General features: G+C 40.0%; 43 protein-coding genes (2 of these 43 running past the window's edge). 30 read left to right on the top strand and 13 right to left on the bottom strand.

Annotation, left to right across the window (positions count from 1 at the left end):
* The 8 genes from B7E04_RS17950 to B7E04_RS17920 all read left to right on the top strand — a co-directional run.
* Positions 1-274, top strand: partial view of an SDR family NAD(P)-dependent oxidoreductase gene (locus tag B7E04_RS17950; RefSeq protein ID WP_080779936.1) — the 3' end only. The gene continues 521 nt to the left of window position 1, outside the view; the window shows 274 of its 795 coding nt (coding positions 522-795); its start codon lies off the left edge, out of view; its stop codon occupies positions 272-274.
* A gap of 11 nt (positions 275-285) precedes the next feature.
* Complete coding sequence (locus tag B7E04_RS22560; protein WP_139785437.1) at positions 286-453, top strand: SDR family NAD(P)-dependent oxidoreductase; 168 nt, start codon at positions 286-288, stop codon at positions 451-453.
* Complete coding sequence (locus tag B7E04_RS17945) at positions 435-791, top strand: hypothetical protein (protein ID WP_139785436.1); 357 nt, start codon at positions 435-437, stop codon at positions 789-791. Before B7E04_RS22560 ends, B7E04_RS17945 begins: the two co-directional genes overlap by 19 nt.
* 201 nt (positions 792-992) lie before the next feature.
* Complete coding sequence (locus tag B7E04_RS17940; protein WP_080779935.1) at positions 993-1,214, top strand: hypothetical protein; 222 nt, start codon at positions 993-995, stop codon at positions 1,212-1,214.
* A gap of 187 nt (positions 1,215-1,401) precedes the next feature.
* A complete protein-coding gene (locus B7E04_RS17935; protein WP_080779934.1) occupies positions 1,402-2,181 on the top strand; it encodes a KGG domain-containing protein in 780 nt (259 codons plus the stop codon).
* 63 nt (positions 2,182-2,244) lie between these two features.
* Complete coding sequence (locus tag B7E04_RS17930) at positions 2,245-2,832, top strand: ferritin-like domain-containing protein (protein WP_080779933.1); 588 nt, start codon at positions 2,245-2,247, stop codon at positions 2,830-2,832.
* A gap of 164 nt (positions 2,833-2,996) precedes the next feature.
* The gene (locus tag B7E04_RS17925; protein ID WP_080779932.1) at positions 2,997-3,335 is read left to right on the top strand and encodes a CinA family protein; all 339 of its coding nucleotides are present in this window, start codon (positions 2,997-2,999) and stop codon (positions 3,333-3,335) included.
* Between the two features lie 226 nt (positions 3,336-3,561).
* Positions 3,562-4,068, top strand: coding sequence for a DinB family protein (locus B7E04_RS17920; RefSeq protein ID WP_080779931.1), 507 nt, complete (start codon positions 3,562-3,564; stop codon positions 4,066-4,068).
* A 2,063-nt stretch (positions 4,069-6,131) separates the two neighbouring features.
* Here B7E04_RS17920 and B7E04_RS17905 read toward each other — a convergent pair.
* Positions 6,132-7,889, bottom strand: a complete 1,758-nt coding sequence (locus B7E04_RS17905) for a tetratricopeptide repeat protein (protein WP_080779929.1) — start codon at positions 7,887-7,889, stop codon at positions 6,132-6,134.
* Positions 7,890-8,344: 455 nt separating this feature from the next.
* On the opposite strand from B7E04_RS17905, the gene B7E04_RS17900 reads away from it, so the two are divergent.
* The 4 genes from B7E04_RS17900 (at position 8,345) to B7E04_RS17885 (ending at position 14,226) form a co-directional block, all read left to right on the top strand.
* The gene (locus tag B7E04_RS17900; RefSeq protein WP_080779928.1) at positions 8,345-9,676 is read left to right on the top strand and encodes a hypothetical protein; all 1,332 of its coding nucleotides are present in this window, start codon (positions 8,345-8,347) and stop codon (positions 9,674-9,676) included.
* 215 nt (positions 9,677-9,891) lie between these two features.
* Positions 9,892-11,760: a hypothetical protein gene (locus B7E04_RS17895; RefSeq protein WP_080779927.1), complete on the top strand. Its 1,869-nt coding sequence runs from the start codon at positions 9,892-9,894 to the stop codon at positions 11,758-11,760.
* An 11-nt stretch (positions 11,761-11,771) separates the two neighbouring features.
* A complete protein-coding gene (locus B7E04_RS17890; protein ID WP_080779926.1) occupies positions 11,772-13,670 on the top strand; it encodes a hypothetical protein in 1,899 nt (632 codons plus the stop codon).
* A gap of 10 nt (positions 13,671-13,680) precedes the next feature.
* Positions 13,681-14,226, top strand: a complete 546-nt coding sequence (locus B7E04_RS17885; protein WP_080779925.1) for a hypothetical protein — start codon at positions 13,681-13,683, stop codon at positions 14,224-14,226.
* Positions 14,227-14,850: 624 nt separating this feature from the next.
* Here the strand turns inward: B7E04_RS17885 and B7E04_RS17880 are convergent.
* On the bottom strand, positions 14,851-15,594 hold the full coding sequence (locus B7E04_RS17880; protein ID WP_080779924.1) for a DNA/RNA non-specific endonuclease: 744 nt from the start codon (positions 15,592-15,594) through the stop codon (positions 14,851-14,853).
* A gap of 399 nt (positions 15,595-15,993) precedes the next feature.
* On the opposite strand from B7E04_RS17880, the gene B7E04_RS17875 reads away from it, so the two are divergent.
* Positions 15,994-17,016, top strand: a complete 1,023-nt coding sequence (locus tag B7E04_RS17875; RefSeq protein ID WP_080779923.1) for a terpene synthase family protein — start codon at positions 15,994-15,996, stop codon at positions 17,014-17,016.
* 31 nt (positions 17,017-17,047) lie between these two features.
* Positions 17,048-18,028, top strand: coding sequence for a terpene synthase family protein (locus B7E04_RS17870; RefSeq protein WP_080779922.1), 981 nt, complete (start codon positions 17,048-17,050; stop codon positions 18,026-18,028).
* Positions 18,029-18,213: 185 nt separating this feature from the next.
* Here B7E04_RS17870 and B7E04_RS17865 read toward each other — a convergent pair whose 3' ends face one another.
* From B7E04_RS17865 to B7E04_RS17855, 3 genes are all read right to left on the bottom strand, one after another.
* Positions 18,214-19,200, bottom strand: a complete 987-nt coding sequence (locus tag B7E04_RS17865; protein WP_165439467.1) for a serine hydrolase domain-containing protein — start codon at positions 19,198-19,200, stop codon at positions 18,214-18,216.
* Between the two features lie 224 nt (positions 19,201-19,424).
* Positions 19,425-20,810, bottom strand: a complete 1,386-nt coding sequence (locus B7E04_RS17860; RefSeq protein ID WP_080779920.1) for a S41 family peptidase — start codon at positions 20,808-20,810, stop codon at positions 19,425-19,427.
* A 110-nt stretch (positions 20,811-20,920) separates the two neighbouring features.
* Positions 20,921-21,766, bottom strand: a complete 846-nt coding sequence (locus B7E04_RS17855; protein ID WP_080779919.1) for an AraC family transcriptional regulator — start codon at positions 21,764-21,766, stop codon at positions 20,921-20,923.
* A 110-nt stretch (positions 21,767-21,876) separates the two neighbouring features.
* Here B7E04_RS17855 and B7E04_RS17850 point away from each other — a divergent pair, with 110 nt between their 5' ends.
* Positions 21,877-23,001 carry an acyltransferase family protein gene (locus tag B7E04_RS17850; RefSeq protein ID WP_080779918.1) on the top strand — a complete coding sequence of 375 codons (1,125 nt, stop codon included), beginning with the start codon at positions 21,877-21,879 and terminating at the stop codon, positions 22,999-23,001.
* A 58-nt stretch (positions 23,002-23,059) separates the two neighbouring features.
* Here B7E04_RS17850 and B7E04_RS17845 read toward each other — a convergent pair whose 3' ends face one another.
* Both B7E04_RS17845 and B7E04_RS17840 read right to left on the bottom strand, forming a co-directional pair.
* Entirely contained in the window at positions 23,060-23,758 is a 699-nt protein-coding gene (locus tag B7E04_RS17845) for a DUF1826 domain-containing protein (protein WP_080780737.1), read from the bottom strand.
* A 163-nt stretch (positions 23,759-23,921) separates the two neighbouring features.
* Positions 23,922-25,742, bottom strand: coding sequence for a helix-turn-helix transcriptional regulator (locus B7E04_RS17840; RefSeq protein ID WP_080779917.1), 1,821 nt, complete (start codon positions 25,740-25,742; stop codon positions 23,922-23,924).
* A gap of 252 nt (positions 25,743-25,994) precedes the next feature.
* Between B7E04_RS17840 and B7E04_RS17835 the strand changes: the two genes are divergently transcribed.
* The 4 genes from B7E04_RS17835 (at position 25,995) to B7E04_RS17820 (ending at position 30,549) form a co-directional block, all read left to right on the top strand.
* A complete protein-coding gene (locus B7E04_RS17835; RefSeq protein WP_080779916.1) occupies positions 25,995-26,330 on the top strand; it encodes a magnetosome magnetite crystal formation protein family in 336 nt (111 codons plus the stop codon).
* Positions 26,331-26,403: 73 nt separating this feature from the next.
* Positions 26,404-26,814 carry a lipocalin family protein gene (locus B7E04_RS17830; protein ID WP_080779915.1) on the top strand — a complete coding sequence of 137 codons (411 nt, stop codon included), beginning with the start codon at positions 26,404-26,406 and terminating at the stop codon, positions 26,812-26,814.
* Between the two features lie 26 nt (positions 26,815-26,840).
* The gene (locus B7E04_RS17825; RefSeq protein WP_080779914.1) at positions 26,841-27,266 is read left to right on the top strand and encodes a hypothetical protein; all 426 of its coding nucleotides are present in this window, start codon (positions 26,841-26,843) and stop codon (positions 27,264-27,266) included.
* A 409-nt stretch (positions 27,267-27,675) separates the two neighbouring features.
* Positions 27,676-30,549 carry a glycosyl hydrolase gene (locus B7E04_RS17820; RefSeq protein ID WP_080779913.1) on the top strand — a complete coding sequence of 958 codons (2,874 nt, stop codon included), beginning with the start codon at positions 27,676-27,678 and terminating at the stop codon, positions 30,547-30,549.
* A gap of 294 nt (positions 30,550-30,843) precedes the next feature.
* Here the strand turns inward: B7E04_RS17820 and B7E04_RS17815 are convergent, their stop codons facing one another.
* The 3 genes from B7E04_RS17815 to B7E04_RS17805 form a co-directional block, all read right to left on the bottom strand.
* On the bottom strand, positions 30,844-32,607 hold the full coding sequence (locus tag B7E04_RS17815) for a flavin monoamine oxidase family protein (RefSeq protein WP_080779912.1): 1,764 nt from the start codon (positions 32,605-32,607) through the stop codon (positions 30,844-30,846).
* 12 nt (positions 32,608-32,619) lie between these two features.
* Positions 32,620-33,807 carry an FAD-dependent oxidoreductase gene (locus B7E04_RS17810; RefSeq protein ID WP_080779911.1) on the bottom strand — a complete coding sequence of 396 codons (1,188 nt, stop codon included), beginning with the start codon at positions 33,805-33,807 and terminating at the stop codon, positions 32,620-32,622.
* A gap of 161 nt (positions 33,808-33,968) precedes the next feature.
* Entirely contained in the window at positions 33,969-34,379 is a 411-nt protein-coding gene (locus B7E04_RS17805) for a hypothetical protein (protein ID WP_080780736.1), read from the bottom strand.
* Between the two features lie 338 nt (positions 34,380-34,717).
* Between B7E04_RS17805 and glsA the strand changes: the two genes are divergently transcribed.
* The 9 genes from glsA to B7E04_RS17760 all read left to right on the top strand — a co-directional run bounded on the left by glsA (position 34,718) and on the right by B7E04_RS17760 (position 54,258).
* The gene (gene glsA, locus B7E04_RS17800) at positions 34,718-35,731 is read left to right on the top strand and encodes a glutaminase A (protein WP_080779910.1); all 1,014 of its coding nucleotides are present in this window, start codon (positions 34,718-34,720) and stop codon (positions 35,729-35,731) included.
* 743 nt (positions 35,732-36,474) lie between these two features.
* Positions 36,475-43,476 (top strand): type I polyketide synthase, encoded by a 7,002-nt coding sequence (locus B7E04_RS17795; protein ID WP_080780735.1) that lies wholly within the window; start codon positions 36,475-36,477, stop codon positions 43,474-43,476.
* Between the two features lie 18 nt (positions 43,477-43,494).
* Positions 43,495-47,727, top strand: coding sequence for a type I polyketide synthase (locus B7E04_RS17790; protein WP_080779909.1), 4,233 nt, complete (start codon positions 43,495-43,497; stop codon positions 47,725-47,727).
* On the top strand, positions 47,715-48,014 hold the full coding sequence (locus B7E04_RS17785; RefSeq protein WP_048506403.1) for an acyl carrier protein: 300 nt from the start codon (positions 47,715-47,717) through the stop codon (positions 48,012-48,014). The genes B7E04_RS17790 and B7E04_RS17785 overlap by 13 nt, the downstream gene beginning before the upstream one ends.
* Positions 48,005-48,799, top strand: coding sequence for an alpha/beta fold hydrolase (locus B7E04_RS17780; protein WP_080779908.1), 795 nt, complete (start codon positions 48,005-48,007; stop codon positions 48,797-48,799). Before B7E04_RS17785 ends, B7E04_RS17780 begins: the two co-directional genes overlap by 10 nt.
* Complete coding sequence (locus B7E04_RS17775; RefSeq protein ID WP_080779907.1) at positions 48,792-51,197, top strand: glycosyltransferase; 2,406 nt, start codon at positions 48,792-48,794, stop codon at positions 51,195-51,197. Before B7E04_RS17780 ends, B7E04_RS17775 begins: the two co-directional genes overlap by 8 nt.
* Positions 51,198-51,201: 4 nt before the next feature.
* Complete coding sequence (locus tag B7E04_RS17770) at positions 51,202-52,473, top strand: condensation domain-containing protein (protein ID WP_080779906.1); 1,272 nt, start codon at positions 51,202-51,204, stop codon at positions 52,471-52,473.
* Complete coding sequence (locus B7E04_RS17765; RefSeq protein ID WP_080779905.1) at positions 52,470-53,729, top strand: phthiocerol/phthiodiolone dimycocerosyl transferase family protein; 1,260 nt, start codon at positions 52,470-52,472, stop codon at positions 53,727-53,729. Before B7E04_RS17770 ends, B7E04_RS17765 begins: the two co-directional genes overlap by 4 nt.
* Complete coding sequence (locus B7E04_RS17760) at positions 53,719-54,258, top strand: hypothetical protein (protein WP_080779904.1); 540 nt, start codon at positions 53,719-53,721, stop codon at positions 54,256-54,258. Before B7E04_RS17765 ends, B7E04_RS17760 begins: the two co-directional genes overlap by 11 nt.
* Before the next feature lie 101 nt (positions 54,259-54,359).
* Here the strand turns inward: B7E04_RS17760 and B7E04_RS17755 are convergent, their stop codons facing one another.
* Both B7E04_RS17755 and B7E04_RS17750 read right to left on the bottom strand, forming a co-directional pair.
* A complete protein-coding gene (locus tag B7E04_RS17755; RefSeq protein ID WP_080779903.1) occupies positions 54,360-54,584 on the bottom strand; it encodes a DUF2188 domain-containing protein in 225 nt (74 codons plus the stop codon).
* 52 nt (positions 54,585-54,636) lie between these two features.
* Complete coding sequence (locus B7E04_RS17750) at positions 54,637-54,987, bottom strand: DUF2511 domain-containing protein (RefSeq protein ID WP_080779902.1); 351 nt, start codon at positions 54,985-54,987, stop codon at positions 54,637-54,639.
* Between the two features lie 196 nt (positions 54,988-55,183).
* Here B7E04_RS17750 and B7E04_RS17745 point away from each other — a divergent pair, with 196 nt between their 5' ends.
* Together B7E04_RS17745 and B7E04_RS17740 are read left to right on the top strand one after the other, a co-directional pair.
* Entirely contained in the window at positions 55,184-55,729 is a 546-nt protein-coding gene (locus B7E04_RS17745) for a hypothetical protein (RefSeq protein WP_080779901.1), read from the top strand.
* A 370-nt stretch (positions 55,730-56,099) separates the two neighbouring features.
* Positions 56,100-57,242 carry a 1-acyl-sn-glycerol-3-phosphate acyltransferase gene (locus tag B7E04_RS17740; protein WP_080779900.1) on the top strand — a complete coding sequence of 381 codons (1,143 nt, stop codon included), beginning with the start codon at positions 56,100-56,102 and terminating at the stop codon, positions 57,240-57,242.
* 115 nt (positions 57,243-57,357) lie between these two features.
* Here B7E04_RS17740 and B7E04_RS17735 read toward each other — a convergent pair whose 3' ends face one another.
* Positions 57,358-57,671: the 3' portion of a DoxX family protein gene (locus B7E04_RS17735; protein ID WP_080779899.1), read on the bottom strand. The gene runs 73 nt beyond the window's last position; 314 of the gene's 387 nt are visible here — the last part of the coding sequence; the start codon falls outside the window, past its right edge; it ends in the stop codon at positions 57,358-57,360.

The following is a 57,671-nucleotide window of genomic DNA, read 5'->3' as shown; positions in this document are numbered from 1 at the left end:
TACCGGAATTACGGTTACGGCACTTCTTCCAGGACCAACCGATACGGATTTTTTCAACAAAGCCCATATGAACAGAAGTAAGATTATGGAAGATAAAGAGAGTTTCAGCACTCCGGAAGAAGTGGCTAAAGATGGCTATGAAGCCCTGATGAATGGAGAGGATAAAATAATCTCGGGGTTGAAAAATAAATTAACGGTAGCCATGTCTAATCTGGCAAGCGATAGCATGGCAGCATATCGTATGGGAAAAATGCAGGAACCACAGGATGTATAAATTTTAATAGTATGGAGAGGTTACAATTGGAAAATAAATCAGTGCTCATTACAGGAGCAGACAGCGGAATAGGTAAAGCAATTGCCTTATTATTTGCCAAAGAAGGTGCTGATATTCCTTTGTCTATTATAAAGACGACGACGATGCAGAAAAAACAAAAATGGAAATTGAAGCTCTAGGTAGGCATGCTATATGTTTTGGCGGAGATATCAATGATGTAAAATTTTGTAAAGAAACCGTCTCAAAAACATTTGCTGAATTTGGGAAAATAGATATTTTGGTAAATGCATACACTGCGCACTTTTATACGGGAGATGCAAGTTCTACTTTTATCATATCACGAGGGAAGGATTTTATAAAAGCAGGTATTTACGGACGTAACGAAACTCCGAATATGGATGCTCAGATCGCAGACAAAGCAAGGAATTTAGCTATTGCTCTTGGAGGGATGGTGGGAATTTCAAAAATTCAATGGAAGATTTTGACAGATGGGTTAGTTGAGTTTCGATCCTGGTGATATATAGATTTTGAAATCGTATTAATTCTAAAGAAAGTAATAATTACTATCTAAAAAATATTAGAGTGATTCTACTCTTTCTTATCATATAAATAGGTGAAGAGTAAAATTTAATAAAAATTATGAATCAATTATGATCATTGTCATAGGATTTGCCTTCCTGAGCTTGTAGCTTTGATATACCAAATTAAAATATGTTATATGAAAGCAATAATCTCTTTAGCTCTTCTTCTAGGGCTTTTGACAATCAGTTGTAAAAAAGAAGTACAAACAGCGCCACCAATTACTGCTGATACATCTGCTATAGATTCAATGAATACAAATTCTACACGGCCAGACACAACAGGTATTACATCAAGAAATCCAAATGATAGTGTTGCCACTATTAAGATGAAGGATTCAGCTGGCGTGAGCTCTAAATAGGGACACGTATCATTTAACTTATTACAGAATAATAGAATAACTAAAAGTATTATTCAATCATATTTCACACTGTTTCTACGGTGTGCGGGTATTGTATTGTCTAAACATTAAAAATAAACCGACTGCAGTCTGATACTAGTCAAGGACTGCGGTACATCACTAAATATTAATTTCAAAAAGTAAATTTATGAACACTAGAAATTCAAACAACAGAAGTTCAGGCAGAAATTCATCAGATGATGACCAATCAATGCTTGAGGAAGCGTACCAATTAGGTTATGAGCATGGTTATAACGACGGAAGTGAGGACGAGGAGTACGATGATGATTTCTCAGATTTTGAAGACTATTTCGATGAGGAAGGAGGGTATGATGACGAAGATTATGATGACGATGACTATGACGACGACGATGACTATGATGATGACGACGATGACGATGATGATGACGATGATAATAGGGGCAGAGGTTCAAGAGGCGGAAGCAGAGGTTCAAGAGGCGGAAGTCAAAACAGGGATAGTCAGGGAAGATTTACTTCTGGTGGAAGAGGAAGTTCTGGAAGCAGCTCTCGTGGAGGATCCCGTTCTGGCTCCGGATCTAGGTCAGGAGGAAGCGGAAGATCTTCAGGATCAGGGTCAGGATCAAGATCAAACTCAGGAAGATCAGGATCAAATAGCGGAGGAAGCTCAAGAAACTCCAATTCAAGATCGGGCGGAAACAGTAGTTCAGGAAGAGGGCGTAGTTCAAGCTCCGGTTCAGGAAGCGGCCGTGGCTCTAATTCTAACTCCGGGTCAGGAGGTAGCAACAGAGGTTCTAATTCAGGAGGGGGAACATCAAAAAGAGGTTTTGCTTCAATGAGTAAATCTGAACGTACAAGAATAGCCAGAATGGGAGGTCAGGCTTCTCATGGTGGTGGAAGATCTTCAGGATCCGGTAGATCCGGATTCGGAGGCAGACGTAATTCATAATTCTTTTTAGGCTGTCTCTGTGAAAAAGGGGCAGCCTTTTAACCTTTTAAATCCCATTATCTTATGGCAACTAAAACAACAGAAAATACGACAACCGGTGCTGCTGACAAAAAAATGACAGTAGAGAATGCTACAGTAAAAGAAAGTGAGATGAAAAATGCTCCGCTGCATAAATTTTTTGTAGATGCACTAAAAGACATTTATTACGCTGAGCATAAATTAGTAGATGCGTTACAGACTATGCATGACGCAGCAACAACCGAAGAGCTTAAAGATGCTTTTGAGGATCATCAGTTACAGACTAAAAAGCATATAAGCCGCTTGGAGAAAGTTTTTAAACTCATTAATGAGAATCCGGAGCAAAAAAAATGTGAAGCAATGGATGGATTGATTAAGGAAGGCGAAGAAATCATTAAATCTACGGAAGAAGGCACGATGACAAGAGATGCAGCTCTGATAATTGCGGCGCAGAAGGTAGAACATTACGAGATCGCAAGCTATGGAGGCTTAACGCAACTTGCTATTACTATGGGACACGATAAGGCTGCTGAGCTGTTAGAAAAAACACTGCAGGAGGAAGAAGATACAGATTATAACCTTACGGAGATTGCAGAGACTAACATTAATTTTGATGCCCAGCAGGAAGATTAAACATATAAAATTTAAACAAGCCATACAGCTGATAGTGTATGGCTTGTTTTCAATAATATAAAGTGGCGCCTTCATTTAAAGAATAAACACTACCGTAAGTTCGTTAATACATTAATGAAATACATATCAATTTTAAGTTCGTAAAATCTATATTATAAAGTATCATGGAATTTAACAAGATCCTTTTGGAACAAATCAATGAAGAATTTATGAGTTGTGATCAAACCATTTCCATTGCAGAGAGTGTTACCGCTGGTGCGATGCAGCTTGCGTTTTCGGAAATGACTAATTCAAAATTATTTTATAAAGGCGGTATCACGGTACATACTCCTGATAAAATAGTGAAGCTTTTGAAGGTCGAGGCTTCTGAGATCAAAAATTCTAATTGTGTATCCAGCCTTATTGCTGACAAGTTGGGACTGTATGCATCCACAATGTTTGAAAGTGATTGGTGTATTGCTACATCCGGATTACTGTACACCGGAAAGACATTCGGTATTTGAAATTTATGTCTATTACTCGATTCTGTATAAAAGACAGATTGTCTTTTCAGATAAAATAGAGTTCAATAATTATAAAAATAAACTTAGTCCTCTTTCTGTAAAGTTATATTACACGGAAGGGAAATAAATACGATAGGTAAAACAAACTCAAACAAGTTTCGGAAATTTTTATTGTTAGAGGCGTGAGGTTCAATGATATTAAAACTAAATAAATAAAATTATTAAAATGGATAATACGTTAATAAAAAACCTTATACAACAGTTGCAGGACGTTGAAAATGCAGATTTATGGATAGACGAAAATTTCAACAAAAAACTGGCCTTGGTGACCAAGCAAACTGGATTCATTAGGCCTATCAACGATATGCATAGTGTTGGTGAAATTATCTCCCATTTGGTAGAATGGCGGAAAGAAGTTTTAAGTAGATTAAACGGTAATCCAAGAGGCTTGGAAATGACAGATGCACTCAATTGGCGGCACAATGACGAACTGGAAGTGGATGGCTGGACGAATCTCCTCGCTAATTTTCGCAAATCCCAAAATGACTTAATAAATTTCCTGGATCAAAAAGACGATTTTTACCTGTATTCTAAATATCCACATGCAGATTCTACTTTTCCGCATGATTATTTATACCTTGTCAATGGTCTGATTCATCATGATTTTTATCATTTAGGCCAGATTGGAATTACGATCAAGTACCTACAAAATAGAGTAAAAAGCACTTCTTAAATTTCATATGTCAATTCAGGAATCTCCGCATAAACAAATGCTTTTGTAGGGGTGCCGGTTTTTCTAAAACCCTTTTCAATTGAGTATGCCTGCATTTTCGAGGCTTTGATTTGGTAAGTGGCCAATTCCGTTATCCATTCTTCGCTTAAATCTTCCATCACCCACTTCCAAGCAGGCTCATCGGGTTTATACCTTTGACTTGTTCGCGCAGTGATGCCGAATAATGCAGGATTTCAATAGTACTTTTATAACCCAGATAATAGGATGGTGTATATTTGATATTTCCAAATTCCTGCAACCCCTAAAATACTTATGATGCCAACTTCATTGATAAGATGTAATCCTTTTGAACACGTTTTATTTATAGATTTTTAGAAGATTGTACAACAGTACTTTTTTTAGTAAGTTATTTTATTATAAGAAGATACATAATTATATTTCAATCTGGCGTCTTATGGACATCTAAATCTTATTTCCATTATTTGAATTTTCCCTGTTTTTGCTTTGAGAGGTTTTTATATCAAAATATGCTACGGGCTATACAGCCTTTTCCACTTGGTAACACTGTTCCTGCTGATTTTAAAATGTAAAGCAAGCTGGGAATTATTTAATTTATTTTTTTTCTGGTAATCCAGTATATATTTGATGGTATTTAAATCATATGATCGCAGCTTTTGATTCAATTCCTCATCATGACTCCCAAAAATAGTATTGTTTAATCTAATTACATCTAGTGTGGAGAGCCGTTCTTTTTTTAAAAGAGCCTGACAATCTGATAGCTTTTCAGGAAATTTCATGTGAATGAGGTCATGATAAATCAGAAGATAGTTAGGTTCGGTATTTTTCATAGAGAAGGGGATCGTGATTAGATTTTATGTCAGTTATTGTATTTATGAATCCATTTATATAAAGTAGTTTTAGGAATATTGTACTCTTCTATGATTTGGATTTTTGTTTTTCGTCCGGTATTAATCAGTTCTAAAATGAAATCAATGATTTCTCTAGTATATATGTGTTTTCTGAACTGCGGTAGTTGGGATGTCCGTTGCTGTCTATTATTTCCAGCTGGGGGGGAGAACAAAATTAGATGATGACTGTAAACCCGGAAAAAATCATACTTTAAAAGCTTGCTCCATCTCAGCAATGTATGGGCGCATAAATTTTCCTGCATATACATTTCGTTGATTTCATCTACTGTGCATTTCATATAGTTGCAGATTCGAGATAATTCAATGTTGTTTTCCTTAACCCGCAGGCGTATTAGTTGTCCAATATTAATATTTTTATAATCTATAATCATAACGTGTAATCAATTTAAGAGAAGGCATAATGACTGGAATATATTAGGAACCTAAAGTATTGCTTTCATTACTTATTTAAAATAAAATGTAAAAGTAGATGAATAGAAATAGTATACATGATTTTTTCGTTAACAATATGTTAGCAGAGAAAGATTCTAAAATAACAATATGTTAACTAATACCGATTATAAAGGTCCTTCTTACTAATTATTACTTGTGCTTTTATTGAGATCAAATAAGTATTATAAGACAAATTGAATATTGCTGTAGTGACATATATGATCAAAAATTCCCAGTAATGACATACAAAATCTTAAATAAGCTGTCGATATTTACTTATGACTCCAATCACGAGCATTTCATCGTCGATAGGGGAATTCTATTCTTCCTAATGGTAGCTTAGAACTTTTTTTATTTGAAGAAAAATGGGCCAAGAAAATGCCCCTGCATCCAAAACATAGTTGGACAATTGGACCGATTTTTTCTCTTTCGTTACGTACGGGAATGGGAATCGCGTTCGAAAGATCACCGGGTCTGAGCGAACCTTCTGGTCTGAGCAGACAATAATGAGACTGATGTACTGATCAGTAGAGATGTTACAAGATAAAGGCGATGCTAATAAATAATTGGGACTTGACCATATCTCGACCTTTTCTTAGATTTGGAGATAGGCTCGAACTAGAAAGAGATTTTTAATTTTTTGATCCTATAAAAGTTGATGTTACGCTCCTGTCTGCAAATCTCAAACATAAGTATAACATTTTATCTGTTTTCATGAATAATTGACCAGCTCATCTCGGTCATGTAGTTATTTAGATTTTCTGCTTTTTGCAGGCCGAGTTTTACTTTTATTCTAGTTTTATAAACTCTTACACTTCCTTCAGTAATATTTTCCAACAATGAAATCTCTTTAGCAGACAGATTTAGTTTAATATAAGCACAGAATTTGAGTTCCTGCTGAGTGAGTTGCGGGAATTTTTGGCTAAGATTTTTCATAAATTCTTTATGTTCTTCAGAACTGTCATCAATAATTGGGTAATTCTTTTTATTTATTTGCATTAAGTTATTTAATTTTTGGTAAAGTTCCTTAATTACTTTCTCTGAATCTCTATTACCCATTCTCAAATTTTTTAGCTCCTTCAGGTTATCCAAAAAAAACTTTTCCATCTCCATTTTTAAGTTAAGATTGAGAACAAGATTTTCTATTTTTTGTTTATGAAATAATAGATCTTGTTCATAGATCTTTTGATTTTGTTGAAATATTTTTCTTTCGTTTTCTACAATTATACTTTCTCTCTTGTTTTTGCTTTTTACGCTTTTTATAATGATAAGTATAACAACTGCAGAAATTATCAAACCGCTTATCAGTTGTTTTATTTTTCTTTGATAAGTTCCAATCTGTTCGGAGTATTTCTTATCAATACTTTGTATCATATAAGAATTAAGTGTGCTGCTCACTTTGTTAAAATTATTAAATCTTTCTTTTTCTAATTTTCTATGCAAAAGATCCAGTTTTTGTGAAACTAACTTAAGCTTTTCTAAATTGTTATTGTAGGCATAATAGTTTTTGATTATCTCGTTTGCTTGAATTTTTTGTGAGGTGTCAGCTAAATCGGCTTCTATATTAATTAAGACTGTAATTATATTTTTAATTTTATCATGTTGCCGCGTAATAGAATATAAATCAATTAAACGTTTGGCAGGCGGTATTACATCACGGACATATTCTGGATGCTGTGTATGGAATTCTAATTCTTCTATTAACAATTTTTCTGCGGCATTGTAGTTCTTTACTTTGTATAAGTAGTATCCAAGCTGACCTTTAAAACGAAATGTATAATACCTTTCTTGAGAGTTTAGCTTAGATTTCTTTTCTAGAAGTTTCACTGCTTTTCTTGCCTCCACTATGGCAATTTCAGTTTTATTAATTTTGTCGTAACACATTCCAAAATTATTATGCATAGAGGCCCTGTAAAGAATGTCTGATTTATCCAAATTTTCAAGAGCTTTCTGAAAATAACTTATCGCGCCATGATAATCTTGCTTGTCGTATAATAATCTACCTTTCATATGATAGGTGTGTGGTAAAAAAAAATTTCTACCTTCTTCTTCGTCAATTTTTATAGCTTCATTGATGAATTGCATAGATTGTTGTGGCGACGTGTATTCAACGAGTAATGCTAAATGAAAATTACAGATAATAGATATATACTCATATCTACCATTGTTGAGTTTTAGTAATTCGTACGCAAGAGGGATCTGTTTAAGCTTTTCAGCTTTATGATTGTGGTAGTTATTAAAGAACTGAATATACTTACTACCGATTAGATATAAGTCATCATTACTTTGTTTGTATTTATTTGATTCTCTCCTATAGATAACATCAACATACTGAATACTTTCATGTAATTTGCTAATCTCATCGTTGATGTCTTTGAGATAAGAATTACCTTCTTCTGTTGTGCGACCACAGGAGCTAAAGATGAGTAATACTAACAAAGATTGAATAATTTTTACCACATTAAATCTTTTGAGTTGATAAAATAAATATGTTTGTCGATTCTTCCTCTGGAAAGGAATTTTAGAACTTTAATGCAATTTAATTACAATTACAATAAATTTCCCTCTTAAATTATATAACTAACAATTTATTTTTTGAAACTATTGCAAATCAATATTTTACATTGTTTTATGTTAACAATTTTTTTTATGAAATTTTATTTAGTTAACCAATAGTTGCAGCTTTGTTGACATATAATTAATGATTTTAATTTGTACAACGACTTATTGTTTATTCTTTTGCTAAATAATTTGAAGAACAAAAAAAAGTTGTTTGTGCAACTTGTATAATTTACCATAAACCCAACTTAATCAAGCGTTTTCTTCAAATTTGAAAAGCCGGAATCGGTCAAAAAACACTCCCATAATTGTAGCTTTTATTAGGTACTTTTTACATAAAAAAAATTAACATAAAAATGAAAAAAACGAAAATTCGATTATTTGGTTTGATGCTAATTCCAACTGCATACTTAGGACAGGTTGGTATTAATCATGCAACTCCGATGGCTACTTTAGATATTGCTGCCAAAAATGCAGCTGGATCCTCAACTAATGCAGATGGTTTATTAATTCCTAGAGTAGACAGACTACGTGCACAGAATATGGCTGGCATACAGACTTCAACCATGGTTTTTATTAATAATGTTGCTAACGGAACGCAAACTGGAAAAACCGCCAATGTTGATGGAGTAGGTTATTATTATTTTAATGGAACAGTATGGGTGAAATTGCACAATCCAAATAATGTTCCCCAAGTGAATAATATATATACTAATGATGGTAGCCTTGCTTCAAATCGTACAATAACTCAAGGAGGAAATACTTTGGCATTTACTGGTACATCAGCAAATGCCTTTTCAGTGGATGGTCCAACTCTTTCAGTGGATGCTGCAAAAAACAGAATAGGTGTTGGAACAGTTAGTCCCGCCACTCCATTGGATATTTTTACTCCAACAAAATCTTTTGGTTTTCAGCATACTGATGGTAATATACATTTACAATCTTATGTGGGAAAAGGATCGAGTAACGGAAATACTGAGGCTGCTTGGTTTGGTACTGGGAGTGCTCATCCATTAGATTTAATGACTGGTGATTATGCAAGACTTCGAATAACCCAAACTGGTGATACCGGCGTTGGAACGATGACTCCACAGAGAAAATTGCATATTAATGGAGGGCTTCAGGTAACTAATGAGCTTAATGTAGGGGGGAGTGGTACTTTAGCTGGGACTGCAGGAATTGCGGGTCAGGTGCTTACTTCAAGGGGGCCTGGAACAGCTCCTCAATGGACTGACGTTGCTAGTGCACCGTTTATTCCCAAAGTTTTAGCAGCTGGGAGAACTACTGTACAGACTTCAGCAACGGGGAATGGAATTTTCTTTAAGTATAATTTTTCTTCTATAGGCACTAACGACGGTAACTGGAATACTACTACCAATACATATACCATTCCTAAAACCGGATACTATCAGTTTTCTTTACATGCATCAATCTCATCAGACAAATCAATTAATGACTCTGATTGGTATGTACTGGCGGGAGGCAGCTACTATAGTGTTGCAGACGCGAAAAACGCTGGAGCTAATCTTTTTAAGAGTAGAGGGGGAACCATCGTACTATTTTTAAATAAAGATACAGCTGTTACTTTTGGTTCACTTCACTGCTTTGGTTGTAATAATCCACCTGAAAACTATACTATCCGGTCTGGAGCTACTTTCGCAATTATATCTTTAGGTACTGGAAACTAAAATGTAAAAGAAATCACATAATTTTATATATATCGCATCAAACCGAGAGAAAATGTGTCGAAAATCGTCATCCTTCTAAATTTTAAATAAGCGCTAATGGTCCTATTCTAAAGAAATACCATCGGTCGAGTTTAGGTGCTAGTGATGAGCTGTTTGAGAGAACACTGCTACTAAGTGCTCGGTATTTTAATTTGTATTTTAAAAAAGAACAATTGATGAAAAAATTATTTATTACCTTCCTTGTTTTTATTTTAACATGTAATGGCTTTAAATCCCAGCAGGTAAACCTTGCTTTGGGGAAAATGGTTACTTCATCATCGGTAGATAATAGTTCTAGTCCTAATTCAAATTTAACTGATGGAAATTTCAGTACGGTGGCAAGAACAGGGTCTTCACAGGTTCCACCCAATGCAGAATGGTTTATGGTGGATTTGGGCGCAGACCATTTTATTCAGAATATTACATTAGGAGCTGTAGTTCCTGATAATACAAAATCCAGAAGATTTATGATTGTGACCTTTCCAAGTGCTTATCCTAATTTAGGAATGAATCCTCAAACCTATAATTCTAGCAGCAATAACAGTTCGCAATACAATCGATTGATATATACGTCTAATAGAGTAAGTGGAGGAAATCTGTTCGGTGGTTCAGCAAATGAAACGATACCCGGTACACCTGGCACTAATCTAGGTCAGCCCTTTACACAGGGCTTGATCAACATACATGTTGGAATTCACCGTGCAAGATATATTCTTGTACTGAATCTTCAAGATGCTAATTTAGAATTTACAGAATTACAGGTAACTTCAGGAGTAATCCCAGTACGGGTATTTTCCAACGGTGGATTTGAGGATAATAATGGAGATTCTCTTCCAGAAAATTTGGTCTCTGGCTGGAGTACGACTGAAGGAGTAAATCCTATTTCAAATACAATTAAAGACGGAGGCTACATTGAGCTTTGGGATAATGGATTCAATGGAGTCTCTTCTTTTGAAGGTAGCATATTTGCAGAACTGAATGCATATACGAATGGAAAACTTGAACAACAGCCAATTTGTATACAGCCCAACGAAACCTTTAACTGGTCTTTTGTGCATCGTGGTCGTTTAGGTACAGATGTAATGCGTTTGGTTATAGACGACATTGATGTTGCGGAATTTACAGATAATAATGCGCAATCCGGAACACATACAGGTATCCTAGTAAATCCCGGAGGGTCGGCTTCCAATGTAATAGTTAATAAAGATCCTACTACAACTACAGGATGGACAAGGTATCACGGGCAATGGAAAAATAATTCTGGAGTTTCTAAAATGATTACGTTTGGTTTTAGAGCCATAAGTACAGCAACAGGTAGTATAGGTGTTGGAAACTTTATTGATGATCTTAAAATATCAGGTTTAGGAGCTATAATGACATTTGATAAGCAAAATACTACAGGTAATGAGAATGTTCCTACTGCGAATTTACCGAAATTGCTGATCAATGGTTCGTTAGCAGTTCCAAGAACTGTACAGATTATTCTGGGAGGAACTGCAACTAGGGGCTCCGATTATACAACTACTCCAGCTACCGGAAATTTTTCAGTCACGATACCTGCCGGTAATTATGACGGAACAAACGCAACAGCAGTAAGTTTAGCATCTATTATACAAATTAATCAGGATTTATTTTCTGAAGGTAGTGAAACAATCACTTTGACTCTTGTCGACCCCGGTACGGGAGATCTTAAGCTTGCTGATGCAAGTACATGTCAGGGAGCTGTGGTGACTTCTACTTATAAAATTACTGATAACGTCTGTTATAAAAATCCTGTAAACACCGGAACTGTTTTACCAACCAATTTTGGAATCACTGCATTTAACAGAGCTGGAGCAACCGATAGTAATTGGCCTATGATAAGAAATGGAGGATATATAGCTATAGAATCTTCTACAAAAGGTTTCGTGATTACAAGAACCATAAAGTCGAGCATCACTAATCCTGTAGTAGGAATGATTATTTATGAAACTAATGACAGATGTATTTCAATATATACTTCAACCGGTTGGAGATGCTATAAAAACTTTTCTTGTCCTGATTAAATTAATGACATATGAAAAAATCATTTATTATTTCCATAATTTTCGTGTTAGTTTTTAATAATTACAAGCCCCAGCAAGCTAATCTTGCTTTGGGAAAGACTGTTACTTCATCGTCTGTGGATGACAGTTCTTTTCCAAATTCTAATCTGACAGATGGAAATTTCACTACAGTGGCACGGACAGGGTCTTCACAGGTTCCACCCAATGCGGAATGGTTTATGGTAGATTTGGGAGCGGATTATTTTATTCAGAATATAAAACTTGGTTCTGTAGTCCCGGATAATACAAAATCCAGAAGGTTTATGATTATTACATTCGCCAGTAATTATCCTAATATGGGTTATATACCAACAGATTATATAAATAGTTCTGCTTCAATCTCTCTGTATAATAGATTTATTTACACTGCAAACAGTGATTCAGACCAGTTTTTTGGGCGTCCTACACCTTCTTCAGCTGTTCCCAGTACTGCTGGTCAAAATTTAGGACCTGTCTTCAATAATGGCATTTATAGTTTAAATATAGGAATTCACCGTGCCAGGTATATCCTTATTCTTAACCTACAAGATAGTAATCTAGAATTTACCGAATTAGAGGTTACTTCAGGAGTAATTCCTGTAAGAACTTTTATTAACGGTAATTTTGAGCAGGGTACCACTTCTAGCACTTGGGAGCCAGTACCCGAGGGTATTGTTCCCGGATGGAGTACTACAGATGCAATCGCAGGAATATCTCCCAATGCCAACCGTCTAGCTGATGGTAAAGGAGGATCTATCGATTTTATTAGTTTAGGTTATATGAATGTACCAGCTTATCAGGGTACATACTATGCTGAATTAAATTCATTTATCAATTCAAAATTAGAGCAGACGCCAATTTGTATCTTACCGAACGAAACTTTTAACTGGTCTTTTGCACATCGCGGGCGAAATGGAACAGATGTAATGCGACTTGTGATAGACGAAATTGATGTTGCGGAGTTCAAAGATAATAATGCTCAATCCGGAACACATACAGGTGTTCTAATAAATCCCGGTGGGGCAGCTTCCAATGTAACAGTTAATAAAGATCCTACTGCAACTACAGGATGGACAAGATATCACGGGCGATGGAAAAATAATTCTGGAGTTTCTAAGATGATTACGTTTGGTTTTAGGGCAGTGAGTAGTGCATCAGGCAGTAATATAAGTGCAGGAAATTTTGTTGATGATGTCAAAATTTCAGGTTTGAGTGCGATTATGACATTTGATAGGCTAAATCCTACAGGAAATGAAAATGTTCCAACTGCAAATTTACCTAAATTGCTGATTAATGGTACTTTGGCTGTTCCAAGAACTGTACAGATTACTTTGGGAGGTACCGCAACCAGGGGCTCCGATTACACTACAACTCCTGCTACCGGACCATTTTCCATTACGGTGCCTGCGGGCAATTATGATGGTACACCTACTACCGCCATAAGTTTAGCATCTATTATACAAGTTGAACAGGATTTATTTGCTGAAGGCAGCGAAACTCTTACGTTTACTCTTGTAGATCCAGGTACGGGAGATCTTCAGCCTGCCGATGCTAGCACTTGTCAAGGTGCTGTAGTAACTTCAACTTACAAGATTACCGATAATGTATGTTATAAAAATGCTGTAAATACAGGAACAGTACTATCAACTAACGTAGGAATTACCGCATTTAACCGAGCAGGTATAAACAATGGAAATTGGCCGATGTTAAGGAACGGAGGATATTTAGCCTTGGAATCTTCTACAAAAGGTCTTGTACTTTCCAGAACCACAAAATCAAGCATAACGGATCCAGTAGTCGGAATGATTATTTATGAACTAAATGATAACTGTCTTTCTATCTACACCTCAACGGGCTGGAGATGCTATCAAAATTTTTCTTGTCCTGATTAAATTTTCTCTTATGAAAAAAATATTTATTGTAATTATATTAAACTCTTCATTTTTAGATGTAAAATCTCAAGTTGTTATTAACGGAGCATCATCTACCAATGCTAGTATTTCGACGCCATCTGTTCTTTTAGAATTTTCTAATAACGCAAACAAAGGATTAATACTTCCATGGACGAATGGAGATGTACCAAATCCTGTAAATGGAACTATTATCTTTAATAACGTAGAACGAAAAATAAAAGCTTTTGTAAATAATCAGTGGGTAGACTATAGTAACGAAGCAGGAACAAATAATGGTATAGACAATAGTTTACAGAATAACCCATTATATCCAGAAAAACCTGATGCTAAAGTGATAATAGGAAATCCAACAAATGTAAAAGGAATATTGGTATTGGAAAGCGCTAATAAAGCCATGGTTTTACCCAAGTTGGCAAGCCCGCATTTAAATATTATAAAGCCTGCGCCAGGAATGATTGCTTTTGATACAGTCAAAGAGCTCTTGTGTATTTTCAATGGAACGCAGTGGAGTTTTATTCAAAAGAATGAGTTATAAGACACAGTAATTTTTCTAAAATATAATTTAAGTATGAGATAGATTATTCTATTGTTAGTGATTTTTGTATGTACTAAATGTAGTGACAAAGTTAAAAGGGAGAAAAAGCATCTTGTCGCAACATTGATACAGGAGAATATTATTAAAAGCATCAGGGGCTTGATGGGCTGTATGATTTTATTAAATTTCGCGATGATGATTATCGTATGAGGCTTTGTCAGCAAATGGAAGAATTAAATAATTTTTGATTTAATGCTTTCATTAATTCTTTGTAAAACATCATTTATTTTAGGTTACATCATTTTTAATCAGAGATTGAATATTTTATCGTCTTCGAAATTTAAAATGCCGTACTTTCTTTATTGGGTTTGACATCTAATTTCTTAATTGAAAAAATAATCAAAGAGAGCTCTTCCAGAACATAATTTTACGATTTAGAACATTCGTTTTTTTTTCAAAGGGAATCTTAAATGCAAATTAGTATAAGTCTCTACTGCTTTTATTAACTTTGGTAATAAGAAGAGTAGAGACTTATGTAATTCATTTGGTTAATTTTAATGGATAACTTTTACAAATAAAGTTTGAATACATTGAGTGAGGTTAAAATTAACAGATTTTGATATGTTAATAATCCCAGATTGGAGTTATTGTCCTCTTTTGATCATGCATATCCGTTCCACTGATGCGATCCCAGAATCTACCACCAACTAATTGTTCTGCATTATATGTTTTTACCAGATAATCTTCTATCTTACCCTCCAGTTTTGTGTTTTCCATTAAAAATGTCCAAAGTGAAAGTCTACCTTTATTATCTTCTGCAAGTACACTCTTGACAAAAGCGTGGGGAATTGGAATATCAATTCCTAAATCATCAGGCTCTCCAATTGTTTCAATAGGCCTGTTAAAATAAAATACCGGTGATGATAGAACATAAGTTTCAAAAATTTCCGGTTTAGCATTAAGTACCCTGACCTTTTCTTCCAATGTTTTCCACATAAACCGATTTAATTCTTTTTTCTGAGGTGACATATTTGATAATAAAAATGTTTCACTGTTTTGGATAGGACGGTTTATCTGATTGGCACTTGATACAAGATGTCCTCTGTCATAACCACTACCGGCATATTCATCCAAACCCGCTCTGAATCTTTTTGGTATTCTGATGTCAGCTCTGAAATTATCAAGCCTTTCAACTGGTTCCAACACGGTTCCAACAAGATAATTATTTCTGTTTATAATTTCTAATGTCCATTTGGCCTGCCTAAAATACCAGGAGTAGCCAATGGTAAAATATCTGCCCGTTAAGATTTCATCACAAACCGGAGCACCATATCGGAGCTCAGGCTGCATACTAAAAGGATTGTCCATAATTAATTGAATTTAAGGTTATTAAAAGTAAATTTAACATTTTTTTTCTGCAAATGCTGTGTTAATATGAATTTAAACCATCATTAATAAATAGCTTAGAAATAAAAATATATTAAAATGAACTCACCTTCTAATCTTTAATCTTTCTCTATATTTTCACGGTAACATCTTTTATATTTTTCTTAATCCTGTTAAGTTTGTAGATGTAACCCATAAAAAAGCAGTTGCAATCATTTATAGCGTTAGAATTTCGGAATTTACCACATGTGTTTTGTGAATTATTTTAATTTTCAGGCTTTATTTGTTATTATTTATTGATATAATTGATTATGATTAAATAAATTGATGTTTATGCAACATTATTTTATATATTAGTCTTAACCAAATCAAACTAAAACCATGAAACCTGAAAATTTTAATATCCTGGAACTTTTGCGGAAAGAGTTCAGGTATCCTTTTCCCACATTAAAGAATCCCAATGCAGAACAGCTGCAGGAAATTACAGACCAGCAATGGATCGACGGAGAATATCTATGGCTCTATGAACAGAATCCGGACATCAGAAAGAAGTATAAGAAAACCAAAACAGCTCACATTGCGTCCCAGTGGTTTCCGACAGCTCCTTCCGAACGTCTGAAGCCTGTCTGCAGACTGATGCTGTGGACCCTTTATAATGATGACCTCTACGAAGAAAGTTCTTCGGATGAGATTGATTTTATCCATCAGCAATCCGTAGCTATACTTCTTGGCGAAAAAAAAGCCTCAGAGTCAGGCATACCGCTGGGGGCAATGCTCGAATCATTAAGGGAAGAACTGCTTCAGTTTATTCCACAGGAAACTATCGGCCGTTTTACAAAAATGATCAGCAGGTACTTTAATGGCCTGAAAAGGGAACTCTGGTATAAGGAAAATAAAATATACCCGACTGTAAAAGAATGCATTGCCTTAAGGGAAGATTCCATCTGCCTGTACCCATTCCTGCAGCTTACAGAAATAGAAACGGGGATCACCCTGCCTCCTGAGATTCATGAGCACCCGGTGATTCGTCGTCTTCAGGCACTGGCCTGCCACCTTGTTACCTTCTTTAATGAAGTACAGTCTGTGGTAAAAGATGAGGCTACAGGAAGTATTTATTACAACATTGTAAAGGTCATTCAGAATGAACAAGGGGTTTCACTTGATGCGGCCTGTCTGGAAGATCTTCGCCTTCACAATGAAGATTTAAAGGAATTTGTATCACTGCAATCCTCTCTTCCGGACTTTGGGCCGTGGCAGGATGCCGTTGTCAACTGGATCCATTATATGAGCATGGTACTCAGCGGCTGGAAAAACATTTCTACCAGACTGGATCGTTATAACAGCACTGAGTTTCCGGATTCCAATGCGCTGAAAGAGAAATTGAACCAAAGCAGTTTTAAATAATTCTACCACCTATAAATTACCTATTTTAATCATGAAACAAAAAGATGTTCCCATTTTACAGTACCCATGGCCTTATGAAATCGGCCCGTTTTCGCAATTGTTTTACGAAGAACAAAACAGCTGGCTAGACACCGACTACCAATTCATGTCCGAATCCACCAGAACAAAATATAAAAAACATGGCCTGGTAGAAGCGGCGTCTTATATGTTTCCTGCAGCCAATACACGGGAACAGGTGAGACCCCTGGCAAGATTTATGGTATGGCTTACTTTATGTGATGACTATCATGAATTATGCCCAGTTGATAAATTCACAGAGGTAAGAGACCGGATTATGGATATCATGATGGGCGATCAGCCTAAACCTGATGACATTGGTCTTATGAGGCAGGTGGCCTTAAGCCGTGAAGAATTTGTACCGTACGTGAATGAAAACTGGCTGCAACGATGGGCAAAGTCGTTTTATAATTATACAACTTACGGGATCATGGAGGAAACACCCTACAAATTGAAAAAGGAGTTTCCAACACTGAGTAACTATCTGCTTATCCGTGAATATTCTATTGCCATGTATCCTTATGGAGATCCTGTAGAACCATCGATCAATTATATGGTTCCTGATTATATATCAGAGCATCCTGTTATAAAGAGATTGAAAATGCTGATGTGCAGGATCATTGCTATCCAGAACGATTTTGGTTCTATAGAAAAAGAGCTGGCCGTAGATACCGAATTTTTAAATATCATTCTGATCATAAGACACCAGTACAAAGTTTCACTGGAAGAAGCGATTGCAGAAGCGATGCGTATTCATGATGAATATGTAAAGGAATTCGTGGAATTACAGAACAGCCTCCCTGATTTTGGCCCGGAGCAAAAAAATGTAGAACGTTTTGTTCATAATGTTGCCCTGATGATTTCAGGTTTGGGAGCATGGTATCACAAAGGAATTTCCACCCGGTATAAAACTCCCGGGGAATTTCCGAAACCTGAATATGGAATTTCACTTTAAATAAGGATTCGCCGGCAGCAACGGCATAGGATATTTGTGCTTCATAATCTCCGGCATCAAATGATCAAACCATAAAAATTTGCTGTTATATACTTAAATGTACCAGAGGGTTACAGATAAATTAAACAAATGTCTGATAAAACCATCTTTATAATTTAGCGGGTACATTTAGGTATATGACAGCCTTATAAGGTTCCGTTAGAAAAATAAGGTTCCAGTTTTTCGAACAGATCACCGGCACGGTTACAATTCGTAAGAAAAACAAAGCCGGACTTTTTGTCTTTGTACATGATAAAGTAGGCCGTGAAATCTCCGTTATTTCCGCTGTGCATATAACGCATTCCGTAAGCTGTGCTTTTCATACCTATCCCCAGTCCCCAATAGTCTGCATCGTCCCAGTCAGGGACTTTTGACTGCACTTTGAACATTTCGTGAGCGCTTTTTTTTGAAAGTCCTTCTTCATTCATTAATCCGATCATAAATCTGGCATAATCCACCGCATTGATTCTCAGGGTTCCTGCCGCACCGAATTCTTCAAATTTTTTTACCGGTTGTTTTTCATTTACACCGTCTTTTTGTTTGTAACCTGCTGCTCTGTGTTTTTTGATATAATCATTCCACCAGTAGTAAGCGTGCTTCATTTTAAGCGGTTTACAGACTTCGTTGTAAAAAACCTGATCAAGCTCCTGTGGGGTTTTATTCATAAGATGGGCAACCACATTCATCAGGTACTGATAGGCTTCCCCTGAATAGGAAAACGCTGTCCCGGGCATAAATTTCAGATAAAGATCTCCTTTTTTAATATGTAATTCAGGATCCGCCGGGTCCCACTCTCTCCAATTGGGCATACCTGTCGTATGGGAAAGCACCATTCTTGCCGTGATCAGTTTATATCTGTCATCATAGGCCAGGTCATTATTTTTTAAATATTGAAATAAAGGGGTATCCAGGTCCAGTAACCCCTTGTCAACCAGTTTTAATACAAAGTAAGCAAAGACCGTTTTACTCATTGAAGCTGCTTCGAAGAGGGTATTGGGTTTTACCTTTGTCTGCGTTTCGATATCAGAAAATCCAAATTCATTGGTGTATACAATTTTACCCTCATTAATAAAAGCAATTGAAAGTCCCGGCAACTTTAAAGAATCCATCTGCTGCCGGAGAAATTTGTCCATGGATTCTTTACTGATTTGCTGGCTGTTTAAAGACTTTAGCTGTGCATGGTTATTTGAAAAAATAAGTATACAAAAAAAGAATATAAAAAAGACTTTAAGTTTCATGATTGCAGAATTATGGGGTCCTGATAATAGTTACTGTTTCTCTTGTTCTGTCTTTGTATCTAAGAATTATTTTTATAAATATAGGTGTAATTTCATTAAGATCAATAAATTATAGAACATTATTTGTTGATTCTGATCAATAATCCCTTAAGGATTTCATCATTTTCATCCAGTAAATGATCCCGGATGATGATATCGGGAATAACTCCTTGTAAAGCTTCATCACCATTGGGCCTGATGATATATCCTTTCGGAACTTTGACCATTATCCCGGTAAGGGGAAGGTGAAAAGAGAACTGAGAAGCATACAAAGTAGGGGTATCGCCCGTTTCTTCACCTGCTATGGTACCGAATTGATAATCCTGGATAAGTGCAGCACTTACTGCGGCCATTGAATAGGTCTGCCTGTTTACCAACACATAGACATGACCCTTAAAGATTTTATCCGCATTTACAGGTTGACTTAGTGGAAAATCAATGGGAATGATATGATCATCCCTGTTAGTGAGCAGTTGTTGGGAAAAACTATCCGTGGTGTCTGTCTGTTTTCGGATATGCTCTTTAAGTACTTTGCTGGTCTTGACCGAAAATTTTGAATACCATCTGAAAGGTTTTTTTGCAAAATAGGAGATGAGGTAATCACTGTATGCATCATCGCCACCCGGATTATTTCTCAGGTCGATAATAAGGCTTTGAGACCGGTGGTTTTTAATTTTTTCAAATGCGCTGTCTATATACTTTCGGTATGTTTCAAATCCTTCAGGTTCGGAGCTGTTCAGCATTCCCGGATTTAGATAAGCGGTGTTTTTATAGAATACAACAGACCTTTTGGGGTTGACAATCTCACCGCCTCTTTTTTCTTCATATTCAATGGCTGGTATGGCATGGACCTTTAAGCTCTTAATGTGACCTTTTTTATCTTTTATTTTTAGCTGCCAATGGTCTTTTTTTCCATACTGTTGAAAATAGATTCTTGGAAATGACCAGAATTCTATCTTTGCTCTTTTAAAATAGGTCCGTTCAACAGAAATTAATGGAAATAGATCTTTTTCAATACTGCTGATTGGGGCATCGTCAATACTTATCAGTTCCTCACCAATAATAGAATGCTGAAGAGAGGAAAAATTTTTGCGGATAAAAGTCTTATTATTTTCAAAAGAAAGCTCCAGCGGAAAGACAGTGCCTCCGGATTTCAGATATTCAATATAAGGTCCGGCAGGAAAATCAATTTCACAGTGTCCCGTATTCGCAAAACTAACCAGATGCTGATAAAGAGATACCGTTTCCATCAGGCTCAGGGAATCAGCTTTAACACTTTGATTTAGCGCATTATATAAGCTGTCATATTGAGGCTTGCTCCTGTATGCATACAGGTTATAATGCGTTTCCTGCAAGGTCCGGTACAGATCTTTAAAGTCATTATATACATCTTCCTTTGAAAATTTCTGTCCGTAGGCCAGTGTAGTACTGCAAAGTAGAATAAAAATTATTCCCGTTAATTTCATAACATGCTATTTATCTTCATAACAAGTTAAGAATCAGTTCTGTTACATGGATTTCAGGATTATAAAAAATTATACTTTAAAGACTGTTAATCTTGTCAGTCCTCATAATGCTAAATATTGGCGCTTCTGTATTGCGTAGGCGTCTGGTTTTTAATTCTCCGGAATATTCTGTTATAATAAGGAATATCATTGAATCCGGAAGCTACACAGATCTCGGACACGCTCAGTTTTGTTTTCAGCAGCATCTGGCACGAGGATTCTATTCTGAAATCGGTAAGATAGGTTACAAAAGATTTTCCTGTCATCCTTTTAAAGAACAGGCAGAAAGTTGATTTGGGCATGCCTGCAACTCTTGCAGCCTCATCAAGTTCTATGGGGCGGTGAAAATTATTGAGAATGAACATATAAATCTCATGCAGTGTCTTTTCGTTTTTTCTTTCGGAAATCCTGTTGCCAACGATATGTGCAGATGGAGCAGAAGAAATCTGATCAAGAATCAGCATGAAGCCGGAAAGACGTTCGACCGTATTCTGCAAATTCATTTTTCCCATCAGTTCCTGGAGGTTTTTCCTGGTTTCTCCAATGAATGACAAAGCATTATGGTTTTCTTCAATTGCTGAAATGGTATCAGTAAGTTCGGGGATTAGTCCTTTCAGATCATGCAGAAATTCATGCTTAAAGAAAAGACACAGATGTTCGATTTTACCTTCATCATCATGATCATTTTTATCAAAAGACCAGCAATGAGGAGTATCGGGAGGAATCAGAATGACCTCACCTTCAGAAAAATTTTCAACTGCATCCCCAATAATCCGGATGCCTGAACCCGTGATAATATAAGTCAGTTCCCAGGTTTCCTGCTGGTGCATCGGGACCTGGCTCACTAACGGAATGTGAACGTGGTCAAAACTAAAGGTTTCCTTAGGACTGCTTGGATAATATTTTAAATTTTCCATCTTAATAATTAGAAATTATTTCTATTGTCAGAATATTAGACAATAATAAAAAAATATCAGACAATTCCGGAAATTCAATTGTCTTTATTTTTGACCAATTTTAAAATATTATGGAGCTTTCTCACACAAAACCTCATTATGAGATACTTGATGGCCTGCGTGGCGTTGCTGCTATTATGGTTGTTTTCTTCCACGTTCTCGAGATCTTCTCAAACGGGGACCACACGAAGCAAATGATCAACCATGGTTATCTGGCGGTTGATTTTTTCTTTATGCTTTCCGGCTTCGTTATCAGTTATGCGTATGACAACCGTTGGGATACAATGACCCTGAAAGATTTTTTCATCAGAAGGCTCGTCAGGCTTCAGCCTATGATTATTGTCGGTTCCATCATAGGTGCGGTTTTGTTTTATTTTCAGCATTCACCGGATCTGGGCTGGGGTAGAATTGCAGAAACTCCATTTTGGAAACTTATGCTGGTAATGATTATCGGAATGACTGTTTTTCCTGTCGGGAAAGCGCTCGATATCCGCGGCTGGGGTGAAATGCATCCGCTGAACGGCCCGGCCTGGTCCCTTTTTTTCGAATATATTGCCAATATTGCGTACGCTTTGGTTTTAAGAAAACTCTCAAAAAATGTCCTGATTATATTGATGATAATTGCCGCAGGATTTACCATCCATCTGGCTTTTACCAATCCTAACGGTGATATAATCGGCGGATGGTCTATTGATGATCCAGTCCAGCTTAAAATAGGTTTTACAAGACTGGCATTTCCTTTCCTCGCGGGAATTGTTCTGGCTAAAGTTTCTAAATTACGCTTGACGAAAAATGCATTCCTTACGACCAGTATTCTTTTGGTTATACTTTTAGCTTTTCCAAGACTGGGAGGAAATGAAGCCCATTGGCAAAATGCATTGTATGAATGTTTTGCACTGATGATCGTTTTCCCTTTAATCATATGGATGGGAGCGGGGGGAAAAGTGGAGAATGAGCAGGGCAGAAAGATATGTAAGTTCCTGGGAGATATTTCTTATCCTATTTATATTACCCATTTCCCTGTTGTCTATGTTTTTTATGCGTGGGTGGTGAACGGCAAGAACAGTTTGGAAGATTCCTGGATGATTGGGACGGGAATTGTAATTATTTCGATTGCGTTGGCATTTGTGACAATGAAGTATTTTGATATTCCGGTGAGAAAATGGCTGACCAATAAACTGATTACGAAAAAATAATCCAGACCTGATTATACAGACGTTTCCGGACCAAAGGAATAATTCATTAAATGGGCACTCAACAAATCAGCAACAACCTGTATTCTCCATCATTCTCCACAGGAGCCCGGTGAACACACGGTAAAACCTTTTGATCCGGATGATCTACAGCAATTCTCCACAGATGACCTGTTCCTAAATTAATGGGTTGGGCATCAGATTTTGGCTGATAATGCAGGTCAAAATAGTATTCCTGTAAAAAGTTTTCAAATTCTTCTTCCGGACCGTCGTGTAATTCTCTAAGCTTTTCGCGGATTTCGGGAATAAGGATTTTTTGTACGGCCTGGTCATTGGGTAGAATATCACTCGCTGCGCCGTAATAGGTGCATAAAAAAGTATTGGTGCCAACAGGCGAACGGTCTACATGATAAGAATAAACATCTGTGGAAATAAAATCCAGCTCCTCATCCCGTTCGTAATTCTTAAGTAGATTGAGGGAAGGCTGTGCCCCGAAATCCGTCAGTAACCGCCAGTCATTCAGGATGATTTCCCTTGCGATCTGTCCTTTCTCAGACAATTGCAGAGATAATAAGTCTTCAGGATAAACTTCCGTAATGTTATCTTCTAATTGAAGCTGGGTGACAATTTCTTTAAAATCTCCATCCAGGTTTCTGTTCCAGCAAATGGCATTCACAGCTCCCTGAAAATCGGTATTGATAAGCTCAGAGAAAGTAGAGACCACTCCGATTTGATGATGATCAGAAAATGTATTGTTCATAGGTGTAGAAATATTGGGCATTTATGCTGTGCAAAAATAAGAAACAGGGTGGAGATCCATTTGAAATTAATTTTTTTTGCAAAATATTTTAGACATGTAAGTAAATTGGATGGGTATGATTAAAATACATGTCCCGGAGCACCTTCCAGCCTTCCTCTTCCGGCTAGCTTAGCTTCTGTATCAACAGGTCCAGACTGGCTTCCTTGTCCAGATTAAGCTTCTGCTTAATTCTGTATCGCGCCATCAGGATACTTTTCGGATCTACCCCGAGGCGGCTTGCAATTTCTTTGTTGGAGTATCCCATTAAAATATAGGAACAATGCTTGAGATCCAGCCGGGTAAGCTTGTTGTTCGCCAGTTCCTGAAGCCGGTTGAAAAATTCCGGGTGAATGTTGGTCAGACTCGCTTTTGCGTGTTCAAAATCCTCATCCATCCTTTGGTCTTCCTTCAGGATACGCTCCAGTTGATTTTTGAACGTCCCGCTTTCCGGCTGAGCGGCTAACTTATCTCTCATGGTTTGTAAAAGTTCATTCTTTTGTTCCACCTGTAAATTACCGGCAAGCAGTTCTTTTTGCAGCCGTTCCTGTCTTTCCTGCAGCAATTCCTGCTCTGCTTTAAGTCGGGCAGCTTCTTCCGTTCGCAGTTTTTGCTGCTGGATGGAGGATTTTAACCGGAAATGATAAGAGCGGAACAGAAATATCAGGGCAAGCAGACCGGCAATAATCAGACCTGCAGAGATAAAATTGAGCTTTCTGTTAAAGGCTGCCCGTTCCTGAAGGGATTCAAGCTCTTTTTCCTTTTTTTCTGCCTCATATTGTACCCCAAGCCTTTGTGCTATAGAAAGCTTTGAGGCATCGTAAGCTTCCCGTTCGTAATGCATGTACTGTTTATAATAGTCGAGTGCTTTTACAGGATTGCCACTTTTTTCCGCTACGGTGGCCAAACCTTTCATCATCGATGCTCTTACTGCCATACTGCTGCCTGCGCTGTGTTCTACCTCGGCAAAACCCGACAGGAATAATCTTTCTGCTTCTGCATAATTTCCCTCAGCCATGGCATATTCACTTAAAATTCCATAACAGTTGGCAATAACTTCTTCATGCTTGATTTTCCGGGCAATGTCCAAAGCAAGATCAATATACTTTTTAGCACTTTCCTTATAATCTTTTGGAAAAAATTCCCAATAAATATTAGCAATATTGAGAGCCGCAGCGGCTATATTGATATGGTTAACGATCCTTCTGGGCTGCGCCTGGGAAAGCTGTAACACCTGTTTGTTATAGAAAATGGCAGAATCCAGCAGTTTTTTCTGAGATGGGTCTTTTCTGAAATTCTGTAAAAATGAAGACGCAGTGGCAAGATAAGCCGTACAGATAATATCCGGCTCCCCGGACCGCCTTGCCAGATTCTGGCTTAATACGGTGTATTTCTTTAAGTTTTCAGGATCCTTCAAATCTGCATAAATACTTGCTAAATAATGATACACCAAGCTCTCGTAAGCATACGCTTTCTGTCCCTCCAGCAGCTGAAGTGCCCTAAATAAACTGGCTGTGGATTTGGTCGTATTATTAACATTGTATTCCAGCCATCCTTTTCGCAGCCACACATATCCGTTAACCACCCTGTTTGTGGATTTAGCTGTATAAATTAAAGCACTGTCAATATTTTTTTGAGCCAGTACAAGACTGTCCCGCTGTACGTTCAGATACGTTAAGGTGGCAAGAGCAAAAGCCCCGTACTGACCGTCAGAAAACCGGTGGCTTAATTTCAGTGCCTCGTTGGCTGCTTTTAATGCTGCCGGCATATCCGTTTCGTAGAGATGACGGCCAAGATGTGAAAGAGCCATTGCTTTTTTTTCCGGTTTCAGCCCCGGGCTGCGAAGAAGGCTTTTCAACGAATCTACGATCACAGATTGTGAACGGGCCTTATCAAGTCCGGCAAAAAGAATGAGTACAATAAGGATGAACTTTATATAATATTTCATAATGTGGCATTGGATGTAAATTAAATATGAATTTCATAAAGCTGATTAAAACAAAAGTACAATTTGTTCATTGAATGATGGGCATATTTCCCGGGATGATCTGGCCGGTTTGCAGGTTAAACCTGTCCTGTATATACTTTATAAAGTGTTTTTCGGCTTTTGTAGATGTTTTGTAGAGGTCATTTTGTTGGAAAATTGGTGCGTTGGACAGCAACTTTGTAATAGAAATCATACACACCAAATTTTTATCTCATGAACCATAAAACCTTAGCCATTGTATCATACATAACTATCATCGGTTGGCTGATCGCGTATTTCTCCTATAAGAATGAGCAGAAAAAAGATTCATTTGTTACGTACCATCTGGAACAAAGCCTTGGCGTGATGGTTTTCAGTATCATAGTTTCTGTCATTGCCGGCATTTTAGTCAATGTGGTTCCTTCATTATCTGTCCTTTTTTCATTGATATCACTTATTCCTTTGATATTGATGGTTTTAGGTTTGATCAATGCACTGAATCAGGTGATGAAACCCGTGCCGGTGATCGGCGGCTTTTTTGAGAACAGATTCAGCTTTCTTCACCAATAGTAAGAGCTTGTGAAAACCATGATTCATATTTCCATGAGCGTTCAGATGAATATTAATTTAAAACTTTAACAGCATGAAAAGAATCCTATTAATCCTATTTGCACTCCTGTCTGTTGCTATTTTAACGGGCTGTGATAAAGACGAGGTTTCAGAACCGTCCGCACAGGAAAGAATACTGGGCAAATGGAAATTCATTTCATTGGTAACTGAAACCACCAAGCCATCACAGCCTCCACAGGTCAATACCGAATATGGTGCGGAGGGTAGTTATTTTGATTTTCGTACGGATGGAAATTTATACTATTCTTTTGAGGACGATGAAGAAGCACAGACTGAAACGTACAGCATCGAGAATGAAACGGTACTGAGGATTGGAGGTGAAGCCTGTACAATAAAAGAGTTGACTTCACAGAAGCTGGTCTTTGAATTGGTAATAGTAAACCCTACCAATACCCGAAAACAAACCTTTAATTTGAGCAGGTAATATAAAACCTATAAAAATGAACGGATATGAAAACAAATAAATTATTAACCCTGTTTATGGTATTGCTGAGTGTTTTAATTGGGACGGTCAGCTGTGATAAAACCAGTCCCGAAGAGGAAGAAAACAACGCAATATCTGCAATGCAGCAAAAAATGCTGGGCCGCTGGAATTTAGTGGAATTCATAGAAGAAACAAGAGTGGGTAACCAGCCTCCCGAAATTATCAATAATGATCCTCAGAATATTTATTTTGAATTCTTTGCCAATGGAAGAGTAAAATCAAATGCTGAAGGAGAAGCAGAACACTCTTATGAAGTGAAAGCCAACAACATCATGATTTTATGGGAAAGGGAGCAGAGCATCCTGGAGCTGACGGCTAATAAATTTACCTTCAGCAATACCGCTACAGAAGGAAATACCACATACAAACAAACCTATATCTTAACGCGTTAGCAGAAGATAACCATGAAATAAATTTTAATATCCTGACCGGTAAAAATACAGGACAGATTGGAAATTTAAAAAATGAAACATGCATTGATCATAACAATAACATTGTTTTTTAATTGTAACGGGCTGCACCGGTGATAAAAACACAAATACAGATATACATCACCGGACAGAGCTTATTCCCGAACCAGACAAGGATCTCAGGGAAGCCTATGAAAAATCAATGTTGGTAAAGCAGCCCGATACAATTTTATCAGATATTTCTATGGCAGAAACATCAACTTCCAGCCTCGCTCTTCCAGCTTCAGGCCACTATCCCGGATATAAGTTTCCAGCCTATTATTTTCCTCACTGATGCGGGATTATTACAACAAATCCATTACATTTGTTTCTATCACCATATCAGCCATTTATGAAAAGAAGAGACTTTTTAAAACAATGTTCAGCGGCCACGTCCGGTTTAGTTTTAATGAATGTATTTCCGTCCTGGATTCAGGCAGCGATAAAAGAAGAAAATTCATTGACCTATCAATCTCTTTTTAAAAGTTTTACCAATCCGGAAAATCAGTATCGGCCGTTTGTCCGCTGGTGGTGGAATGGCGATAAAATAGAAAAAGCAGAACTCGCCCGTGAACTCAGGATTTTAAAAAACGCAGGAATAGGCGGTGTGGAGATTAATCCCATATCATTTCCTTTGCGTACCGACGATATGGGAAAACGAAGCGTAGACTGGTTAAGTGATGAATGGATTGAACTGCTGAGGTTTACCCTTGAAGAAGCTAGATCACTGGACATGACCTGCGATTTACTGGTTGGGACCGGATTTCCCATGGGCGGTGATTTTCTGGAAAAGGAAGAATGTTCCCAGATTGTAGTGATAGCCGTGAAAAAAATAAAAGGTCCGCTAAAAACTGAATTCTCTCTTTTTGATCTTTATAAGGAAGCTGATCCTGCCGTGACCAATCCTTATACCGGAAGAACAATGGAAATGCTGGAAGTGAAGCTCGTACCGGAGCCACTCAACCATATGGATGAGGTCATCAGTCTCTCAGGCCAGATTAAAAACGGAATCATCAAAGTTGATATACCCAAAGGCGATTTTGCCCTATACGGTTTGGTGAAAATAGAACGTTTTATGAACGTTATTCAGGGTGCCCCGGGCGGAATGGGACCAGTGCTTAATCATTACGATACTGCTGCCGTGAAAAAATATTTCAACCGGATGAGCGATTCCATTCAGCAAAAAATCGGACCGCTGGCACCCAACATCAGATCTTTCTTTATTGACAGCCTTGAAACGGAAGGAGCCAACTGGAACCGATATATGATGAGTGAATTTGAAAAAAGGAGAGGCTATGATCTGTACCCCTATCTTCCTTTTGTTTTGTTTAAAATCGGGAGCATGGGAAATACAACCGGAATTAATATCCAGTATCCGGTAAAAATGGGGAAGGAATTCAAAAAAATGACAGACCGCATGCGGTATGATTTTGAACTCACCAAGGCCGAGTTGTTTGAAGAAAGATTTGTGCGTACTTTCACACAATGGTGCAGGGATAACAAAATAAAATCAAGGGCACAAGCCTATGGGCGTGGATATTTTCCGCTGGAAGGCAGTTTTGAAATCGATATTCCCGAATGTGAGACCTGGCTGAAATACGGAATCGGGGAAGACATTAGTGAGGAAAAATTTACCCAGTATCCATGGCATTTGGGTCGGGGAAATACCATGATCAATAAACTGGTTTCATCGGCTGCCCATTTAAAAGATAAAAAGCTGATCAGTTCTGAGGAGCTGACCAATACCGATATGGTGTTTAATGAAACCCTGGAAATTTTTAAAATTGCAGGAGACCAGAGCACCGTTTCCGGAGTTACCCATCCTGTTTTTCATGGATTCAATTACTCCCCGCCGGAAGCTGCTTTTCCCGGCTGGATCACTTATGGCGGATATCTTAACGAGAAAAATACCATGTGGCCGTATTTTAAACATTATACGGACTACAGGACAAGGCTGTCTGCTGTACTGCAGCAGGCCACCATGTTTGCAGATATTGCCCTTTTGGCCCCGTTCGCAGACCAGTGGTCGGAATATGGGGCACAGAACGAACCTTTCCCAACTCTTGTTTCCCCGGCTTACCAGATGTTGATCTGGGAATCTGTCCATCAGAACGGAAATGCCTGCGATTATGTATCTGAACGTGTGATTCAGGATTCGGAGATAAAGAAAGGTTTTCTTACTTATGGAAACAGAAAGTATCATACATTGTTTCTGATAGAAGTACATAGCCTGGATACAGCAACGGCGGCTAAACTATATGAATTTGTAAACAGTGGCGGACGGATCTTTTGTATTGAAGCGATTCCGGACCGTTCCACAGGTTGGAAAGATTATCAGAAAAGAGATCTGGAAGTACAGGAGTGGATCATAAAAATGCAGGCTTTTCCGGATCGGTTTATTCTTCTGAAGAAACCAGCGGCAGATTTTATGGGCTGGTATAAAACCATTCAGGAAAAGTATCAGATCAAGCCCTATGTAAAAATTCAGGAACCAAAGACGTTCGTTACCCAGGTACGCTATCAGGCTTATGAAGCTGAATTGTTCCTGTTTAATAATTCCAGCAGCAAACACAGTGCAGTATTGGATATTAGTTTTGACAGCAACATCATTAAACACAAGCATGCATGGCTGTGGGATGCCGTGACGGGTAAACGCTTCAGACTGGAGCCTATGCTGGGAAGGCTGAAAATCAGTTTAGGTCCGGCAGATTCAAAACTTATTGTTTTTGACCGTCATAAAAAAGGAGAACTATGGAAAGAAAATCCTGTATCAGGAAATGATGTAAAAGAACTTTCTGATCCATGGGAAGTTGAATTCAGGCATTATGATGGAACGGTTAAACAGGAAACACTCAACAGACTGGCAGACCTTAAAGAACTTCCCGGATATACCCATTTTTCCGGGACTGTCGTTTACCGGAATACATTTCAGGTAACAGATAAGCGTAAGGCCAATTATTTAAATCTCGGTAGTGTTTTCGGGATCTGTGAGGTTCGCATCAACTCGGTTGATGCCGGAACCCAATGGTTCGGCCGGAGAATTTATCCGGTATCAGGCTTGATCCGCGAAGGAACAAATGAGATTGAAATTAAAGTCGTTACCGTAATGGGAAATTATATGAAAACCCTTAAAGATAATGTGGTTGCCCAGTACTGGACCAATCAGAAAAGAAAAGACCAGCCGCTGCAGTCTATGGGATTGGTGGGGCCGGTGACTGTTTATTAGCCTGAGTTAAGCATAAGAAATGTAAAGTGAAATAGCTGGAAGCTGGAAGAGGGAGGCTGGAAGTTACTATCAGGTACTCATATTAAACACCTGTTATAAAATTTGATCAGGCTGGCTTTAACAATGAATGAAATTGCTTTAAAGTTCTGTTTCAGGCTTCAATAACTTCCCTCTTCAACCTTCCATCTTCCTGACCATATTATAAAACAGAAATTTCTTAAAAGATATATAAAAAATACTCCAACCTCATTTAAATTTGAGATTGGAGTATATACTTCAGAACGGTATTTTAATCTACCACCCCAAATAATATTCAGGATCCAGCCAGATCGGACGGTGCAGTCCGAAATATTCCTGAAGCATCTTTTCAGCTTCACAGAATGCACCTTCCACCCAGCCCTGCTGATCAGAATAAGCTTCCCCGCAGATGTGGATGTTTTCATCCTTAACAGGCTTTCTCATATAAGGCATGACGTTTTCAACGGAGAAACCGGCTTTCCAGGCGTGGTATCCAGCGCCAAAAGGCTCATCCGTCCAGTCTTTAAAATACGTTACATACGGTTCAGGAATGGTTACATCCGGCCCGTGCAGCTCCCGGAGCTGGTTCATCAGTTCTCCTACCATCAGTTTCGTGGCCTGAACATCGTCCAGCTGATGAAGTTCCTGCAAAGATGCGGATCTGGCTGCTTTTACTTTAAAAAGAACTTTGTCATCGGAAAGGGCCTTCCAGAACGTTTCGGTTTCCATATCACCGTAGCTTCCCAGCAGCATGGAATTATCAGTATGTGGGTCTGTCCCGAAATAATAGCACTGTCTCATAGGAAGGTCGGTGATGGAATGTCCGGAACTGATTCCCAGTTCTTTCCACCATGGATATTCAAAGCCCATCAGTATTTTAAAGGCAGGCTCCATAATAACAGAACGGATATTATCATTCAGAACCGAATTTTCATTGATATTAAAGAAGAAATTGTTCTGATCCAGCAGCTCTAGTGATTTTCTTGGCATAGCAAGCACCAGTGTATTGGCATATACTTTCCACTGGGTGTTTGTTTTCAGGTTCAGAAAGGTCAGTTCGTACTTATGGGTGTTGATTAAAGGATGTGCTTTTGTAAAAGTAAGCAGTTTGTTTTCGGACCAGATACAGGCACCTTCATGCTCCATATAAGAATTGGCCAGGGCATAGGCAATGCTGTCATAGCCTTCCTCAATGGTTTTATAGATTGTTCCCGCTGAAAAATCTCCCACCATATACGGAAACGCCTCCGCTGAATTCCAGTTAATGGTATTGGAATAATATCCACCCGCATTGGCCAGGAACTCATAGCCTTCCTGAGAAACCTGGTCTTTCAGCAGGTTCCAGAAACCAAGATCATTTACCTTACGCCCGTCATAAGGAGAATTCGGGAAATTATAAACTAATTTAGGTTTAATATCATCCCAGTCTCTGCTGGTCAACTTAAAAGTATAATCATATACGGAAGAGCCTTTAATGATTCGGTCTCCATAATTTTTAGCCACCCAGGGATCTGCCATTAAAACATCATAAATCACCTTGTTGAAAAGCTGATCCGAGCTGAATCCGAAGTCATCATCATTCAGATAGTATCGGGTAGGCAGTTTTTCTCCTTTTTTCTGTGCTTCATCCCAGTCATCCTGCTTGAACCGTTCTTTACGCAGATACATCAGTAATTTTGAAGGATCACCCATAGGAAAAGGAACCGGGGTCATCTTATCTTTAAGAACCGGGATGCGTTTCGCCGGATCTTCTTCCGAAAGAGGATAGCCTTCAATTAATGTCGTTACAATCTTCTGCGAAGTCAGGTAGCGCATTCCGCCCAGCTCGCCCCAGAAATCCATCCCGGGCATCACGACGGATTCCAGTCTTCCTCCAAGCTTGGTATTCATATCGAAGATCTGAACTTCATGAGCCTTAAATTTTTTATCGGTCACAAGACGGTAAGCAGTGTATAATCCGGATGTTCCGGCGCCAATAATGGCTACTTCCGTTTTTAAATCAGGATGTTTTCCCGGATTTAATGGTGTATTTTTATTCATGGTTAAGAGTTTTTAAAGTGATTTGAAATATTTGCGTCCCAGCTGGAAAGGAGAGATATCAAAATCCGTATGCCCGTCCAAAGCAAGGTCCGACATGATTTTCCCTAAGAATGGAGTGAATTTAGCCGCCCATCCCGTAGCATAAACCACAATATTCTTATGATTAGGGACGTAATTCGGGGCAAAATCAATCAGCAGTTCCTTATTAGGGATTTTGCTGAGGGCAATAAGACAGGTGGAAGTATATTCAGGTTCTGTGGCCAGTCCGGTCATATGGTTTTGCACCCAGTCTGAAGTATAGCCAAGCTCCTGTGGATTCGGAATTAAGGTTCTGTCGGATGGTTCTTCCAAAGGATCAATCACAAAGTCCGGCGCTACACGGATGTATTCCGGATGATCCCAGTCCACGGAAGGGAAACCATAAAACTGATTGCCGTTTTCACCCTCTGCATTCTGGAACACAAACCAGGTAGGATACTGTATGTTCGGATCCGTCTTTTTGAAATAGGCTGAAGACATATTCCAGTACGTAGCTTCTATTTTAAAATCCAGCAAATTGATTACACTGTTGATATAAGGTCCCGGAATAATGGCCAGTTTTTCACTGATATAAATCCCGTTGGGAGTAGTGATCTCGAAAAGCTTACCCATCTGTTTGATTTCAAGAACGGGCGAATTTTCTTCCAGATGAACGGTCTCTTCTTTCCTGCAGAGGTTTAAAAGCGTTTCAATGGTAAGTTTGAAATTAATACTTGCTCCGTCTGCCTGGAAAAGTCCGGTATAGGTTTCAGGTAAATTTTTGAAATGATATTGTTCTTCAATTTCTTTTGCGGTCAGGGTAGTGTAGGGGACATTCAGGGCTTTTAATGCCTGTTCTGCCTGGGCTATATTCCCTTCGGTGGAGTGCACGGCAGGATCTCCAAACCATAAGGTTCCTACTTTGTCAAGCAGTGAGGTTCCGGTCTCTTTTTCCAGTTCATCCCAATACGGTTGGGCATCCAGGGCCATTTGAACCATATATTCATCAGGATAGGGAATCCGGAATTGTCGGGAAACTCCCGCAGAACTTCCCAGTTGGTTCACGAAAGTAAACTGTTCCAGAACCAGGGTTTTTGCTTTCCTTTTGCCGAGATGATAGGCCGTAGCTAAGCCTATAGCTCCCCCGCCTATGACAATGACGTCGTAGTTTTCAGTTTTCATGGTTGATTTGTTAATAGTTTTTTAGGTTATTGAATGTGAATACACACAAAATACAGGTCATGAGTACCGGCCTTTTTAAGATTTAAATGCAGGAATCTTAAATCATAATTCCATACTTGCAAAAAAGGCCGGTAATCTGATGTTAAAGAAGGTTTTTGGGATTACTGTGCTTTACACATTGCGTCCCATGTAGTCCAGAAATGAGCATTAATAGCTCCCGGAGGAGGGTTGGTGCTGTCTGCCACAATCCCTACCATAGAAGCACAGTTGGAATTGCAGCCTATTTCGTTATAACTTCCCTGCTGTGGAGGGATCTGTCTCCACGTACCAGTGGAGCCGCTTAATAATTCCACCCTGATATCAAAGATTCCCGAAAGGTTGGGGGTCTGAATCTGTTTCGTAGGATTTTCGCTGGAAATAGAATCACTCCAGTCTCCCTGATAAAAAGTGACACGCCATGTTGAAATCATTTTAGCGGTGTCGTTTTGGGGAGAAAGATATACCCAGAACTGGGCACCTCCTCCCAGTTGAAGCTGGCCGGATGAGTTGGCATTTACATTGGTAGTTTCCATATTGAATGTATTTGGGTTAATTAGTTTTTCAGGTACCACATTAGGGTATTTCAAAGGAACAAATAAGGCGGTTTTTGTGCTAGAGTAGAAATGACCAATTATGAATTTGAGTAGAAATACCTAATCTTTTGGAAGCCCTTTCAGTCCTGTGTTTTTACACAAAAAAATATAAATATTAAGGAATGGTTGCTGAGCATATTTTGTCTGCAGAGTTTTGCTTACTTTTCACCACATATGTAAAGCTGATATTTCCCCGGAGGTTTGTTGTCAGCCGGTGAAATACTTTATCTTTGTTTTCTCAAGGTTTATAATAATAATTTATTTCGAAGATACTCCAGATGGCCAATTCCAGTTTCCTGTTATCTGCAAAAGGAATTTTCATTGCAGCTTTTCTTTCCCTCAATACAGTAGCGTATGCTCAGAAAACAGTTGACATTGCACCAATTTCAGAAAAGGTATTAAGCGGTATTCTGGAGAAAAACAGAACCTATTACACCCAGGGTAAGGTTGCAGATTATATTCCTGAGCTTGGGAAAATGGACGCAAAGGCTATCGCTTTTTCCGTGGTGGCTAAAGACGGTAAAATCTATAATACAGGCGATACCCGCAAGAAATTTACCATGCAGAGCATTTCCAAAATTATTGCACTCATGATTGCCGTGAAAGAAAAAGGAGAGGCCGCTGTTTTTGATAAAATGGGATATTTCGGGACAGACCAGCCTTTTAATCATTTTTCAAACCTGGAAACTACGGGAAAGCCGCTTAATCCCATGATGAATGCGGGAGCAATTTATACCACGTCTTTAATTTCCGGAGAAGACGAAAAGCCGTTTCTTAAAATCCTTGCTATGGTCCGCTATATCACCAAAAACCAGGCGTTGGATTACAGTAAGTCCGTCTTTGAATCTGAAAAGGCTACAGGGCACCGTAACCGCGGGATGTTTTATCTCATGAAAAATAACGGACTGATTTCCGGAAATGAAGAGCAGCTGGATAATTATTTCAAACAGTGCTCCATTGAGGTTACTGCAGAAGATCTGGCTAAAATAGGGTATTTCTTTGCCAATCAGTGTGTCCGTTTTGATGGGGATTCCACATATAAAAATGCAGAACTTGCCAGGCTGATACAATCCCAGATGCTTATTGCCGGAATGTACGAGTTCAGCGGTGAATATGCCAGAACGGTTGGTTTGCCGAGCAAATCCGGTGTCGGAGGCGGAATTACAGTTAGTGTCCCGGGCAAAATGGGAATAGGCGTCTTCAGTCCGGCTTTAGATCAGCATGGGAATTCCTCAGCGGGATATCATATGATTTTAGATCTGGTGAAGCAATATAACCTGAGTTTATTCTAAAACATTAAATAGTCTTAACTTTTAAGTTTTATTAATAAATAGCAAGAATCTGCCTGATCTGCTAAATCTGCGCGAGCTGGAAAAAATCTCGCAGATTTAGCAGATCAGGCAGGTTTTTTTGTTACCCGATTACATTAATGGTAAACAAATAATTAAGTCTTAAGGCTGGGAAATATTAATATTCTGTATATCCCGGTTTTCAGATTGATGAAATCATGAAACCAATATGTGGATTTTTAACCTTCTTATTGTCATATCTTTAGTTGTGAATAAACTAAGATTTTAAGAAAATTATCTCAATAATTTTTCTGATACTTTGTTCTTATTTTATATTTATCAGAATTTTCCTGTCAGATTACTAAACTCATTTTTATAGATTTCATCAACTTTACAGATATATTATTATTTTGTAATATTAAAAAAATAATTCTCTTATTTTTGATATATTATGGTTTTTATTTCTATATTTGCTTCACATTAATTAATTATAAACATTTATAATTGAATCCTATAGACTGTACCGTCTTATTTTCCCATAATGGAAATATATACTGCTATTTTTAATATTATTTAAATTCATAATAATTTATTGTTAATAATTTATTATTATATTTTATTTATGATTGAAAATGTAATATAAATTTATTATTTTTATTCCCACATAATTGAAAAATATCCTTGAAACCGGAAGGTTGGATGCAGTTATAAAGTTTCCCAGTTATTATCTCAATACCATAAATGCAATGAAAAACTTACCCATTATTGGATTAACGCCTTTTGAAAAGCCGGATGTAAGCCTTATGCTCAAACTGCAACAGGCAGGTGCGTTTCCAATTTTAAGCTTAGGACATGATTTAACAGAGGCTCAGGCAGCGCTGAACCAACTTAATCAGACAGATATTCCTTCCTATGGAATTTATCTTCCCAATGACAAATTTATATCCCTTCAGATTCCGGAAAAGGTAAGCTTTGCCATTCTTCCCGCCGGAACTTCTATGGATGTTATACCGGATCTGCCTACCATTTATCAGGTCAACAGTCTGGATGAAGCCAGGCTTGCAGAGCAATCAGGAGCTGGAGGAATTATTATAAAAGGTAACGAAGCCGGCGGACTCGTAGGCTATGAATCTACCTTCGTGCTGTTTCAGCGCGTCATCAGAGAGATTCAATCTATCCCGGTTTGGGTACAGGGAGGCGTGGGCCTTCATACCGCTGCAGCCGTGAAAGCACTTGGGGCAGCCGGAGTTGTCCTGGACAGCCAGCTGGCTTTGTTCCCTGAATGTTCGGTTCCTCAGGATATAAAAGATCTCTGCTCAAAACTGAATGGTACAGAGACTAAAATTATTGCGGATCACAGGATTCTTGTGAGACCAAATTCTCCTGCGTTGCCGGAAAATGTAACTTCAGAAGAATTACGGCAGTATTTTACCGGTTTCGATCTGAGTCAGAACTATATTCCTATGGGGCAGGACATTTCGCTGGCCATAGATCTTTTTGAAGATTTCAAAAACCTGAAGAGAATGGTTTTCGGTTTTAAAGAAGCTATGTATGGACATCTGAAACAGGCAAAAGTTCTGCAGGTGATCAGTGAGAATAATGTAATGGCCCGGGAGCTTGGGCTGCGTTACCCGATTGCACAGGGGCCTATGACCCGTGTGAGTGACGTTCCTTTATTTGCCAATGCAGTGGCGGATGCCGGAGCCTTGCCTTTTGTTGCCCTGTCTTTGCTAAAGGGTGAGCAGGCAAAATCTCTGGTCATGGAAACTAAAAAGCTGGCCGGAGAAAAAACATGGGGAGTTGGAATTTTAGGATTTGCTCCTCAGGAACTGAGAGAAGAGCAGACTTCATACATATTGGAAGCCAAACCACCTGTAGTTTTGATTGCAGGAGGAAGACCGGCACAGGCCAAAGTATTTGAAAAAGCGGGAATTACCACGTTCCTGCATGTTCCTTCCCCTGCACTGCTGGATATTTTCTTAAAGGAAGGAGCCACAAACTTTATATTTGAAGGCCGTGAATGCGGCGGGCATGTAGGCCCGCTTTCCAGTATGGTCCTTTGGGAAAAACAGATCGAACGCATCTTAAAAGAAGAACATCCTGAAAATATCAGCGTATTCTTTGCCGGTGGAATTCACAATGCGTTTTCTACAGCTTTTGTTTCGGTGATGGCCGCTCCGTTGGCAGCCAGAGGGGTAAAAGTTGGGGTTTTAATTGGAACTGCTTATCTGTACACCGAAGAAGCGGTGCGTACCGGGGCTATCCAGGAAGAATTCCAGGTGCAGGCAATGCAGGCCAAAGATACGGTCTTGCTCGAAACCGCACCGGGCCACGAGACACGCTGCCTGAATACAGCATTTGCACAACATTTTACCACTGAAAAGAGCAAGCTTCTGGCCGCTGGGGTTGATAAAAAAGAAGTATGGGAACAGCTTGAAAAATTAAACGTTGGCCGTTTGAGAATTGCCGCCAAAGGAATTGATCGTCAGGGAGATAAATTGGTTAATGTTCCTAAAAGTGAGCAGCTGGATCTCGGCATGTACATGATCGGGCAGGTGGCCACCATGCAGAACCGTGTGATTTCATTAGCGGCACTGCACCAGAATGTAAGTATAGATAATTACGGATATATAGAACAGGCCGTTTTACCGGAAGAACCGGTATCAGTCGAAAAACCACTGGATATAGCCATTGTGGGAATGGAATGTATTTTCCCCGGGGCAAAAAACCTGGAAGAGTACTGGCGGAATATCATTTTAGGGAAAGATCATGTGACCGAAGTTCCGGATGAACGCTGGAATAAAGAGCTGTATTACCATCCGGATTCAGACGGGCCGGACGTTTCCCATTCCAAATGGGGTGGATTTATTCCAAAGATTGATTTCGATCCTTTGGCTTTCGGAATTCCTCCGCAGTCCCTTGCTGCCATTGAGCCAACACAATTATTAACTTTATTGGTTGCAAAACGGGCAATGGAAGATGCCGGATATGGGGAGAAAAATTTCAACAGAGAAAATATTTCTGTAATCATAGGAGCTGAAGGTGGGAACGACCTAGCCAACAGCTATAGCTTCAGAGGTTATTATAAACAGGTTTTCGGGGAATTGCATGAAGAAGTAAAAGAAGCATTTCCCCATACCACAGAAGATTCATTCCCGGGTATCCTGGCCAATGTGATCGCAGGTAGGATTACGAATCGCCTGGATCTTGGCGGAAGAAATTATACAGTAGATGCAGCCTGTGCGTCATCTCTAGCTGCTATTGACCTTGCATGCCAGGAGCTTGTATTGGGGAAATCCGATATGGTGCTGGCAGGAGGTGCAGATTTGCATAACGGGATCAATGATTACCTTATGTTTTCCAGCACACATGCACTTTCAAGAAAAGGACGATGTGCCACCTTTGATAATGAAGCCGACGGAATTGCCCTGGGAGAAGGCGTTGCTATCCTTGTCCTGAAAAGATACGAGGACGCTGTCCGTGATGGTGACCGTATTTATTCAGTGATCAAAGGAGTAGGCGGATCCAGTGATGGCAAGGCCTTAGGACTTACAGCTCCGAGAAAAATAGGCCAGGAACGTGCTTTAGAACGTGCTTACGCGCAGGCTGGCATTAGTCCTGCAGCAGTAGGATTGGTAGAAGCCCACGGAACCGGAACTGTGGTAGGAGATAAAACAGAATTAAGTGCATTGACTAATCTATTCATCCGTTCCGGTGCGGTACCAGCACAGACTCACTTAGGGTCCGTAAAAACCCAGATCGGGCATACCAAATGTGCGGCAGGGTTGGCCGGATTGATTAAGGCATCACTTGCAGTATATCATGGAGTAAAACCTCCTACATTACATTTGAAGCAACCCAACGCTTATTACAATACACAGACCAGCCCTTTTGCTTTTTATGCAGAAAGCGGATTATGGAGTGAAAAGAACCGGTATGCAGGAATCAGTGCTTTCGGATTTGGAGGGACTAATTTTCATACAGTCATTGCCAATCACCCTAAACAGGATGATTCTGCAGTACTGCAATCCTGGCCTTCGGAATTATTTGTGTTCCGTGGTGAGACTTATGAAGAAGCCAAAAACCAGTTAAGTCAGATCAAATCTTTATTGGAAATCAATGATGAGATCTCCTTAAAAAATATTGCATACAGTTTAGCGGTTGGTTCAGAAAAACCAATTCAACTGAGCATTGTAGCCGATACCGCCGAAGATTTAATGATGAAAATCGAGTTGGTACTGCTGGGAATTGAGACCAAAGACACTTTTACGGTCAATAAAAAAGAAGGGAAAGTTGCTTTCTTATTCCCGGGGCAGGGCAGCCAGAGAATCAATATGACACGGGATCTGTTCGTGGCTTTTCCTTCCATGCGAAACCTGATGGATTCCTATCCGGAACTGGAGAAGGTTGTTTTTCCACCTGCTGTTTTCGATGAATCTGCTTTAAAACTACAAAAAGAAACCATTAAAGATACCCGCCTGGCACAGCCTCTTCTGGGAATTGTTGATCTGGCTTTGGCCAAATTCCTGCAGTCGCTGGATATTGTTCCTGATATGCTGGCAGGCCACAGCTACGGAGAATTACCGGCTTTATGCTTTGCAGGCGTATTTGAAGAAGAGCAGCTGGTTGATTTAAGCATCAGGAGAGCCCACTCTATTTTGGATTCGGTGGAAGGCGGAGATCCTGGTTCCATGGTAGCTGTAAGCACTACAAAAGAGCTTTTAGAGCCTGTTCTGGCCAAAGTAGAAGGCTGCTACCCTGTCAATTATAATGCTCCCAACCAATGTGTAGTGGCTGGAAGTACATCTGCGATCCAAACATTCATGGAAGTTCTGAAACAGGAACGTATTTCTGCGAAGAAACTGGAGGTGGCCTGTGCTTTCCACAGCCCGTTACTGGCCAAATCTAAAGGTTTATATGAAGACGTTCTGAAAGACGTTCCATTCAATGAAATGCAGATTCCGGTTTGGTCCAATACCACAGCAGCAGCTTATCCAAAGGAAACATCAGCCATTAAAGAAAGACTGACGGATCACCTGGTACAACCTGTAAGATTTGTGGAAGAAATTCAGGCGATGTATGATGACGGAGCAAGAATCTTCATCGAAGTAGGCCCGGGAAAAGTACTGACCGGACTGACGAATTCCTGCTTAAATAAAGACCAGCTCACGCTATATGTGGAAGACAGCAGCCGAAACAAAATGAGCCATCTGCTCTGCATGCTGGCGCAATACCTTGGAACCGGCCGCAATTTCAGTGTTGAAAAACTGTTCGAAGGCCGTAATGTCAAGCTGATTCATATAGACCAACCCGAATTATATAAGAAAAACCCTGCAATCTGGCGTGTGAACGGACAGACTGCACATCCTACTACAGGTACGCTGCCGGTTAACGGCGCGCTGCCTATTTTAAATCCAATTGCCATGAACCATTTTACCAATAACCAACAAACCCCAGCCGCCCAGCATCAGCCTGCTGAACGTATGCTGCAGGAATATCTTGATACCATGAAACAGCTGATACAGGCACAGAGAGATGTGATGCTTTCCTTCTTAGGACAGAGCCCACAGATCAGTGCTGCACCTGTTTACGCTCCTTCGGTACCCCATCATGCTAATGAACGTATAATGACTGTTCCGGTTCAGCCGGTAGCACAAATTCAGGTTCAGGAAAAACCTGTGGCTACTCCGGTAAAGCAGGCTCCGGTAAAAGATATTAAAACGTTGTTGTTGCAGGTGGTCAGCGATAAAACAGGCTATCCTCATGAAATGCTGGGGATGGAAATGGACCTTGAAGCCGATCTGAGCATTGATTCCATTAAAAGGGTTGAAATTATCGGAACACTGCGCAATGAACTGGGAGCTTTTACCAGTGACCAGGGCAATGAAGATTCCATTATGGAACAGCTGGCAGGTATAAAAACCTTAAGCGGCCTGGTTTCCTGGCTTACAGAATGCATGGGAACTGCAAAACCAGAAAACACTGAATCTGTAGAAACAAATACTTCAAACCCACAAAATAAATCAGGATTTACCCTTGAAGAACTTCAGCAGGCCATCCTGAATATCGTCAGTGAAAAAACAGGCTACCCAAAAGAAATGCTGGGGCTGGATCTCGATCTGGAAGCAGATCTGAGCATTGATTCCATTAAACGCATGGAAATTATTGCGGATCTTAAAACAAAAATCGGTTTTGGTGAAAACCTGGAGCAGGCAGATGATCTGATGGAAAAGCTGGCTGCTATAAAAACCTTAAGTGGTTTAGCATCCTGGATCAGTGAAATGAGTGGAAATACTGATGCTGAAGAACCTGTACAAAACCTTTTGTCCCGCCTTCGTTTTGATCTTACTCCCACGGATGTTTCTCCGGAACAAAACACTGAAATACTGCAGGGAAAACGTTTTGCCATCACTCAGGACAACAGCACACAGACATCGGCGATCAAAAATGCCCTTGAACAATACGGTGCCATCGCAGAACTGGTAGATGCCGGAAAAGATCTATCGGATTTTGACGGACTTATTATCCTTGATTTATTCTCGTCCACAGTGAAGCACAGCATCATCGATCACGTTGATCTGATTAAAAAAATGGATCTCGATAAGGCCAAATGGATCTATCTGATCTCAGATATTCCAGCCCATGTTCAGGAGCTTACTGATACCACGCTTTTGCGTCATTACAAAGGACATCCCGGACTTTTCAAAAGTTTAGCCCGTGAGTTTGAACAAACCAATTGCAGACTGATCAGTTTAAGTACTCCACAGCAGACAGACCAGATTGCGGAAATCGCTTTAAAAGAAATCCTGGCGACCGATAAACCTTCGGAAGTTATCTATAAAAACGACCAGCGTCACAAAGTGGATATTATTCCTTCACCGTTGTCAACAAGCCTTCAGGAAGCTCATATCCAGCTCGATAAAGAGTCTGTGGTATTGGTACTTGGCGGTGCACAGGGCATCACCTCCGAACTTGTGAAGCACATGTCCGGAACCTATCCCTGCACCTATATTCTTGTCGGAAGATCAGCAGATCCGAGAGATGAGGTTTCCCGTCTAAAAGAAACTGAAGCCATGAAAACCAAAGAAGAGATCAGAAGCTATCTGATTAAATCCGGCCAGTTCACTGCTCCTGCTGAGATTGAGAAAGAAACAGTACGGATCTTCAAAAACAATCAGATTCTGGGGACCATCCGCGATATGGAACAGTTGGGAAGTAAGGTCGTTTACAACTCATTAGACCTTTGTGACGAAGAAGGACTGTCTGATCTCATCAGAAATATCTATGAAACCTATGGTCATTTAGACGGAGTGATCCACGGAGCAGGTCTCTTGGAGGATAAATTATTTAAACAGAAAACTTCAAGCTCTTTTGAACGTGTTTTTGATACCAAAGTGAAACCGCTAAGGGTACTGGCAGAGCAGCTTCGTGAAGATTGTCAGTTTGTAGTCCTGTTTTCAAGCATAGCCTCGGTGTATGGTAATAAGGGCCAGACTGATTATGCTGCCGCCAATTCCGTACTGGATGATTACGCAAAAGCACTCAATAAAAAACTAAAAGGAAAAGTAATTTCTATCAACTGGGGACCATGGAAAGGAGCCGGAATGGTTTCATCCACACTGGAAACAGAATATGAACGCCGTGGTATTTCATTAATTCCACTGGACCAGGGGAAAGAAATCTTCCTTAACGAAATAAAATACGGAACAGAAAGCCAGGTGCTGATCATGTCCGGAAACAATTGGTAACCTCTGTATATAACGACTATGAAAAAAACAGATGTTGCTGTCATTGGCTTGTCCTGTGTCTTTCCCGGGGCACAGGATGCCGATACATTCTGGCAGAATATTATCAATAAGGTAGATTCTACCCAGTCAGTTCCTGCGGACCGGATCGATCCCGTGCATTTCAGTGATGCTACCAGTCCCGTTGACAGATTTTACTGTAAACGCGGCGGATTTATCTCTGATTATGAATTTGATCCTACCGCTTTCGGAATTTTACCGTTAGCCGTAGAAGGAACGGAGCCGGATCATTTACTCACCCTCGATCTGGTTCAGAAAGCCCTGGACGATGCCGGAGTATTCAAAAAACAGGTTTCTCTCGAAAAAACGGGGATTATCATCGGGAAAGGAAATTATACAGGTCCGGGAGCTACCCGTGCCATTGAAATAGTACGAACCGGAGAGCAGATTTCTTCATTGCTTCAGGAATTGTTACCCGAAGTATCTGCAGATGATATTGAAAAAGTAAAGCATGCTTTCCAGGAAAAGAAAGGACGTTTTGCCGCAGATACCGCGATGGGTTTAATTCCCAATCTTGTTGCTTCATTGGTGGCCAACCGGTTCAATCTGGGAGGAGCCGCTTTTACAGTAGACGCAGCCTGCGCAAGTGCTTTGCTCGCTGTAGACCATGCCGTACAGGAGCTTAACAGAGGAAGATGTGATATGGTCATTGCAGGCGGTGTACATACCGGGCAGAATGCTGCGTTCTGGAGTATTTTTGCCCAGCTGGGAGCCCTTTCACATCAGCAGCAGATCAAACCTTTCAGCAGTGATGCGGATGGATTACTGATCGGGGAAGGCTGCGGTTTTGTGGTGCTGAAACGGCTGGAGGACGCAGTTCGAGATCAGGATAAGATTTATGCCGTGATTAAAGGAGTTGGAGTCAGCAGTGACGGTAATGGGACCAGTGTGATGAGCCCATCTGTTAAAGGTCAGCTTAAAGCTTTAGAACAGGCATGGAGCCATGCAGGTCTGGATGAAAAACAGATCGGATATCTTGAAGCTCATGGAACCGGAACGCCACTTGGAGATAAGACCGAACTTCAGACCCTCGCTCAGTTTTTCGGAAAAGAAGAAACCGCTCCGGCAGCAGGAATAGGGTCTGTAAAATCAAACATCGGACATGCCATGCCCGCTGCAGGAATCGCAGGTTTGATTAAGACCTGTCTGGCTTTACACCACGATACCTTACCGCCTACATTATACTGCGAAAATCCAGTTCCGGATATGCAACAGACGAGATTTGAGCCTGTACAGGAGTCGAAAAGCTGGTCAAAGACAGGACTGCCGAAAGTGGCAGCCGTTAATGCATTCGGATTCGGAGGAATCAACGCGCATGTCGTTCTTGAAGGCTATGATATGCCGAAAAAAGACCGTGTCCTGATTCTGGCAAGACCCACCCACGAAGAACTTCTTTCCGCCTTACGGAATCAGGAAACTGAAACGGGAGAAGGAAATTACAGGGTAGCTTTATTCGACCCAACACCGGAAAGAATAGAAAAAGTAATTAAAATTGTTGCAAAGGATAATCCGTGGCGCAACAAGCAGGATATCTGGTATACCAACACGCCTTTACTGAAAGACGGAGGCAAGGTAGCTTTTGTATTTCCCGGCCTGGATGGCCTGGCGAAAGGCGAGGTAGAAAGTGTTAGCCGTTATTTCGGGCTCACTGAACCTATTGAAACTGAAGGAGAAGGCTTACTGAATGATGCCTTAGGTATTTTCAACACATGCAGTATTCTTGACGGCGCTCTGAAAAAATTGGGCATCGTACCAGATATGAATGCAGGACACAGCCTCGGAGAATGGCTGGCAGGATATTCCTCGGAACTTGCAGAAGTCAATTCAGTAAAAGCGTTGATTGATGTTTTAAATCCTGAAACTTTTGAGCTGAAGGATTCCAGGTTTATCGCTGTCGGAGCAGGTATTGATGCGGTTACTCCTTTCATTGATGCCATTCCTGAGCTTTATATTTCCAATGACAATTGCCCCAATCAGGTTATTTTGTGCGGAAGTAATACAGCATTGGATGAGCTGGTTCCGGTATTAAAATCGAAACAGATCTTTCATCAGATACTGCCGTTCCAGTCGGGCTTTCATTCCCCATTTATTGCAGATAAACTGGAGGTGATCCTGGCAGGTATGGAGAAGGCACAGTTTCAAAAGACAAAAATTCCTTTGTGGTCTGCCACGACTTTAGAGCCGTATCCCGCAGATCAGGAAGCGATCCGGAAACTCAGTGCCGAGCATCTGGTTCAGCCTGTCAGATTCCGTGAACTGACTGATAAGCTGTATGAAGAAGGAGCAAAATTCTTTATCCAGATCGGGACAGGAGGATTAATCGGGTTTATTGACGATACTTTGAAAGGAAAATCATTTAGTACTATTGCTTCCAGTGTTCCGGCGAGATCTGCACTGGCTCAGCTGCAGCGCGTGGTAGCCGCTCTTTTTGTGGAAGGAAAAACAATAGCTCTTGACTTCCTGGAAATACAGCATAATTCAAAAAAATCATCCGGAAAAGGAATCAAACTACAGTTAGGTTCACCTATTATCCGTGATTTTAAAGAAATTCAGGCTTTAGCTGGGTCATTTAACAAACCTAAGCAAAGCACCATTTCCGCGGCAGTGGCTAAAACCGGACATCCGCTTGTTCAGGCATTCCAGGAGAATATTTCCGATATGATCCGGATGCAGGAAGAAGTGCTGAATCTGTTTCAAAACAGGCCTGAAACTGCTGTGCCAGTAGCAATAACACCTAAAAAGTCAATAGATAAAAACTTCTCAAAAGAGCTGCATGTCAATCTGGAAAGTCATCCTTACCTGATTGATCACAGTCTATTGAGGCAGCCGAAAGGATGGTCAACGGTTTCGGATATGGAACCGGTGATCCCTATGACCATGATTTTTGAACAGCTGGCAGAAATTGCACAGGCAGAAATACCGGGAAGGAAGGTTCACAAAATTATGAATGTAAGTGTATTCCAATGGATGAATGTAGCCCAACCTTTTGAAAAAACAGTAAAAGGAGAGTGGCGCTCACCGCATCATGCTTATCTGGAAATTGAAAATTTCGTGAATGCAGAAGTGTTGCTGAGTTCAAATACTCCTTCTTCTCCCGCTTTCAATAGATCCATTGGTGATCTTTTACCGATTGAACGAACGCCGGAGGAGATCTATGACAAGCATATGTTTCATGGAGAGCTGTACCAGGGAATTACCGAAGTGTCAGCAGTAGGAACCAAAGGAATTACAGGAAAGATAAAAGGCAACGGCGGAAAAGGATCTTTGCTGGACAATGCCGGACAGTTATTCGGATTGTGGCTGCAGCTTACCTTGACCAAAGACCGTATTGCATTTCCTGTGAAAATCAGGGATCTTGAATTTTTCGGAGCGATGGATGATCAGGACGGCCTTTTTGAGTGCACCTGCATCCTGACCGAGCTCAATGAAGAATTTGCGATTGCTGATATTATCCTCAAAAAAGACGGAAAAGTATGGTGTGCTATTTCAGGCTGGCAGAACCGCAGACTGGAAATTGATGAACCTCTGTGGAATGTCTCGATGTCACCGCTGCACAACCGTCTTTCGGAGGAAATTGCCCCTGACGTATTTTTCTTTCATCAGGCGTATACCAGGGTGGCCTCTTGGGATTTTATCTTAAAACGGTATTTCAATCACAGCGAAAAGCAATTCCATCAGCAGTTGCTGCCTAATAAGCGCAAAAACTGGATGGTAAGCCGTGTAGCGGTGAAAGATGCGGTAAGAAATCTCCTGCGCGAACAAAAAAATCATCCCTGCTTTCCCATCACCTTTGAGATCCGTTCCAATGAAGCCGGAAAACCTTACCTGATCGGCGATATCACGGAAGATATTCATATTTCCCTGGCCCATAAAGGAAAAGAAGCCGTAGGGATTGCGCGTCATGGCCGTCCGGTGGGCATTGACATGGAGATTATGGAAGAACGCAGCTCCGGATTTTATGAACTGGTCTTTACGGAGCAGGAATTAGCCTTATTAAAAGACAGGGATCAGGCAGAATGGACTACAAGGTTCTGGACCGCCAAAGAAGCCTATGGGAAATTCATGGGGACAGGATTAAAAGGAAACCCGAAAGCATTTGAAGTAGAACGCATACAGGACGATCACTTATGGATCAATAACACAGAAATAAAAACTATTAAACATAAAAATTATATTATCGGATGGACACTATAAACAACACATTGAAATTGAATCACGAGGAATTATTCACCCTTTTAAAAGGTTTTATTACCGAAGTGATAGGAGCGGAATTTGTAGAAGAGATGGATATTACACCGGAAAGTTCATTTACAAAGGACCTTGAAATGGACAGTATCGAAATTGTTTCCTTTTCTGAAAAGATCAAGGCGCATTTCGGGGATCAGATTGATTTTACCGGCTGGCTGTCTTCTATGGACCTGGATGAACTGATCAACCTTGATCTTCGTATGATCATCAATTATATCTACGAATGCCAGTAATCACGGTTAACCATAAACAGGTTCACATTCAGGAACTCAATAAAGGTGCTGAACAGACTGTGGTGCTGATTCACGGGATGTTTAGCAACCTCTCTATTTATTATTTCAATATTGCCCCGGTTCTGGCGAAAAAATTTCATGTGGTGATGTACGATCTGAAAAGCCACGGCATGAGCGAACGTTTCACGGATGGCTATGATCTGGAAAGTATGTCGTCCGATTTACTGGCCCTGATGGATTTTTTAAAGCTTGAAAAAGTACATCTCGCAGGCTATAGCTTCGGAGGCCTTATCGCGTTGAAAACCGCATTGAAAGCTCCGGACCGTGTCAGCCGCCTGGTGGTTATGGAAGCCCCGGATCCGCAGGACGAAAAGGCCCGGAATATCATCGATGAATACAGCAAAGAGTTTCTCGAACATTATGTCGCCAATTTCACCGATACCACCAAAGTTCAGATGGGGAAAAGGCAGATGGAGAAAAACCACCGCATGTATGAGTTCCTGTTTGAAAAAACCAGCATCAAAGCAGATATGATCAGGGAAAAACATTTCCTGAGTGAAGCCAATGTATCAGAACTGGAAGTTCCTGCGTTATTGCTGTACGGCTCGGAATCCAATTGCAAACCTACCGGAGAGTGGCTGCAGTCTCAGATCAGCCGTTCTGAACTGGAATTCATTCCCGGAGACCATAATATTCCCATACAGGAACCTGTTCAGATTGCTGAACGTATTGTTCATTTTTTATCTCAATCATTATCAAAACCATTAACACAAAATCATGGCTAAATTTGTATTTGTTGTTCCGCCATTGACGGGCCATGTCAATCCGACATTAAGCATCGGTGCAGAATTATTGAAAAGAGGGCACCACGTGGCCTGGATCAGTCTTGATGAAAATCTAAGCACAAAACTTCCTGAAGGGGGAGAACTCCTGCTCATTCAATACGACCAGACCGACGAAGAAAAAAACGAAAGCGAAAAATATCTCGATATTATTTCAAAAAAAGTAGTCTACGGAATCGACAGCATCAAGTTCCTGTACGAAGAGGTACTGATTCCTTTAAACAGGCATTGCTACAACGGCATAATCACTCTGTTGAAAACCTGGCAGCCCGATATGGTGATCGGCGATCATCAGCTATTTGCCGCCGCTATTGCCGCTAAAAAACTCAATCTTCCCTACAGCACATCCGTTACTGCTCCGGCTGCCGTAAAAATGATGGATGAGCTGCCGAAAGTGCATGAATGGGAGGTCAATAAGATCATAGAACTGCAGAAAGAACTGGGCATTCAGGAAAACCATTCGCTGGCTTCTTCGGATCTTTTAACTCTGGTCTTAACCTCAAAGGAATTCTTTGGAGAAATGGATCTTCCGGCTCATTATCAGTTTACAGGACCGGTTCTTTCGGAACGCCGTATCTCATGTAACTTCGACTGGGATCAGTTTAATAAAAGTACCAGAAAAAAAATCCTCGTAAGCATCGGAACCACCTTCGATCATGATCATAAAAAAGCTTTTTTCCAAAAGGTAATTGATGCATTCAAAGACGAAGATTTAACCGTTGTATTGGTTTCTGACCCGAATCTGTTTGAAAGCTGGCCTGAAAATTTTATGGTCTATAACCAGGTTCCCCAGCTTGATCTGCTTCCTCATCTGGACGGAGTGGTTTGTCATGGGGGCCACAATACGGTGTCTGAAGCTTTGTCAAACGGCCTTCCGCTGGTGGTTATTCCTATTGCGTATGACCAATCGCATGTTGCAGGAAGGGTAGTGCGTACAGGTGCCGGCGAACGTCTTAATTTTAACCGGTTTAAATCCCATCATTTAAAAGATGCGGTACAGAATATTTTGAACAATCCAACGTATTCCGAAGCAGCCCAGCTGATCCGCCGGTCTTTTATAGATGCGGGAGGAACACCAACGGCTGCCAGTTTACTTGAAAAAGCATTGGTTCGCGTTTCAGAACCGGTAAAATCCGGATCTAAATTTTTATTCGTTGTGCCTCCGTTTTTCGGACACATCAGTCCTACATTAAGCGTGGGAGCCAGTCTGATTGCCCGTGGTCACGAAGTAAAATGGTTCGGAATCACCCCGGTAGACAGCAAGCATATTCCGGAAGGAGGAAGCTATATTTACCCCGAAGAAGACCTTATTCCCTACCAGGAAGAGATCGGGCGTATTTTAAAAAGACAGGATGACGGCCCCGCTTGCTCAGGTCCTGAAGTGATGAAGCTCGCATTGGAGGAAACCTACGTTCCATTCGCCAAAATGATGATGCCCGGACTTGAACGTCTGATGGCGAGTTGGAAGCCAGATGTTCTGGTGAACGATTGTATTGCCTTTGGAGGCGCACTTTTTGCCCATAAACATGGTATTCCTTGTGTAACCACAACGCCTGTTCCCCCTGATGTGATGGGAGACAGTGAGAAAAATGCCCCGAAAATATGGGAATGGCAGCAAAACCTGATCAAAGGCCTTCAAAAGGAGGTCGGAATTGCTGATGAAGGTATTTTTATCCATTCGCACCAGCTGAATCTGGTGTTTACTTCACAGACTTTCGCCGGTTTTGAAGAAGTTCCTTCACATATGAGATTCGTAGGTCCGGTAAAAGGACGTCCCAATAATACGCCTTTTAACTGGGAAAAACTGGAAGCTGCTACTACCCCGAAAATATTTGTATCACTGGGTACCTTGCTGGTAGATATCCGGAAAGCCTTTTTTGAAAAGGTAATCGCAGCGTTTGCAGACCAGCCTGTGACAGTAATCGCAGCAACTCCGCCTGAAATTTTTGAAGAATGGCCGGCTAATTTTATTGTAAGCGGCTTTGTTCCGCAATCACAGTTAATGCCTCACATGGATATGGTGATCTGCCACGGCGGATTCAATACGGTAAACGATACATTTTATAATGGGTTGCCAATGTTGATCACACCCATCGCCTATGATCATTTTCATATTGCAAAATTAATCGAGCAGGCCGGATGTGGAATCAGCATCAGGTACAAGCGTTTAAGGGTGGAAGCCCTTCGTGAAACGGTTTTTGAACTGCTGGATAACCCGAAATACAGAAATGCAGCCAAAGAAGTTCAATCCAATTTCATCGAGGCCGGAGGTAATGAAAAGGCAGTAGAACTGCTCGAACATTTTGTACAGCAGGAGTGTTCAACTTTAACATCCGTATAGGCCTATGAAAAGGAAGTTATTATTTGGGGAACGGATGCTTCTGGGCGATGGGACAGAAGCATTCAATGCTGTGATTCCATTCCGTTTACGAGGCAGTTTTACGGAAAAGGAAATTCAGCATGCTTTAAATCAGATTCAGGCTAAACATCCATGGCTGAGGGCCATCATCAGCTATGATAAAAACAATATTCCCTGGTTTGAAGTTCCTGAACCCACGCTGCCGATACCGATAAGAACGGTGAGCCGAATAAGCGAGGATGACTGGAAGGATGAATCCGCAAAAGAATGGCGGACTTTATTTAATTATGAAGAAATGCCGTTGATCCGGTTTGTGTGGATCAAAGGAGAAGAAGTTTCGGATATGCTTTTTGCATTCCATCACTGTTTGTGTGATGGTGGTTCTGCTATGGCTTTTCTGCATGAATTTTTACAGATCCTGGATCATCCTTCCGCAGAAATCGGTCAGGAAAACCCGATCCTGGGAATTCAGGATGTGGTTCCGTCTGAAATCCTCAATCACAAAGGACAAAAGCTAAAAGCTAAATTAATTGGCAGACTGGCGGCCACGGCCATCAAATGTATCCCGGTTCGTAAAAAAGCTGTTGACCGCGAAAATGATTATCTCATCCACTGGAAATTAAACGAAGAAACGAGCCGGGAACTGATTTCCTACTGCAAATCCCAGGAAGTGACGGTCAATACTTTTCTGAGCGCGGCGGTGCTTCATGCTTTTAAAAAAGTGAGAGGGAAAGCGGCATTTAATAAAGTATCGTGTCCTGTAGATATCCGGCGTTTTGCTCCGCAGATCAAGGATGACCATATCTTTGCATTTGGCCTGATGATCGTGGTTTCAGTGAACGATAAAATGAGTTTTACAGAAAACTTACGCTGGATGCAGGAAACGGTGGAGCGAAAAACATCTAAACTCAATCCATATATCACGATGATGGTGATGGAATCTGCCCATGATGCGCTGAAAAATTTCACCCGGCTGCTGAAGAACGGCAAATCTTCCAATGACTGCATGTTTTCGAATCTGGGACGCATTCAGATTCCCCATCAGTATAAAGAATTCACCCTGGAAACTATTTTCAGTCCTTCGGTAATTGGCCCTCTTGGAAATACCACAACAATGGTGACTTCTACTTTCCGGGGAGAAATGGATTTTTCCTTTATGGGAAGCGAAGGCTATCTGCCGCATTCACAGGCGTTGGCGATCCGGGATGAGGTGATAAAAACGATCAAATTACAACTGGACCCCATCGAAGTATTATGATGAGACGAAATTTAATGATGGTGGAGAGGATCATGTATGTTGATTCCAAAACTCCTGTCAACTGTGTGTTTACAGCAAAAATCAGTGGGCAGATTCCGGGAGAAAATTTTGAAACGGCATTGGCTAAAATTCAGCAGAAACATCCTCTGCTGAGGGTCAGAATTGATAACACCAGTGAGAAATATCCGTTTTTTACAGAAGAAAAAAATATTGAACCTGTTCCTCTCAGAGTTGTGGAGAGAAAAACGGATGAGGACTGGCTTGTGGAATCTGAAAGGGAATGGATGGATCTGTTTGAGGATGAGAAAAAACCTTTGGCCCGCCTTGTGTGGATCAAAGGAAAAGATTTGTCTGAGATCCTTTGGGTGCTGCCGCACTGCATCTGCGACGGGACCTCGATTGTCAACCTGATGAGAGAGCTTCTTTCTTTGCTGGATGATCCTTCTCTGGAGCTGGATCAATATTACTTATTCAATTCAGTGGATGATTTCCTGCCATTGGATTTCAATATGAAAAAGGAGAAACGCAAAGCAGGAATGTTCCGGCTGATGGCCAGATTCTTTTTCCTGATGCAGCGGAAAAGCCGGAAAAGAAACACCGGAAAAAACTATGCGGTCCACTGGAAGCTGAATCCGGAAATGACTTCAAAAATAACTGAAAAGTCCAAAACTCATGGAACTTCTGTTCATGCGTTGCTGTGCTCTTCATTTATGCAGGCGTTCCGGGAGCTGCAGGGTTCACAGGCCAAAGGGAAGGTGATCAGTCCGGTGGATGTCCGTCATTTTATTCCGGAGATCAGGCAGGATCATGTTTTTGCATTTGCGCCAACGGTTGAGCTTTCCATAAAAAAGGGGAATCAGGATATGGTGGAAAACGCCAGACAGATCAAGCAAGATCTCCTGGAAAAAATAGAAAAAATGAACGCCCGCGAACTTCTGTGGATGGGCGAGCAGATGCATCCGGTGGTGGAACGCATGACCGGGATGCTGAAATCCAGCAGGGGAGGGCATGATGTAACGCTTTCCAATATGGGGAAAATCAGTATTCCCGGTGATTATAAACAGTTTAAAGTGGAAACGGTTTTCAGTCCTACAGTTGCTTTTCCATGGTTGAATTCAAATACACTGGTGGCCACTACCTACAATCAGCAGATGGATTTTACCTTCATGTCCAATGAACATTTCCTGCCGAGGGAAGAAGCCGTTAAAATTAAAGATAAAGCCATTGAACTCCTGACCTCGTCCCATGAAATTTAAATTCAAACCTCCGCCTCCTAAAAAACTCAGGAAAACCACTCTTAAACGCTTTTTAATCCGGCGGACCATTTTCTATGTCCTTCCCAATGTATTTTTCAATTTCATTATTGCGTATGCGAGCTTTCAGGAACTCGGCTACACTCATTTCTTTTCAGGAACCCAGAACCTTGCCCGCCTGACCCTTCCCATGGCCGTATTCTTACCTGTAGTGCTCACCATTGATATCATCAACCGTGTGATCATCGCCGCTGAACAGGAAGCCATTGAGTTTACCGTAGACGAGCAGCTCAACAAGAAAAAACTGATGACAAAGCTGAGTATTCTGCATGGTGTTGTGACGGGTTCTCTCGTACTGTCTGTTTTGCTTCTGGCTCAATACAATCTTTCTGAACAGTATAAGCTGGATGCGACGGCGATGGCTGTGCTGGTGGGGTTGCTGGCGGGGGTGTTGTCTGTGGTTTTTGTTTATTTGCCGGTGTGGAGGTTGAGGAGGTGGATGGGGAAGCATGTGGCAGCTCCTCCTGATTAAAACTGCAAGACTATATCATTTTATTTTTTTGTTTGATATAATAAAATCCCAGCTTGAACTTGTATTAATTTTTTGACATATTATCTGCTGATGCTAATATTTTATCCTTTAGTTTTTTTTGGATCTTCTGATCTGGGATATGTTCTTTCTTCCTGAATGGTTCCATCTTCTTTATGTATTTTAAGAGAACCTCCTTTTTCTTTCATATAATCTTTTGCATGATCTAAAGCATCGGCTTTGGTATCGAAACTTTTTATCGGTTTCTGTGTATTTTCCTTACCAAAATTCCATTGATTGTCTTTCTTAGTTAAATGATAATTGTCCATATTTTTATAATATTTAATTTATTTTTTATTATTTCGATTTCAGTGATTTGTATTATTTATCTTCACAAAGTTTGAGACCTTCAGCAATAAAGTCTGAGTAGGAAATTTTTAAACCCGCAAATTGAGGGTCATCAAGCCAGATTTCTTCAACTTTACTGATGGATGGATCGTGACTTGACGCGCCTTTTGCTGAACCGTTTAAAGCGTAAATTTTACCATTATCAGCTTTGCAGTAAATCTCTTTATAGCCGGAACAAAAAACGTCTACTTCATCTACTGAAAAAGGCCATTTTCCGATATATTCCTGTTTTGTAAACTTTTGATGGGTTTGACTTTCAGGATTTGCATTTTTGTTGCATGATAGAGCCACGAATAAAATCACCAAACAATATAATTTTTTCATAGTTTAAAATATGTTGTTGTACAAATGTATAGAACTCAATACAGACACGATTACGGATTTCCGTAATGACACTAAAAATCGGGAGCTCCTTCGTTATTAATTACATAATATTCATGATTTATATTGATTTAATCAGAACAAAATTTAACTAAGCAATTTTAAAAAGACCTATCTTCGCACCTATAAAACCCTACAAATGAAAAAAACAATTCTCCTCCTCTCAACACTCCTTGTATTAAACTCCTGCGTCGTAAGAACCGCAGCCAAAGTAGTAACCGGAGCGGCGACCTTAGGCTATAAAGCTGTAAAAGGAACTGTAAACGGCATCAGCTGGGCGGTAAGCAAGGCAAAAGGAAAAATAGATGAAGACCGCCTGGATGGGACGTGGAAAGTGGTAGGAGTGTATAAGGGTTCTTTTGAAGATTTTTCAAAGGATCAGAATCCGGAGAGCTCTTTTTCTACGGATTGCACGGACAGTTTTGACCAGATTATTTTTAAGGCTAAAAAATCCAAATTCAAACCGGTACACTGCAGTTCTGCAGACGAAGACTGGGTAAAATACTCCATGGAATTCGGGAAAAATCCACTGACCAAAGAAAAAGAAAACTATATAGAATACAATTCCAATAATTACATTTCGGTGATTGATGTAACTAATAAAACCATGGTGCTGGAAGGTAATGTGATGCCTAAACTGGCCTTTTCCGGAGCCAAATTATATCTGCTGGAAAAAGTAAAATAATTGTTCTCCTTTAACTTTGGTAACCTGTATTATTGGCATAGGAAGCTGTAGCGTTAAAAAAATTAAAATTTGATCCGTTAAAAAATTTCCACTGTTTGAGTGCGGATTGAATATTGAACTGAAAAAGTAATAATGATCCGCACGAGTTTTGGGAATTTTAGGAGCAAGTTTTAATTTTTAGCGGAAGATTCCAGCCTTGAACTTTTGGTTCATTTTGTTTCAAGACAAAAGAACAACTTAAAATTTTATTTCATAAACAGTTTTCTTAGATTAAACTTAAACGTAAGTCATAATACTTTAACATATACTAATGGTGCCCCCTCAATAAATTTTTGTTCTTTTGCAAAAAGTTTAATTTTAACATAATTACATGTCGAAGTTCGATGAGATCAGGTTTTTTGATGACAGTGAAGTGAATGAAGCCTTACTTGGAATAGCCCGCGATCCTATGATGAATGCACTGATGAGCTTTACTTTTCCCGAAACGGATAAGAAAGTCTGGAGGGAACAGTTTAAAAATATCCACTCCGTAAGCGATTTTCAGCACAATTTCATTGCCCATACCATCCGTCAGATCCTTGCAAAAAGCTCCGAAGGCCTTACTACTTCAGGATTTGATAAGCTGGATAAAAACACGCCTTATCTTTTCATTTCGAACCATAGAGACATTGTGCTAGATACTTCACTGATCAATCTGGTTCTGCTGGAAAGCGGTCTGATTATGACGGCTTCAGCGATCGGTGACAACCTGGTTCAGAAACCTTTTCTGCATGACCTGGCCAAACTGAACCGAAATTTTTTGGTTCAGAGAGGATTGCCGCTCCGTGAACAGCTGAAAAGCTCACAAATCATGTCTGAATATATTGATCAGCTTTTACATCATGAAAAACGCTCGGTCTGGATTGCCCAGCGTGAAGGCCGTACAAAAGACGGAAACGATGCTACCCAGCAGGGCGTTTTAAAAATGCTGGCTATGGCTGCGGGTGATCTTTCAGTAATAGAGTATTTTAAAACCCTGAAAATAGTTCCGGTATCCATTTCCTACGAATATGATCCTACAGATTCCTTAAAAATGCCGCAGCTTCTGGCCAAACACAGGGAAGAAGAATATATCAAAGGTGAGGATGAGGATTTCATGACGATGCTGAGCGGTGTTTTAGGTCAGAAGAAACGGATTCATCTGCATGCAGGGAATGTAATTGATACCGAACTGGATACCATTGCATTGGAATCTGACAACAAAAATAAGCAGCTACAGGCTGTTGCCCGGATCATTGATGATTCAATTATTCAGAATTATAAATTATGGCCGACGAAGTTTATCGCTTATGATTTACTCCATGACAGCAACACCTACGCAGATCAGTATACCGAAAAAGAAAAGCAGCTGTTTGTAAGAAGGCTTGAGATGCGCATTGATCCATCCGATCCTGTTTCCAAAGAATATTTCCTGGCTATGTACGCCAATCCTCTCATCAATACAATGAAATCCGGAGAAAATTCCTCTGAATAATAGCCTTTTTTTAAACATTAAGAGGGAAGGGACTTTAAGAAAGTCACATACATAAAATGCTTTCTCTTAAAGTGGAGCCTATCTTAATCTTTAATCCCTTAATGTTTCAAAATCTTTAAGTGAATTTCTCATCTTTTATCCGGATCATCAGCACATAAAAGATTATAGCATAAATCATCTGGATTCCCATGGCTTCCCAGTTTTCAATGGTGCTGCTTCCAAAAAGTAAAACAATAATCAAAACGGCTCCGGCTATAAGAGCCCATTGGGTTTTAAATCCAATAATCAGCATCAGTCCGATCAGAAACTCAGCGAAAGGCAGCGCTGTTCCAAAGATCGTGATCAAAGGTTCCGGCAACCAGCTTTTCTCAAAGCTTTTTGTCATCCCCTCCGCAAAAGCACTCAGCCTGGGAATCCGGGCAAGGCCGT

The sequence above is a fragment of the Chryseobacterium phocaeense genome, from assembly GCF_900169075.1.
GTDB classification, from domain to species: Bacteria; Bacteroidota; Bacteroidia; order Flavobacteriales; family Weeksellaceae; genus Chryseobacterium; species Chryseobacterium phocaeense.
This window is presented reverse-complemented; position numbering and strand designations above follow the sequence as displayed.

Bases quoted from the DNA above. Each gene is read 5' to 3' on its own strand.
- B7E04_RS17865 (WP_165439467.1), bottom strand. From the start codon at position 19,200: ATGGACAAATTTCTCCGGCAGCAGATGGATTCTTTAAAGTTGCCGGGA.
- B7E04_RS17760 (WP_080779904.1), top strand. From the start codon at position 53,719: ATGAAATTTAAATTCAAACCTCCGCCTCCTAAAAAACTCAGGAAAACC.
- B7E04_RS17785 (WP_048506403.1), top strand. From the start codon at position 47,715: ATGGACACTATAAACAACACATTGAAATTGAATCACGAGGAATTATTC.
- B7E04_RS17895 (WP_080779927.1), top strand. From the start codon at position 9,892: ATGAAAAAATTATTTATTACCTTCCTTGTTTTTATTTTAACATGTAAT.
- B7E04_RS17935 (WP_080779934.1), top strand. From the start codon at position 1,402: ATGAACACTAGAAATTCAAACAACAGAAGTTCAGGCAGAAATTCATCA.
- B7E04_RS17755 (WP_080779903.1), bottom strand. From the start codon at position 54,584: ATGGACAATTATCATTTAACTAAGAAAGACAATCAATGGAATTTTGGT.
- B7E04_RS17740 (WP_080779900.1), top strand. From the start codon at position 56,100: ATGTCGAAGTTCGATGAGATCAGGTTTTTTGATGACAGTGAAGTGAAT.
- B7E04_RS17925 (WP_080779932.1), top strand. From the start codon at position 2,997: ATGGAATTTAACAAGATCCTTTTGGAACAAATCAATGAAGAATTTATG.
- B7E04_RS17885 (WP_080779925.1), top strand. From the start codon at position 13,681: ATGAAAAAAATATTTATTGTAATTATATTAAACTCTTCATTTTTAGAT.
- B7E04_RS17900 (WP_080779928.1), top strand. From the start codon at position 8,345: ATGAAAAAAACGAAAATTCGATTATTTGGTTTGATGCTAATTCCAACT.
- B7E04_RS17825 (WP_080779914.1), top strand. From the start codon at position 26,841: ATGAAAACAAATAAATTATTAACCCTGTTTATGGTATTGCTGAGTGTT.
- B7E04_RS17850 (WP_080779918.1), top strand. From the start codon at position 21,877: ATGGAGCTTTCTCACACAAAACCTCATTATGAGATACTTGATGGCCTG.
- B7E04_RS17790 (WP_080779909.1), top strand. From the start codon at position 43,495: ATGAAAAAAACAGATGTTGCTGTCATTGGCTTGTCCTGTGTCTTTCCC.
- B7E04_RS17830 (WP_080779915.1), top strand. From the start codon at position 26,404: ATGAAAAGAATCCTATTAATCCTATTTGCACTCCTGTCTGTTGCTATT.
- B7E04_RS17770 (WP_080779906.1), top strand. From the start codon at position 51,202: ATGAAAAGGAAGTTATTATTTGGGGAACGGATGCTTCTGGGCGATGGG.
- B7E04_RS17860 (WP_080779920.1), bottom strand. From the start codon at position 20,810: ATGAAATTAACGGGAATAATTTTTATTCTACTTTGCAGTACTACACTG.
- B7E04_RS17890 (WP_080779926.1), top strand. From the start codon at position 11,772: ATGAAAAAATCATTTATTATTTCCATAATTTTCGTGTTAGTTTTTAAT.
- B7E04_RS17805 (WP_080780736.1), bottom strand. From the start codon at position 34,379: ATGGAAACTACCAATGTAAATGCCAACTCATCCGGCCAGCTTCAACTG.
- B7E04_RS22560 (WP_139785437.1), top strand. From the start codon at position 286: ATGGAGAGGTTACAATTGGAAAATAAATCAGTGCTCATTACAGGAGCA.
- B7E04_RS17945 (WP_139785436.1), top strand. From the start codon at position 435: ATGGAAATTGAAGCTCTAGGTAGGCATGCTATATGTTTTGGCGGAGAT.
- B7E04_RS17815 (WP_080779912.1), bottom strand. From the start codon at position 32,607: ATGAATAAAAATACACCATTAAATCCGGGAAAACATCCTGATTTAAAA.
- B7E04_RS17750 (WP_080779902.1), bottom strand. From the start codon at position 54,987: ATGAAAAAATTATATTGTTTGGTGATTTTATTCGTGGCTCTATCATGC.
- B7E04_RS17880 (WP_080779924.1), bottom strand. From the start codon at position 15,594: ATGGACAATCCTTTTAGTATGCAGCCTGAGCTCCGATATGGTGCTCCG.
- B7E04_RS17875 (WP_080779923.1), top strand. From the start codon at position 15,994: ATGAAACCTGAAAATTTTAATATCCTGGAACTTTTGCGGAAAGAGTTC.
- B7E04_RS17840 (WP_080779917.1), bottom strand. From the start codon at position 25,742: ATGAAATATTATATAAAGTTCATCCTTATTGTACTCATTCTTTTTGCC.
- B7E04_RS17745 (WP_080779901.1), top strand. From the start codon at position 55,184: ATGAAAAAAACAATTCTCCTCCTCTCAACACTCCTTGTATTAAACTCC.
- B7E04_RS17780 (WP_080779908.1), top strand. From the start codon at position 48,005: ATGCCAGTAATCACGGTTAACCATAAACAGGTTCACATTCAGGAACTC.
- B7E04_RS17870 (WP_080779922.1), top strand. From the start codon at position 17,048: ATGAAACAAAAAGATGTTCCCATTTTACAGTACCCATGGCCTTATGAA.
- B7E04_RS17775 (WP_080779907.1), top strand. From the start codon at position 48,792: ATGGCTAAATTTGTATTTGTTGTTCCGCCATTGACGGGCCATGTCAAT.
- B7E04_RS17930 (WP_080779933.1), top strand. From the start codon at position 2,245: ATGGCAACTAAAACAACAGAAAATACGACAACCGGTGCTGCTGACAAA.
- B7E04_RS17765 (WP_080779905.1), top strand. From the start codon at position 52,470: ATGATGAGACGAAATTTAATGATGGTGGAGAGGATCATGTATGTTGAT.
- B7E04_RS17835 (WP_080779916.1), top strand. From the start codon at position 25,995: ATGAACCATAAAACCTTAGCCATTGTATCATACATAACTATCATCGGT.
- B7E04_RS17920 (WP_080779931.1), top strand. From the start codon at position 3,562: ATGGATAATACGTTAATAAAAAACCTTATACAACAGTTGCAGGACGTT.
- B7E04_RS17940 (WP_080779935.1), top strand. From the start codon at position 993: ATGAAAGCAATAATCTCTTTAGCTCTTCTTCTAGGGCTTTTGACAATC.
- B7E04_RS17855 (WP_080779919.1), bottom strand. From the start codon at position 21,766: ATGGAAAATTTAAAATATTATCCAAGCAGTCCTAAGGAAACCTTTAGT.
- B7E04_RS17845 (WP_080780737.1), bottom strand. From the start codon at position 23,758: ATGAACAATACATTTTCTGATCATCATCAAATCGGAGTGGTCTCTACT.
- glsA (WP_080779910.1), top strand. From the start codon at position 34,718: ATGGCCAATTCCAGTTTCCTGTTATCTGCAAAAGGAATTTTCATTGCA.
- B7E04_RS17795 (WP_080780735.1), top strand. From the start codon at position 36,475: ATGAAAAACTTACCCATTATTGGATTAACGCCTTTTGAAAAGCCGGAT.
- B7E04_RS17810 (WP_080779911.1), bottom strand. From the start codon at position 33,807: ATGAAAACTGAAAACTACGACGTCATTGTCATAGGCGGGGGAGCTATA.
- B7E04_RS17820 (WP_080779913.1), top strand. From the start codon at position 27,676: ATGAAAAGAAGAGACTTTTTAAAACAATGTTCAGCGGCCACGTCCGGT.